Raw genomic sequence first — 57,142 nt, forward strand, 5'->3', positions numbered from 1 at the left:
ACCTGGGCACGCTGATGGTGGGCATCGAGCAGAAGCTGCTGGGCGGCAACGTGCCGTGGACGCTGCATCACCAGCATCGCGATCACGAGATGCTGAAACCGGCGTCGCAGTGCAAGCCGATCGAGTACCCGAAACCGGACGGCAAGCTCACGTTCGACCGGCTCTCTTCCGTGTTCATTTCGAACACGAACCACGAGGAGAACCAGCCTGCGCACCTCACGCTCAAGGATGCGAGCGTGCCCGTGAACGTGAACCTGCGCACCTACGCGGGCCCGGAAGCGCGCTTCTGCCCGGCCGCGGTGTACGAGTTCGTGAAGAACGACGATGACAGCGACCGTCTGCAGATCAACGCGCAGAACTGCGTGCACTGCAAGACCTGTGACATCAAGGACCCGACGCAGAACATCGTGTGGGTCACGCCCGAAGGTGGCGGTGGTCCGAACTATCCGAACATGTGATGTACGGTGCGCTCGCGAAAGAGGTACCTCTTCATGACGATTGATTCGTACTTATTGACCGGTGATCGTCATGGTGCGGCATCTCGACCGCACCATGGAGAAAATGATGAGTACACTTAAGGAAGAGAGTCCGCAGATACTCGCGGGAGGGCTCAGCGAAGGTGCTGGATTGCAGCGCAAGATTGGATGGGCGGGCGCGTTTTGGGTGGCGAGCGGCGTCCCGGCACTGGTGCTGTTTTCTATCGGCTCGATCGCGGCCACGGTTGGCAAGCCATCGTGGATCATCTGGGGCGTGTCCATCTGCTTCGGCCTGATTCAGTCGTTTTCGTACGCGGAAATCGCCGGCCTCTTTCCGCACAAATCGGGCGGCGCGTCGGTCTACGGCGCGATCGCGTGGGTGCGCTACAGCAAGCTGCTGGCGCCGCTTTCGGTCTGGTGCAACTGGTTCGCGTGGTCGCCCGTCCTCGCGATCGGCTCGGGCCTCGGCGCGGGCTACGTGCTCAGCATGCTGTTTCCCGCGAACGCCGCGATCAACACGTGGCAGATCACACTCGTCGATCTCGGCTGGCTCGCTAGCGGTCTCTCGCTGCGCATCAACGCCACCTTCGTGATCGGTGCGGTCATCCTGCTCGCAACCTTCGCCGTCCAGCATCGCGGCATTCTGCAGGCGGCACGGCTGCAGATGATCCTCGCCGTTTCCGCGCTGCTGCCGCTGCTGCTCGTGGGCCTCTATCCGATCCTTACCGGCGACCTGCCGCGCGCGCATCTGCTGCCGCTCTATCCGCTCGCGAAAGATGCGGCAGGCCACGTGATCGACGGCGCGTGGGATATCTCCGGCGTCCAGTTGATGGCGGGTGGCTTGTTCATCGCCGCGTGGTCGACCTACGGCTTCGAAACCGCCGTGTGCTACACGCGCGAGTTCCGCGACCCACGCCGCGATACTGTGAAGGCAATACTCTATTCGGGCCTGCTGTGCCTCGTGTTCTTCACGATGGTGCCGCTCGCGTTCCAGGGCGCGCTTGGGCTCGGCCAGCTCGTCACGCCTGAAGTGAAGGATGCTGCGGGCAACGTCACACAGGCCGCCGTCTACGACGGAATTCTCTCGCCCGGAATCTACAGCGGTATGGGCGTAGCCGAGGCGATGGCGCAGATCGTCCACGCCGGCACGACCGGCGCGCTCATTCTCAAGCCAATGCTCGTGTTCGCGCTCGTGCTCGCTATCATGACATCGATGGCGGGATCGTCACGCACGCTGTATCAGGCGTCCGTCGACGGCTGGCTGCCGAAATATCTTTCACACGTGAACGAGAACGGCGCGCCCACTCGCGCGATGTGGACCGATCTCGCGTTCAACCTGTTTCTGCTGCTGATGTCCGACTACGTGGTCGTGCTGGCGATGTCGAATGTCGGCTATATCATCTTCAACTTTCTGAATCTCAACGCGGCATGGATTCACCGGCTCGATCGCCGCAACTGGGTGAGGCCGTTTCGCGCACCAAACTGGGTGCTCGCGCTCGGCACGCTGCTATCGTTCGTCAACCTCGCACTCATGGGTCTCGGCGCCGACGTATGGGGCAAAGGCACGCTGATTTCGGGCACCGTCTTCGCCGCGTTGATCGTGCCAGTGTTCCTGTGGCGGCACTACGTCACCGACAAGGGGCGCTTTCCCGACGCAATGCTCAGCGACATGGACCTCGTCTCACCCACGCTCGCAGCGCCCGAGCGACGAGCGGGCTGGCTGCCGTACGGGGCGATCGCGCTGGGCGTCGCCGTGGTGTGCGTGACGCACTGGATCTCGCCGTGACGTTCGCCGCGCGGCGCCTTGACCACGCTTGAAGTCACGCTCGGAAACGAAGCGGGGCGCACGGTCGACAATGACTGTGCGCCCCGTATTCGTTTGTGTTTTCTACGGACGCATCGCCGGCGCGCCGGCCGCCCTCAATCACGCTCACCGCGCGCCTTCCCTCACCTCGAAGATCGCACCTTCAATGCCGAGCACCTCGCTGCCTTCGGAATAGATGCCTACCCCTCTTTCCAACACCAGTTTGATCGTGTCGTCCGCACAGCGGATGCGATAGCGGAGCTCGAACGGCACGCGTTCGGCAAGCGCCTCCTGCACGCCATACCATACATAATCGGCGAACTCCGGCAGGATCAGTTGGCTAAAGCTGTGCTCGTGGCTGTCGACGAACCACTCTGGCGGATAACCGGTGAGCGCCTCGCAGCCCGCGCTCACGATCTCCATGGTCCACGAGCGGTTGTTGCGGCCGCGATAGAGCAGTCCCGGCATGCCGTCGAGCAGGCCGAGCACGCCGCGCAAGCGCGCTTCGAGTGCGTTGGCGCGCCGCTGCTCCTGCGTGACGTCGACGAGCGAGAGGTAGTACGAGGCGCCCTCGCGCGCCACCGTGCAGTCGAACCAGCGCAGATCGCCCGCCGGATGGAGTAGACGCAGGCGCGAGCGAGCGGCCATCCCATCGTGTCCGTCGCGCGCATCGCGCAGCAGCGCCTGCCAGCATCCGCGGTCTTCGGGATGCACGTCGCGCCCGAATGGCAGGCCCGCGCACGCGGCCGACATGGCGCGCGTCCAGGCCGCATTGGCGCTGCGCACGATGCCGTCCATATCGAGTATCAGAAGCGGCACCGGATAAGCATCGAGCGCGGCCCCCGCCACGTGTACTTCATCGAAACCGCTTGCCAGCGATACCATAGCGGCACTCCTAATGTCGCGCGAGCGCGTCGCGATGCACGCTCGCGGCCAACTCCAGCCGTGAGCGGACGTCGAGCTTGCGCAGCAGATTCTTCACGTACACCTTCACGGTGCCTTCGCTGATGTCCAGATGCCGTGCGATCAGCTTGTTGCTCAAGCCCTGCGCGATGAGTGCGAGCGTTTGCGCTTCGCGCTCAGTCAAGGCTGCGCGGCACGGCGGCAGCGCGGCATTTGCCTCGCCATGCCGCGCTCCTTCGTCGGCGAGCAAGTCGCGTACGCCTTCGTCAAGCGTCACCATTCCGTTCGCGCAATGGCGTACGTAGGTCAGCAGCACGTCGGGCTCGGTTTCCTTGAGCACGTAGCCGTCGGCGCCGAGGCGCAGCGCAGCGAGCAGTTCCGCACGTTCGGTCGACGCTGTCAGCACGACCTTCCGACAATCCACACGCAACTGGCGCAACTCGTCGAGCACCGTGAGGCCGCCGAGCCCCGGCATGTGCAGGTCGATCAGCACCATCTCGGGGTTGAGCTCTCCCGCGAGCGTGATGCCGAGGCGCGCATTCGACGCCTCGCCCACTACGACGAACTCGCCGCTCGCGTTGAAGAAGTCGGCAAGCCCGCGGCGAAAGAGAGGATGGTCGTCAATCAGCAGCAGCGTAGTTGGGGTCACCCGTTGTCTCCTTTCAGGCCGAGGTCGGGCACGACGAGGCGCACGCGCGTGCCGCCATCGATCCCGGCGTTGTCAATGTCGATCTGTGCGCCGATCGCTTGCGCGCGCTCGCGCAGGATGTTCAGGCCGTGATGACTCGCGTCGGTCGAGGCGCGCGTGAGCCCCACGCCATCATCGGTTACGGCGGCGCGCAGCGCGCCGCTGGCATCGGCGGAAAGCTCGACCCACGCATGGCGCGCATGCGAATGGCGCACGACGTTCGAAAGTGCCTCGCGCACGATCTGCAGCACGTGCAGCTCAACGTCGGGCTCGAGCGCGAGGTCGGGCACGCGGTTGTCGATTTCGAACACGACGTTCGAGCGACGCGCAAATTCCCCCACCGATCCGGCGATCGCCTCCCGCAGAGAGCGACCGTCGTGCGTGAGACGCGCCGACGTGATGAGTTCGCGCACCTGGCGCTGCAAGCGCGTGACGAGAGAGCGCAATTCACCCACCAGCGCCTCTGAGACCTCTGAGCGGCCCATTTGCTGCTGGATCTGGCTGACGACGAACGAGATGACGCCGAGCTGCTGCGCAACGGAGTCGTGCAGTTCACGCGTGAGCGCGCGGGCGGCATCGCGTTCCGTGCGGCTCTCGCATGCGGCGAACTCGCGCAGACCGCCAAACAGCGTGGCGGCGGTGCCGAGTTCGGCGGCGAGCATCGCGGTGATGGCATTGTCGCCGTCATGAAGGCGCGCTGCGGACTCCCGCAGATCGAGCGTGAGCGCGCGCCGCCCCATGCGTGCAACGAGCCAGTGCCGGCCCTGCAGGCGGCACGCGGCGCACGCGGCACTCGATGTTGTCGAAGCCTGTTCCGCTCGCAGCGCGCAATCCGCGTCGACAACACGGCTGCAGATCGCGTCAGTTTCTCCGGGTGCATCACCGTCTTCGTGCAAACGCGCGCGGCTGCCGGGCACTTCGGCTTCCACGCGAGCGAGCCATGCCGCCGTCGCTTCGCGCCAGCCCGCGCCTCCCAGCAGTGCCTCGACACATCCAAGCAGCGCGTCGCGCAAACGCGCACCACCCGCCCACGCGCCTGCTACGTTCAACTGACCGAACTCGCGTCTCGACGACATGATCCCTGCCCGGAACAAATGGACCAGGTGATGCAAGCTCCATGCCATCGCGACCACGGCCGCGCCGTTACCTCGAAAGGCTTACCTCGTCTTCAGGATTGAGCGCCGATTACTGGCAGGGAACCATGTTGCAAAGGAAGAAGACGCTGTGCGGCACGCAATATCGCCCGCAAGGCTTCAGGCACAGACGCCCGACGTTCGCCCGCGCCCCGCAATTACGCATGCGCCGCACAGCGAAGCCGCCCCGTTGCACCGTTTTGAACCGCACCGAGCCGACCATGAACCAGGACATCGACACGCAGTTACCCGCCGACCGCCTGCCAAGCGCACCGAATTACGGCGTTTTCGCGCCATGCGGCGAGGCGCATTTCCATCTACTTGTCGTGCAGCACGGCGCGCTCGACGCCGCCGCGCCCCATCTCGCGCATTTCGCACCACACGCGGCGCGCTTGCTCGTCCTCACGATGGAGCATGCAGACCCAATCGGGACATTGGACGCGTTCGACATTGAAACGCGCTGCTGCGAAACCGAAGCAGCGCTTGCCGACGAACTCTTACGCGCATTCGGCAACTGCGCGCCGGGGACGCGCCTCTATATCGCGGGCGACGAAGCGTTCATATGGCGCATCCAGCATCGCGCGCTGGCCGCAGGCCTCGAACGCGACGAGATCGCTGCGATGGCGATAGGGGCGACGCGTGCCGTCTACTGCGTCCATTGCGCGAGCACGCGCGACTACGCAGCCCGCGACATGCGCGAAGAAAAAGAAATGGACGATAGCGTCACCTGCCTGTCGTGCGGCGTGCGCCTCGCCGTGCGGGGCCACTTCTCCGAGCGCCTCGGTGCATGGCTGGCCGTGTGCGCCGACGCTGATCACCCTTACGCCCAGGAGCGCGCATGAACACACTCGAAGTGGAAGTCAGCACCGCGCGCATGCTCACACCACTGGTGCGCGAACTCACCCTCAGGAACGTTGCGGGCCCCCTGCCTGCGTTCTCGGCGGGCAGCCACATCCAGCTCTGCATGCAGACCGGATCGCGTGAAGTGCGCAACGCCTACTCGCTCGCCTGCGATCCAGCCGACACGCGCACATGGCGCATTGCCGTGCGCCGCGCCGACGCTTCACGCGGCGGCTCCGCGTTCGTACATGCCGCGATCGAGCCGGGCATGACGCTGCGCGTAACGCGGCCCGCCAACCTCTTCGCGCTGCATGCGCTCGCGCGCCGTCACGTACTGATCGCGGGCGGCATCGGCATCACGCCGTTCGTCGCCCACAGCTACGAACTCGCGCGGCGTCACGCCGATTTCGAATTGCACTACGCGTTGCGCGCGGGTCGCTCCGACGCCTATGCCGACGAATTGCGCGCTCGCCTGGGCGACCGCTTTCACGCCTACGACACCGGTTCGCGACTCGACGTACACCGCGTGCTCGCGGCGCAGCCGCTCGGCGCCCATGTCTATGTGTGCGGTCCGCAATCGCTGATCGACGCCGTGCGCGACGCTGCACGCGCGCTCGGCTGGCAGGCACGCCGCGTCCATACCGAAGCCTTCGCCGCACCTGCGCCCGGCGCGCCGTTCACCGCGGTGCTCGCGCGCAGCGGCCGGCGCATCGACGTGCCCGCGGACCGCAGTCTGCTCGAAGCGCTCGAAGACGCGGGCGTGGCCGTCCCCAATCTGTGCCGCGGCGGCGTGTGTGGCCAATGCGCGACGCGCCATCTAGAAGGCGTCGTCGAGCATCGTGACCACTTCCTCCCTGCCGGCGAGCGCGCGACGCATATGATGCCCTGCGTCTCGCGTGCCTGCGGCCCCTCGCTTTCCCTCGACTTGTGAGCCCGCGTCCATGAGCGTCCTGATCAAGCCCGCGCAATCCTTTCGCAACGACTTCAGCTTCACCAACAGCGCGAAGGCCATTGCCCGCTTTCCATTTCCGTTTCCCGAGGACCGCTACCAGTATTCGGTCAACATCGAGCCGGCCGCGCCGCGCGAACCCGGCTCCGTGTTCGAGCACCTGTTCGACATCGACGAGCATTACCGCTCCGAAGTGGCGGAACGCGCACTCGTGCTCGAAAACGATCCGCGCCGCGCGATAGTGATGCCGCACATGCAGAGCGCGTCATGGGATGCGCTCGAGCTGATCATGGAGCATCTGGCAGCCGACTATCCCGACTGGTTCGCGCTCGAGCGCGACGAAGATCGCTGGCAATGGACAAACCACGCGCTCGGCATCGAGCAGACATTTCGTTTCGGCGACGAAAGCACGCTACCCTACGCGCCGCTCGAATACATCGCGCGCCAGACGCAAGGCGATTTCGCCCTGCTCGACCAGCGCGATGGCGATCTCTTTATGGACGCGGGCGTGATCACCAGCCCCGCCGACTGGTCCCTCGCTTTCGACGCAGGCATGAGCTTCAAGCAATGGCATGCGCCCGTGCCGCTCGCGCATCAGATGGGCGTGTTCGAACGCGCGCTCAAGTATCTGCTTGCCATTCAGGCAGGCGCACCGGTACGGCGGCTGAACTGGACGTTGACGGTGCATCCTCGTCTCGACACGTCGCCAGAAACGTATCACGAATGGGGCCGCGACCGCGGCATCGTTACGGCTCACAACGCGGGCGAGCTGGTGCATCTGCGCGTCGAACTGCAAACGATGGCGCGCCTGCCGCGCAGCCATGCATTGATGTTCAGCATCCGCACGTATCTGTGCAGCGTTGCGGATATCTGCACGAACGCCGCCTGGGCTCAACGACTACATCGCGTACTGCGGGATCTGCCCGCCCCCATCGCCGACTACAAGGGCATGACGCGCTACCGCCCTGCACTCGTCGAATGGCTCAGCCAGTTCGACCGCTGAGGATGCCGCGCATCTTCTTGACTCACGACTTTCCTCACAGGAGCTGAACATGGCCAATTCATGGCGTATTTCCGCGCTCGCTGAGCGCCACCGCGCGCTCGGTTCGAAGCTCGAAGACTGGAACGGTATGGGCACCGCATGGACCTATGCGAGCGACCTTGCCGACCATCACGAAGCGATCCGCACTAAAGCTGGCCTCATGGACGTCTCGGGCCTCAAGAAGGTGCATTACGTGGGTCCGCACGCCGAAAGCCTCCTCGACTGGGCAACGACGCGCGACATCGGCAAGCTCTATCCGGGCAAATCGGTCTACGCGACGATGCTCAACGAAGACGGCAAGTTCATCGACGACTGCATCGTCTATCGAACGGGTCCGAACGCCTTCATGGTCGTGCACGGCGCGGGAACCGGCTACGAACGGCTCGTGCGCTCCGCGCAGGGGCGCCAGGTGGCCGTGCTCTTCGACGACGACCTGCACGATCTCTCGCTGCAGGGGCCCGCGGCCGTCGATTTTCTCGCGGAGCACGTTCACGGCATTCGCGATCTGCCCTACTTCCATCACTTGCAGACGCGGCTATTCGGGCGTCCCGTGACGATTTCGCGCACCGGCTATACGGGCGAACGCGGCTATGAAATCTTCTGCAAGGCCGCCGATGCGCCGCTCATCTGGGACACCATACTCGAGAAAGGCGCACCGTTCGGAATCGTTCCTTGCGGGTTCACCGCGCTCGACTGGCTGCGCGTCGAAAGCTATCTGCTGTTCTTCCCGTACGACAACTCGGAGATGTATCCGTTCGCGAACGAAAAGGCCGGCGACACGCTCTGGGAACTGGGCCTCGATTTCACGGTCTCGCCCGGCAAAACCGCGTTCTGCGGCGCGGGCGAGCACGCGCGCCTCGCGGGCAAAGAGCGCTTTCGCATCTATGGCGTGCAATTCGATGCGGCGAAGGCAGCCCAGGCGGGCGACACGCTCTGGCATGCGGGTGACCAGGTGGGCGTGGTGACCTGCGCCATGTATTCGCGCATCACGAAGCGTTCGCTCGCGATCGCACGCCTCGACGTGGTCGCCGCGCAGCCGGGCTTCGCGCTGGAAGTGCGCGGCAGCCTGGCGACCACGGCGCGCGCCGCGTCTCTGCCTTTCGATGATCCTGAGAAGAGCAAGCGCACGGCGATCGGCTGACGATCCGTGATGAGCCGCGCGAGCGGCTCATTCCACCGAACACTATGGAGTCCAAAGCGTGACATCGCAATTCATTCTCACCGTTACATGCCCGGCCACCTCAGGCATCGTTTCGGCGGTTACGTCGTATCTCGCCGAGTCGGGCTGCTATATCAGCGAGTTGGCACAGTTCGACGACGAAGCCAGCGGCACCTTCTTCATGCGCGCCGTGTTCCGCTTCAACAGCGGCGTGAGCGGCGACATCGACAAGCTGCGCCGCGAATTCACCAGCGTCGCGAACGACTATCACATGCAGTGGAAGCTCGTGAGCGCGAGCGAGCCCATGAAAGTGCTACTGATGGTCAGCAAGTTTGACCACTGCCTGACCGATCTGCTCTACCGATATCACAAGGGCGAGCTGCGCATGCGCATCACGGCGATCGTCTCGAACCATCTCGACTTGCGCCCGATGGTAGAGCGCGAAGGCATCCGTTTCGTCTATCTGCCCGTGAGCGCCGATACCAGGACGCAGCAGGAAGCGGAGCTGCTGCGCCTCGTCGACGAAACGAACACCGAGCTCGTCGTTCTGGCGCGCTACATGCAGATACTTTCGAACGATCTGTGCCAGCAACTCGCGGGCCGCGCGATCAACATCCATCATTCGTTCCTCCCCGGCTTCAAGGGCGCGAAACCCTACCACCAGGCGTTTGAGCGCGGCGTGAAGCTGATTGGTGCGACGGCGCATTACGTGACCTCCGATCTCGACGAAGGTCCGATCATCGAGCAGGAAGTGCAGCGTGTCGACCACGCGCTGCGGCCCGATGATCTCGTCGCCATCGGACGCGATACGGAAACCGTCGCGCTTGCGCGCGCGGTCCGCTACCACACCGAACATCGGGTGTTCCTCAACCAGACGCGCACGGTGGTGTTCCGATGAACACAGCTCGCGTGATCGATGGCCGCGCCGCTGCGCAACAGGTCCTCGACGAAGCCGCGCGCGACACGGCCGTACTGTGCGATTCAGGCGTCGAGCCGTGCCTCGCGGTCGTGCTCGTCGGCGACGATCCGGCCAGCGACGTCTATGTGCGCAACAAGATCCGGCGCGCGCAAGACGTGGGCATCCGCTCGATCGAGCACCGCCTCGATGCCGGAACCAGCGAAGACGCGCTGCTCGCGCTCGTCGCCCGCCTCAACGCCGATCCGAAAGTGCACGGCATTCTGGTGCAGATGCCCCTGCCCGCCCAGATCGACGCCGCCGCCGTGATCGAAGCCATCGCCCCGGACAAGGACGTGGACGGCTTTCATCGCGAGAACGTGGGCCGTCTCACGCTGGGCGAGCCCACGCTCGTGCCGTGCACGCCCGCCGGCTGTCTGCTGTTGCTGCATCAGACGCTCGGCGATCTCGCAGGCAAGCACGCAGTGGTGGTGGGACGCTCGAACATCGTCGGCAAGCCGATGGCCGCGCTGCTGCTCAACGCGCATTGCTCCGTGACCGTGCTGCATTCGCGCAGCGCGAACGCCCGCGAACTCTGCCGCGCCGCCGATATCGTCGTGGTGGCCGTGGGCCGCGCGGGCTTCGTCGACGCGTCGTGGATCAAGCCCGGCGCGGTGGTGCTCGACGTCGGCATCAATCGCGTCGTCGAGGGCGGCCAGACCCGGCTGACCGGCGATGTCGACCACGCAAGTGTCGCGCAGGTCGCGGCCGCACTCACGCCAGTGCCCGGCGGCGTCGGTCCCATGACGATCGCCTGCCTCATGCGCAATACCGTGCTGGCGGCGCGCCGCCAGACGCCGTCTTTCGCTCTTTCGCCCATTCCCACGAGGTAAATGAATATGAAGCAACGTGTAGCCATCATCGGCGCCGGTCCGTCCGGCATGGCGCAACTGCGCGCATTCCAGTCCGCCCAGGAAAAGGGCGCGGACATACCGGAGCTCGTCTGTTTTGAAAAGCAGGCGGACTGGGGCGGCATGTGGAATTACACCTGGCGCACCGGTACCGACGAGAACGGCGAGCCTGTACACGGCAGTATGTACCGTTATCTGTGGTCGAACGGGCCAAAGGAATGTCTGGAGTTCGCCGACTACACGTTCGAGGAGCATTTCGGCAAGGCGATTGCGTCCTACCCGCCGCGAGAAGTGCTGTGGGACTACATCAAGGGCCGCGTCGAGAAGGCGGGCGTACGCAAATACATCCGCTTCAATACTGCCGTGCGCGACGTGCGCTACGACGAAGCCACTGCGCAATTCACCGTCACGAGTCACGACTTCGCAAACGACACAACGCGTGCCGAGACATTCGACTACGTGGTGAATGCATGCGGCCACTTTTCGACGCCGCACGCCCCCACGTTCCCCGGCTTTGAAACATTCGGCGGTCGTATCCTCCACGCGCACGACTTCCGCGATGCGCTCGAATTCAAGAACAAGAATATCTTGCTGATCGGTAGCAGCTACTCCGCCGAAGACATCGGTTCGCAATGCTATAAATACGGCGCGCGCAGTATAACGAGCTGCTACCGCACGGCGCCGATGGGCTATCACTGGCCAGCGACATGGGAAGAAAAGCCGCAGCTGCAGTACATGGCGGGCAATGTCGCGCATTTCGCCGACGGCAGTTTCAAGCACGTGGACGCAATCATTCTTTGCACTGGCTACAAGCATCACTTCCCTTTCCTGCCCGATTCGCTGCGCCTGAAGACCAATAACCGCCTCTGGCCGCTTGGTCTCTATAAAGGCGTGTTCTGGGAAGACAATCCGCGCCTCGTCTATCTCGGCATGCAGGATCTCTGGTACTCGTTCAACATGTTTGACGCCCAGGCATGGTACGCGCGCGACGTCATCCTGGGCCGCATCGCGCTGCCCGGGCGTGAGGTCATGACGGCGGACAGTCTCGCATGGCGCACGCGCGAAGAAGCGCTCGTCACGAATCAGGACATGTTCGAGTTCCAGGGCAGCTATATCGAGCAGCTCGTGGCCGCGACCGACTATCCCAGCTTCGACATCGCGGGCGTGAACCGTACCTTCCTCGAGTGGAAGCACGACAAGCACGAAGACATCATGGGCTATCGCAACAAGTCGTATCGATCGCTGATGACAGGCACGCAGTCGCCGCCGCATCACACGCCGTGGATCAAGGCGCTCGACGATTCGATGGCTGCCTATCTCGGCGAGCCCGCTGTCTCGCCCACCGCCAGGCAGCCCGCATAAACGCATGAGCCACAGGGAGGCAAACCGCATGCCAATTCGCGAACCCGTCGTGTCCCGGCCGCATGAGCCCGCGCTGTTCGCCAGCATGCCCGGACGCGAGCGCTATCGCGTGACGGGCGGCGGCTACACCGTCGTCGAGTTACAGGCGGGCGACATGCTCGAGATCGTCGATCCGGAAGGATTGCAGGCCGCCGAGTTGGCCGCATTCGATACCGCACTCGGCGCGCCCGCGCCCGCCGCACTCGGGCTGCAGGCCTCGCCGCACGCGCGCTTCGTGATCGACGCATTGCGCGAGCCCGCGCCGCACGCACAAAAGACGCGGGCGGCGCTCGCAAAGCGCGGCATCGTCGAGATCGATACGCGCGCGGCCGTGCAATTGTGGGCGCACGATACGCCGCCGGGCCACACGCGCCGCCTCATTGCGCAAAAGCCGCTTGTGGCCGTGGTAGCGGCGCCCAGCGCGGGCGCTACGGTCGACACGCAACACGCGCCAACGAGCCTGCGCCTCACGATCGATCGCGCGAACCCTGCGCTCCGCCTCGCTCCGCCCCGGTCCGAACCGCTTGCCGATCCGCTCGCAGAGTTCACGATCCATCCCGGCACCGCACGCGCCTACACCGTGCGCAAGGGCGAATACGTGCAAGTGCTCGACGTCGCGGGCCGCCAATGCTCGGACTTCGTCGCCTTCGATCTTCGCGCGCTCGAACGTGGCGAGGCGCTCGATCTCGACCCGACGGTAACACGCACGCTCAACGGCAGCGCGTATCCAGCACCGGGCCTCTATGCGAAATTCTTCGACCGCCACATGCAGCCAATGCTGGAGGTGGTGCGCGACACGGTCGGTCGACACGACACTTTCGCCCTCGCCTGCACGGCACGCTACTACGAATCGCAGGGCTACTTCGGTCACGCGAACTGCAGCGACAACATGAGCGCCGCATTAGCGCCCTATGGCATCGCGCCGCGTCCCGGCTGGCCAGCCATCAATTTCTTCTTCAATACCTCAATCGGTGCAAACCAGCAGATGACGCTGGACGAACCCTGGTCGCGACCAGGCGACTACGTACTGCTGCGGGCGCTTACTGATCTCGTTTGCGTGAGCACGTCGTGCCCCGACGACATCGATCCCGCCAACGGCTGGCAGCCCACCGATATCCAGATCCGCACCTATGCGGACAAGGAGCGAATCTCCGTGTCCATGGCCACGCGCAGCACCCCCGACGCCGACCCGGTCCTCACCCGGGAATCAGGCTTTCACGCACGCACTGCCGCGCTGACTCGCCGCTTTACCGACTATCGTGGCTGGTGGCTCGCGAGCGCCTACGATAACTACGGCGCTATCGACGAATACCGCGCCTGCCGCGAACGCGCGGCCATCATCGATCTCAGCGCATTGCGCAAGTTCGAAGTGCTCGGCCCCGATGCCGAAGCGCTGCTGCAGTACTGCCTTACGCGCGACGTCCGCAAGCTTGCGGTTGGCCAGGTCGTGTATTCGGCCATGTGCTATCCGCACGGCGGCATGCTCGACGACGGCACGCTGCTGCGGCTCGGCACCGATGCCTTCCGCTGGATCTGCGGCGAAGACTATGCGGGCATCTGGCTACGCGAACAGGCGGCCGCGCTCGGCATGAAAGTGTGGGTGAAGTCCGCGAGCGACCATATTCACAACATCGCGGTCCAGGGGCCCGCAAGCCGTGACATCCTGCGCGAACTCGTCTGGGCGCCCGCCGCGCAGCCGACACTGGCCGAACTGGGCTGGTTTCGCCTGCTGACCGGCCGCCTCGGCGACCATAACGGCCCACCGCTAATGGTGACGCGCACCGGATACACCGGCGAACTCGGTTATGAACTGTGGTGCCATCCACGTGACGCCCAGACCGTGTGGGATCGCGTATGGTCCGAGGGGCAGCCGCATGGCTTGACGCCGATGGGACTCGATGCGCTCGACATGCTGCGTATCGAAGCCGGCCTCGTGTTCGCGGGCCACGAGTTCTCCGACGAGACCGATCCATTCGAAGCGGGCATTGGCTTCACGGTGCCGCTCAAGACGAAGCAGGACGATTTCATTGGACGTGCAGCGCTCGAGCGCCGAAGTGCGCATCCGCAGCGCGTGCTCACAGGACTCGAGATCGAGGGAAACGAAAGCGTGCATCACGGCGATTGCGTGCATGCGGGACGCGCGCAGGTCGGCGTCGTCACCAGCGCCATGCGTTCACCGTTGTCCGGCAAGAACATTGCGCTGTGCCGCATCGACGTAGCGTACGCGCAGCACGGCGCAGCCGTGCAGATTGGCAAGCTGGACGGTCAGCAAAAACGCTTCGATGCACGCGTATGCGCACCCACCTTCTATGATCCGCAGAAGGCTCGGGTGCGCGCCTGAGCGCGCAAACCCAGTCGCTCCCGCCTGCCCCGTGCCGATCGACGCCCGCGCGCGAGCGCGTCGACCGTTGCATCGATTGCGGAGCCGTCGGCGCAAGAACGTGCGCTATTTCATCGCCGTGGCCGAAGCAGAATCCGTCACCGGCGCCACGCAGACGCTCAATATTTCGCAATCGGTCATCACCGAAGCGATCAAGAGCCTCGAAAGTGAACTGGGCGCGCAACTCTTCGTGCGCCACGCGCGCGGCATGGTGCTCACCCATGCGGAGCGCACACTGCCTGTCTGGCTGCTCAACCAGCTTTCACGGCCACGCGACGTGCCCGTGACCAATGTGGTCGCGCTGATGGTGATGGCCATCACGATGATTCCGATCCTGGGCGCGTGGTACCTCACGCGCGACACCGAAAGTACAGCAGGCAGCAGCCGCTGAACCGCGCGCGGGCGGCAGCGGTAAATGCCTGAAATTTTGGAGCGTTCGCTCAATGAGGAGAGATCAAATGGAGAAATCGATGCAAACAAGCCTGCTGATCGGCGGCGAATTCGTGCCGGGCCATGGCAGCAAGGAAAACATCTTCAACCCGTCCACGGGCGAGGTGATCGCGCTTGTGGCGGAGGCTTCGCTCGAACAGGTTCAGGCGGCCACTGCCGCGGCCAGCCGCGCATGGCCCGCCTGGGCGCGCAGCACGCCCCGCGATCGCGCCACGCTGCTGCTCAGGCTGGCCGATGCCATCGAGGCGCGCGCCACCGAATTCGCGCGGCTCGAATCGCTGAACTGCGGCAAGCCCTATCTGGGCGCACTCAACGACGAAATTCCCGCAGTGGCGGACGTGTTCCGTTTCTTCGCGGGCGCGTGCCGCACGCAGCACGGCCCGGTCGCGGGCGAATATCTGGCGGGCCACACGAGCATGATCCGGCGCGATCCGCTGGGCGTGATCGCCTCCATCGCACCGTGGAACTACCCGCTCATGATGGCCGCGTGGAAGCTCGCGCCCGCCGTCGCCGCGGGCAATACCGTGGTGCTGAAGCCTTCCGAGCAGACGCCGCTCACCACGCTCAAGCTGGCCGAGCTGATCGCCGCCATCTTTCCGGCCGGTGTCATCAACGTGGTGACCGGGCGCGGCGACACCGTGGGCGCGCCGCTCATCACGCAGCCGCAGGTGCGCATGATCTCGATTACCGGCGACGTCTCGACGGGCCAGCGAATCCTGGAAGCCGCGTCGCGCTCGGTGAAGCGCACGCACCTGGAGCTGGGCGGCAAGGCGCCCGTGATCGTGTTCGACGACGCTGACCTTGACGAAGTGGTGACCGGCCTGCGCACCTTCGGGTACTACAACGCGGGACAGGACTGCACGGCCGCGTGCCGCGTCTACGCGGAGGACAAGATCTATGACCGGCTGGTGGCGGATCTCTCCAGCGCTGTCGGCTCGATTCGCTATGGCGAACAGCACATGGAGGGCGTGGAGATGGGGCCGCTCATCTCCGAACGGCAGCGCGGGCGCGTGGCCAGCTTCGTCGAGCGCGCGGCCAGCCAGAAGCACATCGAGATCACGACTGGCGGCAAGCTCGCCGAAGGCCGTGGCTTCTTCTACGAACCTACGGTGGTGGCCGGCGCGCGTCAGGACGATGAGATCGTGCGTCGGGAAGTATTCGGGCCGGTGGTGTCGGTCACGCGTTTCAGCGGCGCGGAGCAGGCCATCGACTGGGCCAATGACTCGGATTTCGGCCTCGCGAGCTCGGTCTGGACGCGTGACGTGAATAAGGCCTTCAAGGTGGCGGCCGAGCTGCAATACGGCTGCACCTGGATCAACACGCACTTCACGCTCGTGAGCGAGATGCCGCATGGTGGCATGAAGCGCTCGGGCTACGGCAAGGACATGTCTGTGTTCGCACTCGAGGAATACACCTGCGCTCGCCACATCATGGCCCGCTTCCTCTGATAGGACGAGGTTCGAACGCTTGCGCGACCGTATCGAGCAACGCAACCTTCGTCCCGCGTTTAACCATAAGAACCGATATTTCGGCGCGGTGCGCGCTGTTTATTGCCGCTAGTACGCTCCAGCACTAAAACGGGACGCGCGCTTACGCTGGATCATCGGAAATTATGCAAGCGCGGTACCCGGCACTTCACCGCTTCGAGAGCGTCGTCGACCACGTGCGCGAGGGGGTCGACCGCACCGCTCGTTCAATCCCGGGCACGTAATCGAATGGCCCAGTCTCATTCATGCAGGTGGACTTTCGCTCGCGGACACTTTCCACCTCCTTAGGAGTACCTCTTCAATTCGATTGCTATGCACTTATTGGCTGGTGATCGTCCGTGGCGCGGAATCCATTCCGCATCCATGGAGACGAAGATGAGTTCTTTCAACGAACGAAGTTCTGGACTACTCGTGGACCCGTCCGGCGAATCCACCGAACTGCAACACAGGATCAACTGGGTCGGCACATTCCGGCTGGCGAGCGGCGTGCCCACACTCGCGCTGTTGTCCTCCGGGTCCATCACGCGACGGTCTGCAAGCCTTCGTGGATCGTTCTGGCCGTCTCGATCGGCTTTGGCCTTGTCGAGGCGTTCATCCGTGTTCCACGATCCGCAGAGGTCCCGCGTACGCGGCTGATCGTCGGCGGGACAACGACAGGCGGCTTCGCGACGAGGCCTGCACGAAATCGAGCAAGGCCTTGAACCAGTCCGCCGTCGAACCGCTCGCCGACTATCACCTCGCCAGTCTCTTCAACTCCCTCACTTGATTGGGCTGAATACTGCTTGACACTCGCCGCCATGCTTACGAGGTGCCGTCACGCTGCCCACGGGTAATGCTCTTCGCCAATGAGAAATTCTCTTATTTTTTCGCCCACACAAATGAATAAATTTTTGCTTTCTGCAGCAATAACCACCTTCTTCGCGGGAAATGTCGCACATGCGCAAAGCAGCGTAACCTTATACGGTGTTCTAGACACTGGCCTGAATTTCACATCCAATGCGGGGGGTCACAAAGCCTACGCAATGGTGAGCGGCGATACGTCGGAGACACGCTTCGGATTGAAAGGCACCGAGGACCTGGGCGGTGGCTTGAGCGCGATTTTTACCCTGGAAAATGGCACCAATCTGAACAATGGCCAACTTAACGAGGGAGGTCGACTTTTCGGGCGTCAAGCCTTTGTGGGTCTCAGTTCAACCAGCTACGGCACCTTGACGATGGGGCGACAGCTTGACGCGTCCGTCGACCTGTGGAGTCCGTTTACTGCTGCAGGCGGCGTGATCGGTGACCTCGCCGCCCACCCCTTTGACAACGACAACGCAGACTACGACTTCCGCTTAAACAACTCGGTGAAGTACGTTAGTCCGACAACTCATGGGTTTCAGTTCGAAGGCGTCTATGGCTTCAGCAATTCCACGAACTTCGCTGACAACCGGGCCTATAGTGCGGGGATCAGCTACGCTGCGGGGCCGGTGTCAGCCGCTGTTGCCTACATGCGCCTGAATGGCAGCAACCTCACCACTTCGGGCGCGGTAGCAGGCGACGGCGTCTTCACAGCATCGCGTCAGCAAAATATTGGTGCAGGCGTGAAGTGGACTTTCGGTGACGGGTCCAACGTTGCGCTCGCTTACTCGCACGTCGACGTTTATGATCCGACAGCGAACGCATACGCACCAAACATCGGAACTCAGCCGTGGAGTTCCTGGAAATTCGACAACGTCGAAATCAACGGACAATATTTTATCAACCCAGCGCTCTTCCTGGCGGGTGCCTACACGTTCACATATGGCAACCTGAAGGAAACAGCGGGCCGCTCGAGCCAGAACTGGCATCAAGTCTCGCTAATGCTCAATTACTCTCTCAGTAAGCGCACGTGCGTCTATGTGCAGGGGGCATATCAGCACACCAACGGCAAATCCGGGACGGACCTGGACTCGGCGCATATCATCGGGTCTGCGGACCTCTCGTCGACGGGCAACCAAATGGTGTATCGAGTCGCCTTGATGCACATGTTCTAACAGACGGCTGGAGGCCTGTGGTCACGCTGGCCTCCGCTCCATCTCAAGGCAGCATTGGAAGCGTCGCGCATTTGAGGACGCCCAGCGCCACCTGGCACAATGCCGGTATTGCCGCTATCGAAGGGAGCAGCAGGCGCGAATGGAAGCAGGCAACCGGCTACCAACGCGATCGCTCGCCGAGACCTTGATGTACCGGCTCAAGGTACACACGGGCTCGGACGACGCTGTCACCGGCGGCAGCGGCTGGCGGATGAAAGCGTCCAGTCTGGACTTCACGCCGTTGCGCGGCAACGGAATCGGTGAAAGAAAGCGAGAGCCCTTCGTGGGCTATTTGAGGCCCGCAGCCGCATCACAGCGTATCTGGATGGGTCAAGCCCGCCTCCTCGAAGATCGACTCGTATTTTTCAGGCCCGACGACGTTGCGATACTCCTGCCGAATCAGGATGAGCGCCTGCGCAGTCCTGGAAATCACGCCGTAGGCTTCCAGCAGCTCGGCATGCTCCAGAGCCTCTCCCAAGGTCATGGTCACGTGAGCTACCTATTGCAGTTGAACAGCGATCAACTCGTGGGCGAACGCGGGCCGCTCGGACGCGAACTCCATCAGGTCGAAGAAGCCGTTGCTGAGTGCAAACTCTTCTAGCGCATCCTTGCCGCTATCTGCCTTGATGCGGCTGTAGATTTCGACCATCTTCAGGTCGGTAATCACGTACACCATTTCAACCTCGTTCCGTCCGTTGATGCCTCGAGTAAGGGGTTTTCTCAAGGTTTCAGTCGAAGGGTACGTAGCGTCGCTTAAACCCGTCTTAAACGACACGACCGGAACAGAAGTTTTGCCCGAGCGGAGTCCATGCCTGGCCAGCCGGCCACGCAAGCGCGGCTGGACGTTTCGCATGTAAAGAGTTTGGGAGTTCGATCAGCGGAATTGTCCGCCTTTCCACCTTCGCCACATGGTCTTGCGCGATGTCGGCGATCCAGGTGATCGAGACACGGATTGCCGAACCGCCCGCGCCCCGCAGTTTCGCAAAGGTCCGACCGGCTCGGACCACCCGCACGCGTCGATCGGTCGATCCCTCCGCCCGTCGCACCGAATGGTCCACGATTGCCGACATTCGAGCATCGCAGCCTGATCGCGCCATCCCGGTTCCATCTGCAGGAACCGGCATGGCGCGTCAGCCTTCACCGGCGATCACGCCTCTACGCACAGATCGCGGCTCAGGATTTTGGACAGTGCGTCGGCCAACGCAGCCTCCGGATCAGCGACGCTCCCCGCGCATCGCCAGGCCACCACCCGATCCGGCCGCACGAGCACGGCGCCGAATTCCGAGATTCCGCGGAACTGTGCCCACGCCAGCCGCGGATCGAACGCGTCGCCTTCGAGATGCCCGATGCGCACGGTGTCGATCGGCAAGTCGTTGGCGCGGCCGATGGCCCTGGCCGCCTCGCTCCAATCCTCGCCCTTCTCGCCTGCGATCAGAAGGAATCGACCCGGCGCAACGAAGTCCTTCAGCGCCCGGCGCTCGCCCGAATCGAGGTCGATCCAGGCATGAGGCAGCGGTGAACCCGGACGCGTGCTGGGCTCATAGAGACGGATATCGTCGACCGGTTGCGGCTCTGGTGAATCATCGGCAACGATGGCGTTCGAGGCGTACCGGTAGCCATATTCAACGTTCAGCTCGTTGGACTCCATACTGGCCCGCCGGATCGCCTGCAGCGCCTTGCTTCGCTGCTCAGCATCCGCGGGCAGCCCGCTGACCACGCGCTTGAGCTGCTGCCAGTTCTGTTCGGCGCTCGACGTGGGGCTCAAGCCGAACGCTGCGCCAATCTCGAAGTGCGTGACTGCGTTTTCCATCGAACGCTGGATGTTGCGCGCGTCGACGGGCCGGCGCTCGCTCTCGTAGCTGTCGAGCAGTGACGCGTCGGCCTGGCCCTTGAGCACGGCGGCCAGCTTCCAGCAGAGGTTGTGCGCGTCCTGGATGCCGCTGGTGAGCCCCAGCCCCCCGGTCGGCGGATGGCGGTGCGCAGCATCGCCGACGATGAACACGCGGCCGACCCGGAACTTGTCGGCGAGCAAGCCCTCCAGCGTCCAGCGGCTGATCTTGTGGAAGGTGATCGGCCTGTCGCCCAGGCCCAAAGCCGAGCGCATCATCTGCTCGATCTGGGCATCGTTCAAGTCCTTCACCTGGTCGATCGGCTGGGTCACGTGCACCACCCACTCCTCGCTGTCCGGCCCCCAATGGTTCGGTCCCATCGGCACGAGCACGGTCATCTCGCCCAATGCAGGGCTCCAGATCCAGCGGATCAGGACGTCGGGGTCGGTGGCGACCTGCGACAGATCCGCGGAGATGTGCGCCGTGAGCGAGCGCGCGATTGCGCCCAGGCCCTGGAGCTCGATGCCCACCTGGCGACCGACGGTCCGGCCCCCGTCGCAGCCCAGCAGGTACTGCGCACGGACTCGATATTCCTCGCCCGTGTCGAGGTTGCGGATGAGGGCTTCGACGCCTTGTTCATCCTGTTCCAGCGTGAGCAGTTCATGGTGGAACCGCACCCGTCCCGGGTTGAGCGCTTCGGCGTGCGCCTTCATGATGGGTTCGAGGCGGATCTGCGGCAGGTTCGCGCTGCGGCAGGGGCTGGCCTGAAGCCAGTTGATGTTCTCGCCGCCGTGGCCCCAGGACTCGACCTTGCCGATCCTGCGCCCAAACTCGGGCTCCGGACCACAGAGCCCGGCATACCAGCCCATGGCCTTCATGTTCGCGGCCGGCGTGCTGCGGGCGTAGATCTCATCCGCCACACCCGCGTCGCTCAGGATCTCCATCGTGCGCTGGTTCAGCACATGGGCCTTGGGCAGGATCGAGGTACTGGGCAGCGCGCTGACCAGCAGGTTCTCGATACCCAGGCCCGACAGCAGCATGGAGGCCGTCAGGCCTGCGCCGCCGCCTCCGACGATCAGCACGGCGGTGGTTTCGACTTTCATCATCCTTATCTCCTGGATCGGTCATCCGGCAGCACGGGCGGGTGGACGCGACTCCGACGAAGGCGGGCCACTCCCCCACGCAGCGGGTGTGTTCTATTGGGGCATCCATCGCGCCCCCTGCTCCGGGTTTCGCGAGGATGATTCATTGTAGTGAGATATCTGTCATTCTGACAATATTATCGTTTTCACCTGGAGAGCCGATTGCCGGGGCGGCTTCGCGCCATATAATCGCGACATGAGTACAGACACGACCATCGACCATCGGACCCGCGTCGCGGCAGAACGCCGCGAGCGGATGCGCGCAAGATTGATCGAGAGCGCGATGCTGGTTTTTGCTGAAAAGGGGGTGGGAGGCAGCGTCATCCAGGAAGTCATCGCAGCAGCGGACGTCTCCCAAGGCACCTTCTACAACTACTTTCGTACCAACGAAGAATTGCTCGCTGCGGTGACGCAGGAGCTGAACGACGAGCTTCTTCGGCTCATCGAACGGGAAGTGGGTTCATACGACGATCCAGCGCGGCGGATCGCCTGTGGCGTGCGAATGTTCCTGCGTGCCGCGCACACCTATCCGCTGCTTGCACGCTTCATTGCCGCGGCGGGCTTGCACGCCGCGGGCCCGAGCAGCCTGATCTACGCATACCTGCCCGTTCATATCGAACAGGGATTGGCGAGCGGGCGTTTTCGGGACGTGACGGTTGAAGTCGCGCTGGATTTAATCGTGGGAACCACGTTGACGACGGCTCAGCGTTTCTCCACCGCAGCGCAAGCCGATGCGTCGCCGGAACAGGCGGTTGCAGCCATTCTCCGGGGCATCGGGGTCAGCCGGTCGGAGGCTCAGGCGCTGGTGCGCACCAAACTGCCTGCCATTGCCGTGCCCGCCGATTCGCTGCTGGAACGTGGGCATGCGAGGATGCAGAATCAGTTGCCGCCCCCGGACTCCGAGGTGGGTTAGTTCACTGGCCCGACAGCGCCGACGTGCGCGCATCGCGACTGGCCGAAGAAACTACCGCTCCACTGGCGGCACGAGCAAGAGCGGAATCGATGTCAATCTCAGCGTCCGTTCCGCGACGCTGCCAAGCAGCCAGCGTGTCAGGCCGCGTCGTCCGTGCGTGCCGAGGACAACGAGCTGCGCCTTCCACTGCCGCGCGTCACGATCGATCGCATGCGCGACGTCGTCATAGGTGCTCTTCGTCATGACGAGCGCCGTTTCCACTACCCGCTCCTTTTGCGGGTCGCTCGCAGCGAGCTCGTCGCCAGCCGCCTTGAGTGCGACCTGGCCGCTCTCCCTGAGTGTTTCTTCGAGTTGCTGTTCGAGCGGCCCGGACTCCCGTCCGAGCAGCCGGTCGACAACATAGATGACGCGCCAATCCGAGCGCGCAGACACCAGCCCCATGCCTGCGCGCAACGCGGTTAGCGACGCGTCGCTGCCGTCCGTCGCGAACAGGATCCGTGAAGGTGGGCCTGGCAGTTCGTCTTCGTATTCGACCGGGACAACCAGGGTCGGCACGCGAAGCAGTTTCGCGAGCGGTGCGGACACCTCGCCTTCCACCCAGCGCAACAGGGCCCGATGATGCCGCGCCCCGAGGACGACAAGATCGGGCGCCCATTGCACTGCGGCCATGGAAAGCGCGTGGACGAGGTCGCCCCCTTCCTTGTAAAGATCGATGACCTCGCCTTCGAGAAGCGCGCCGCAGCCGTCCAGTGCGGATTGCGCGGTCTTGATCGCCGTGTCTGCGTCACGCAGGAGTTCGTCCCGTGCGGCCTGGAGCTGCGACCCGGCCCATACGCCCAGGGGCACGAGCGTGTGAGGATTCTCGGCCACGGATACGACGCGAACCGTCGTGGCGCCCGGATGCACGAGTCTGCGCAAGTACCGTAACGCCGCGGCAGAAGCGGGCGAGGAGTCAACGGCGACCATGATCCTTGCAAAGGACAACGGAGCCTGCGTGGCGGAGTGCTGGGTCATGTCGGGCCTCGCTTCGATGACGGAATATCCTTTTCCATGCTGCCCGCGATCTGTCGCCGACATATGATGCAGATCAAACCGCTTCTCCGTTGCGACTTCAAGGTACGGCGTAGCGGCACGGCGTGGCAGGCCCCGTTTGCGCGGGTCGGTCTGGCGCACCATCGAGCCGCGCGCAGCGGGACTCCCGCTCGACCGAACGAGGCACGCGACAGCCATGCACGACATCTTCCGATCGCCGAACGCGTTCCTGCTTGCCGTTTGCGCGGCCGCACTGGCTGCGGGAACAGGCTGCTGGCTTGCCGGCTCCGTCGATGCGGCACGCCTCATCTGGCTAATGGGTCCGCTGCCCGTGCTCGCCGCGCTCGTGGTCTCGATCGCAGGCGCGCTGCGCCGGCGCGAGGCCGGGGTCGACATTCTTGCCGCGCTGGCCATTGTCTTTGCGCTTGTCCTCGACGAACGGCTGACTGCCGCCGTCATCGCACTGATGCTCGCGAGCGGCCGGGCCCTCGAAGACTACGCACGCGCGCGGGCTCGCTCGGAGATGACGGCCCTGTTGAGCCATGCGCCGCGCGAGGCGATCCGCTCGGACGCCGGAAAGTGGACCCCTGTCGCGCTCGACCACGTCGTGCCGGGCGATCGGCTGCTCGTGCGACATGGCGAAGTCGTCCCTGTCGATGGCACCTTGTCGGGCGCTGCCGAACTCGATGAATCGACACTGACGGGCGAATCGCGCAGCCGCCCCTGCGTATCCGGAGAAGCGGTCCGAAGCGGCGCCGTCAACGCGGGCTCCCCCTTCGAGATGATCGCGTCCGCGACTGCCGCCGACAGTACGTTTTCGGCAATCGTGCGGATGGTCGAATCCGCGCAGCGGGCGCGCAGCCCCGCGGCGCGGCTCGCCGATCGCTACGCGCTCGGCTTTCTCGCCTGCACGCTGCTCGTGGCCGGGGCAGCCTGGATTGCGAGCGGCGAGGCCGTGCGGGCGCTCGCGGTACTGGTCGTCGCGACGCCCTGCCCACTGATTCTCGCCGTGCCGGTCGCCATCGTGTCGGGCATGTCGCGTTGTGCGCGCCGTGGCGTCCTCATCAAGGATGGAGGCGCGCTCGAACAGCTCGCGGTTGCGCGCACGCTGTTTTTCGACAAAACCGGAACCTTGACCGCCGGACACGCGCGGCTCGTGGCGATCGAGACCGGCCCGGCAGACACGCCCGAGCGCGTCTTGAGAGTCGCGGCTTCCCTCGCGCAGGCCTCGGGCCACGTGATTTCCGACGCGCTCACGTGCGAGGCGCGCGCGCGCGAGCTGGCCTTGTCCGCTCCGCAGGACGTGCGCGAAACCCCGGGCGCGGGCGTCATGGGAACCGTCGACGGACGCAAGGTGGTCATCGGGTCGTTTGCGTTCGTGTGCGCAACGGCACCCGCGGCGGCCTGGAGCGAACGGCTGCTGCGTCGCGTCGCCTACGAAGGTGCATCCGCGGTGTTCGTCGGCGAGGACGGCGTCATGACGGGCGCCATCCAGATGGCCGACCGGATCCGTACCGATACGCCCCGCGCGCTCCGGCTGCTGCGACGGGAAGGCGTCACGCGCATCGAGATGCTGACGGGCGACCGTGCCGACGTTGCGGAAACCGTCGGCGCGATACTTCAGGTCGACGCCGTCCACGCCGGCCAGACGCCCGCCGACAAACTGCGCGCAATCGAGGAAGCCAGGCGGACCGGACCCGTCATGATGGTCGGCGACGGCGTGAATGATGCGCCGGCACTCGCCACCGCCGATGTCGGCATTGCGATGGGCGCACAGGGGGCCGCAGCCTCGTCGGAGGCCGCGGATGTGGTTCTGCTGGTCGACCGTCTCGACAGACTGGCCGAAGCTCGACGCGTGGCGCAACGCACCCGCCGCATTGCGATCGAGAGTGTGTACGTCGGCATGGGACTCTCGCTTGCCGCGATGGGTTTCGCAGCCGCCGGCATGCTGCCTCCGCTTGCCGGTGCGGTGCTTCAGGAATTCATCGATGTCGCCGCCATCGCGAACGCCCTGCGTGCATTGCGGGTTCCCCGTGCGGGAAGCGGGTCGCTGGCGCCCGCCGCCGCCGCGCAGCTCCGGCGCGAGCATGCCCGGCTCGAGCCGGTGATCGAACAGATCCGCCAGCTTGCCGACGACATGCCGGGACTGCCCGCCACTGCGGTCAAAGCGAGGCTTGGCGATCTCGGCGATCTGCTCACACAGCAGCTCATCCCGCACGAGCGCAACGACGATGCGCAGGTGTACCCGCAACTCGCACCGCTGCTGGGCGGCGATGATCCGCTCGCCTCGATGAGCACCATGCATCGCGAAATCATCCGCGTCACCCGGACGCTGAGCCACATGGCCGCCGACATGCCCGCCGGCGATCCCGACACCGAGTGGCTGCAGGAAATCCAGCGTCTGCTCTACGGTCTTCACGCGATCGTTCGCCTGCACTGCGAGCAGGAAGACGAGCTTTTCCATGCACTCGCCGACAGCGCATAGCCGCATAGCCGATCGCCCGGCTATCGCGTGACGGCTTGCATTGACCTCCATCAACTGACCGCGCGCGGGTTGGCGTCTCATATCCGCCAGGGCGACGCTCCGTCAGCGCCAAACCCTCCCGCCTTCACCATGGGAGTCGCACAAATGATGCTCATCGCCGCATTCGTCGCGCTCGTCTTCGTCTACAGCCTCGTGTCCCGGCGTCTCGAGCGGACCGTCATCACGGCGCCTATCCTGTTCACGGCGCTTGGCGCGCTCATGTCGTTTTCGCAGGAGGCGCTAAGCGAGCTTGCACTGGACCGCAAGGGTCTGCTTCTGATTGCGGAACTGGGCCTCGTGATGACGCTGTTCACGGACGCATCGCGCGTGCGGCCGCAGATGCTCAAGGGCGAAGCGAATCTGCCCGTTCGCCTGCTGAGCGGCGGCATGCTCTTCACCATTGCGCTTGGCATCCTCGCTGCGATGGTCGTTTTGCGCTCACTGACCTGGTGGGAAGCGGGCATTCTCGCCGCGATTCTGGCGCCGACCGACGCCGGGCTCGGTCAGGTCATCGTCAGCAGCCCGCGCGTGCCGCGGCGCATTCGTCAGGCGCTGAACGTGGAGGCAGGTCTGAACGACGGGCTCTCGGTTCCTTTTCTGATGTTCTTCATCGCGCTGGCGCAAGCGCGCGAGACAGGCGGGGGAGGGTCGATCCTGACCCGCTTCCTGGTCGAGCAGCTCGGCTACGGCGCGCTGGTGGGACTGGGCATCGGTCTGATCGGCGGCTGGCTGCTGGGCCTCGCGCGGCGCAAGGAATGGATGGCGGTGCCGCTCACGCAGCTCGGGGTCGTCGCCCTTCCCTTTGGCTGCGTGCTGCTTTCGGAGGCCACCGGCGCGAGCATGTTCATCGCGGCTTTCGTCGCCGGCCTGGCGACCCAGGCAGGCTTCGGCGAGGTCGGCAAGCACAGCGTCGAGTTCACCGAGGATTGGGGGCAGCTGTTCAACTACTTTGTTTTCTTCCTGTTCGGGCTGCTCGTTACGCGTGTCTGGAGGGAGTTCGATTTCGCCATCGTGGCGTACGGCGTGCTCAGTCTCACGCTGATCCGCATGATTCCCGTGGCGCTTGCGTTGAGGGGCACGCATCTCAGCTCATCAACGGTGCTGTTCATGGGCTGGTTCGGCCCGAGGGGGCTCGCGTCCATCGTCCTCGGCCTCGTGTACCTCGAGGGCGAAGCGGACCTGCCCGGCGAGCCGACCATCAAGCTGGCCGTGATGGCGACGGTCTTGCTGAGCATCTTCGCCCATGGGCTCACCGCACTGCCCGCGATCGGCCGCTATACGCGGGCGATCGCCACCCTGGGGGACGATGCCCCCGAGCACGAAATTGTCGGCGCCGATCGTGCGAGCGCCGGGGACGGCTGATACGCGACGGCTTCGCTTGTCGCAGTGGTCGCAGAGGTCGCAGAGGCAAGCGACTGCGCTAGCCACGCACGACCAGCACCGGACAGGACGATATTCGGAGCAGCCCCTCGGCAACGCTGCCCAGCACCGCCCTGCTCACGCCATGCCTGCCGTGGGTGCCCATCACGACGAGATCCGCTTCCTGCGTTTTGGCGCAGCGCTGCAGGCATTGCGCGATCGAGTCGGATTTCCCGAGCGTCTCGCAGATCTCGACCGATCCGGACACTTTCTGATCGGCCATCGCCCGCCGCACCGCTTCGAGCGCGAGGCGACCGTCCTCGTTGAGCACCCTGCCAAGCGCATCGGGATCGAAGTAGCCGGAGTACGGCGCGATACCCCACCTGTGCACGACGTACACGGCATGCACATAAGCGTGCGCAAGCGCCGCGAGCGCCACGGCTTCCTGCGTGGCGCGCTGTGCGCAGGCACCACCGTCCACTGCCAGCAAAATCTTTCGAAAATCGGGCTTTGTCATTTGACGGTCTCCGCGCGCGCGTCGTCTCATGACGACGCATCCAACCTACACAACCGGCCTGGTTTTGGACTGATCTCAGTCAATTGAATGCGGATCGAAGGCGCGATTGGCGCTGCTTCGCGCGCCCCGAATTCCGGTTGATCTGAGTCAATCGCGTTCGCGAGCGAGCGCGAGCCGGCGAAGGCAACGATGTTCACCCGCGTCGATCTGAGCGCCGTGCTCCCATAAAAAAACGGCCGGCGTTTGTTGAATCGCAGGCATTCGCCCCAAGATCGTTGTCGTCAGGCGGTCCATGGCGAATGGGAATTCGTGTAGTGAAGCCCGCCGGAATGCGCGGCGCCTCCAGCGCCCGCGATCAGCCACGCGGAAGGACCGCCAGCGCCATGAAGACCAAACCCCGTCAGCCACGATCACACAACCGCATGGAGCGCGACGAGCCCATGCGCGAATTCGACGCGGGCCCGCACGATATTCGCGTATCGGGCGACACGCTCGATCTTTATCGCGCGCGAATGATGGCGGTGCCGCTGTTGTCGCGCGAGCAGGAAACCGAGTTGGCGCGCGAGATCGAGGCAAGCCGTCAAGACCTCCTGTGTTGCATCGAGGCCTGTCCTCCGGCGCTCGAAGTTCTCGCGCGCCGCGCGCGAGGCGATGTCGAGCAGTACGAAGCTCATGACTGGCCGGGCGGCGACATCGAGGCCGCCTGCGACGCGTTGGCCGCGACTGGCCACGAGGCGCAAGCGGGCGAGCGCCGTGCCGCAATGACAGCGGCACGGCGCCGGCTGCGCGCGGCGACGCGCCGGATGTTCGAGGCCAATATGCGGCTCGTCTACTCCGTCGCGCGGCGCTATGAGAATCGCGGCATCGACCTCGCCGATCTCGTTCAGGAGGGCAGCCTCGGCTTGATGCGCGCAATCGAGAAGTTCGAATATCGGCGCGGTTTCAAGTTTTCCACCTATGCGACGTGGTGGATCCGCCAGGCCGTTGCGCGCGCCGTGGCCGAGCGCTCGCGCACGATCCGGCTACCCGTGCACGTGAGCGACCAGTTCTCGCGCGTCTGGCGCGCACGCGAGCGTATCCGCCAGCGCACGGGTCGCGATGCCGGCCCCGGGGAACTGGCAACGGCCAGCGGCATGGCCGAGGACAAGGTGCGCAGCCTGCTGGCGCTGCCCGTCGAGCCCGCTTCGCTCGACATCGTGCTGCCCGATGGGGAAACGGAACTGATCGCACTGATTCCGGACGAGGCCCCTGCGCCGGTGGAAACCCTGGCTCGCGTGCGCATGTGCGAGTTCGTGAAGGGCCTGGTCGACGCAATGTCTCCCCTGGAGGCGAACATCGTGCGTCGCCGCTTCGGCATCGGCGATGGCGAACCGCAAACGTACGAGGAAATCTCGAAGCACATGGGCGTCTCCCGCGAGCAGGTGCGCCGCATCGAAAAGCGCGCGCTCGAAGCATTGCGCGCCTCGGAGCGCGTGCGTACCGCCGCGCACGACTATCTGGAGAGCAATCACTGAGGCGGGCCCGGCCGCTGGGAGACGTGCGCCGCGAAAGCCGTCACCGTCGATGCGCCGCCGGCCGCGAGTGGCGCTTGCGGTGCCGCCGCGGGCTGCGCCGCATCGGGCTGAGCCGCCGCGCCCACGGCGGCAGGCTCAGCACCTGCAATCAGCGTGAGCAGTTCATCGTGCTCGATGACTTCGCGCTCCAGCAGGCGCTTCGCGATCCGGTCGAGCGCGTCGCGCTGGTCGGCGAGCGTGCGCATCACGCGTTCATGGGCGTCGCTGAGCAGCCGGCGCACTTCGTCGTCGATGAGCTGCGCCGTGCGCGCAGCCGGACGCGCGCCATCGACTCCCGTTAGCGCTTTCGGCATGGCGCCATCGTCGGCGCAGTTCGCAAGGCCGAGGCGCTCGCTCATGCCGTAGCGGGCCACCATGTGCCATGCCATCGTCGTGGCCCTTTCGAGGTCGTTTTCCGCGCCGGTGGAGACGTCGCCGAACACCAGTTCCTCCGAAGCCCTGCCGCCGATCAGCACATCGAGCCGGTCGAGCAGCTCGCTGCGCCGGAGCACGTAACGGTCCTCGGTGGGCACCTGCTGCGTGTAGCCCAGCGCCGCCACGCCGCGCGGAATCATCGAGACTTTTTTCACGGGGTCACAGTGAGCGCGGCTCTGGGCAACGAGTGCATGGCCCGCCTCGTGGTATGCAATCGTCACCTTCTCCTGCGCATTCATCACGCGGCTCTTGCGCTCCGAGCCCGCGAGCGCGCGGTCGATCGCTTCGTCGAAGTCGGCCATGCTCACGTTCGCGTGGTCGGCTTCGGCGGCATGAAGCGCCGCTTCGTTCACGATGTTCGCGAGATCGGCGCCCACGCAGCCGGGCGTGCGCGCGGCCAGCTCTTCGAGGTCGACGTCGGGCGCGAGCGGCACCCCGCGCGCGTGCACCGCAAGGATCTGCCGGCGCCCGTTCAGGTCGGGGCGATCGATCGCGATATGGCGGTCGAAGCGACCCGGGCGCAGCAACGCAGGATCGAGCGTCTCGGGCCGGTTGGTCGCGGCGAGCAGGATCACACCGGCGTTCGGCTGGAAGCCGTCCATCTCGACGAGCAGCTGATTGAGCGTCTGCTCGCGCTCGTCGTTGCCCGAGACCGGATTCGCGCCGCGCACCTTGCCGAGCGCGTCGAGCTCGTCGATGAACACGATGCACGGCGCCTGCTTTTGCGCCTGCTCGAACAGGTCGCGCACGCGCGCCGCGCCCACGCCCACGAACATTTCGACAAAAGACGAGCCGCTGATCGAAAAGAACGGCACGGCGGCCTCGCCCGCCAGGGCCTTCGCGAGCAAGGTCTTGCCCGTTCCCGGCGCGCCGACGATAAGGATGCCTTTGGGAATCTTCCCCCCGAGCCGCCGGTATCGCTCAGGATGACAAAGGAACGAGACGATTTGCTGAAGTTCCTTCTTGGCTTCGTCGATACCCGCGATGTCGCTGAACGTCGTGCCTGTCGCCTGCTGAAGGTAGACCTGCGCGCGGCTTCTGCCGACGCTCATGAAGTCGCGCATGCCGCCGCCGCGCCGCATCAGGAATTGCCACACGATGACGAAGAACACGAGCGGTACGATCCAGGCGAGCAGCAGGCTATCCCAGCTGCTGTCGAGCGCCCCGCGGTAGCGTACGCCGGCGGCGGCGAGCCGCGCCGGCAGCGACTCGTCGGCGACGCGGATCGTCGTGAACGCATAAGGCGGCTTGCCGGCGGTGAAGGTTGCGGCGTCCGAGGCCGGAAGCGACGCCTTCGCTTGCTCCGAGCGCAGCTCGCCGCTGATGCGCGTGGGCGTGATCACGAGGCTGTCGACCTCGTGCGCGGCGAGCAGGCGCTGAAAGTCGCTATAGGCGATCGCCGGCGGCGCAGGCGCGAGCCAAAGCACCTGGGCCGCGAGCAGGACCAGGACGCCGATGAACAACACGATGCTGCCGGAATCGAACTTCTTCTCCATGCGCAATTCGCTCCACGATGGGTGTATCGCCCGCACTCATTCGTTGGCACCGCGAACGAGCAGGACGGGGCATGGCGCCGAGCGCACGAACCGCTCCGCAACGCTGCCGATCAGCGCGCGTTTGACGCCGCGTCTGCCATGCGTGCCGAGCACGGCCAGTTGCGCGCCGTTGAACGACGCACACCGCTGCAGGCAATCCGCCACGCTGTCTTCGATGCCCAGCACATCGATCAGCTCCGTCTCGCAGCGCACGCCAGCCGCCTGAGCTTGCGCACGGGCATCGTCGAGCCGCTTCATGGCGTCCTCCCGGTACGATTCGACGAGATCGGCCGGAACGTAGGTCATCCCCATGCCCATGGGCGCCACGATGTCGAGCGCGTGCACGATGCGCAGCTGCGCGCCAGTCAGGGCCGCGAACTTCAACGCTTCGGCGAGCGCCCGTTTCGCGGTTTCGCTGCCGTCGTACGCCACCAGGATCTTCTCGTACATGTCGATTGCTCCTGCCGGGCCTTTGCCCAGCGGATCGGGGTCGTGGGTTTCCATCTTCGAATCGGCCGGCTGGCATCGAGGCCATGGGCCGATTTTCGGGCCGGCGGGTCGCATCCCTTTGATATGTATCAAACGAATGAAGCCTGCCGGGAGGGACTAATAGAACGAGAACGACTCGATGGTCCGGAGCCCTCGGAGGAGACGCTGCCATGCCCTACAAGACCTTGCTTGCCTACCTCGACCCGAGCGACCGCGCCCAGGCCCGGCTAGGCTTTTCGCTGGACCTCGCAAGGGAATTCGACGCGCATCTCGCTGGGCTCTACACGACATTCATGCCCGAGGTGCACGAATACTTTTCGATTGCGGGCTGCGCGCACTACTACGACGACTGGAGCGATGCGCGGCGCGGTCAGCGCGACTCGGCCGAAGAGGCTTTCCGCCATGCCCTGCGTGGCGCGGGCCTCGGCGGCGAGTGGATCGCATTCGACGACTATGCCGAGCAGCCGATGATCCGGCGCAGCCGTCACGCCGATCTGCTGATCGCCGGTCAGCCCGGCCCCGACGACGATTCGCGCGCGCTGCGCAAGCGCTTCCTGGAGGGCGTCGTCCTGACGTCGGGCAGGCCGGTGCTGGTGCTGCCGTACGCCGGCGCGTTGCGCCCGCCAGGCGAATCGGTTGCGATCGCGTGGGACGGCAGCCGTGAAGCGGCCCGCGCCGTGCACGACGCGATGCCGTTTCTGGAGCGTGCCGGGCGTGTCACGGTGTTGCGCGTTCGCGGCTCCGGCGCGCTGCCGCCTGACGTGCCTGGTGCACGAGGCAGTGGAATCGAGCTGATGCTGGCGAGGCACGCGGTGAACGTCGATTTCGCGCAAGCCATGAGCGATACCGACGAAACCGCCGGCGACGCCCTGCTTTCGTGGGTCGCCACGAGCGGCTGCGACCTCGTCGTGGCAGGCGCCTACGGTCACCCGCAATGGAAGGAGCAGTGGCTCGGCGGCGTGACGCGCGACCTGCTCGAATCGGCGACCGTTCCGGTGCTGTTGTCTCACTGAAGCGCAGTCGAGACTTTGCAGGCGAGTCGCACAGGCTGCGCGCCGCGGCGGCGTTACACCACCTCCTGCGTAGTGGCGTAGAGCCGCTTCACCTCTTGCGCGTCGCACAGCGCCGTGCCGCTCGACAGCAAGGTCGCGGAAGCGGCCGCCTGCGCGAGACGGGCGGCGTCCCGCAGCGTCTGGCCGCGGCGCAGGGCGACGAGCAGTCCCGCCAGGAAGCTGTCACCGGCGCCGGTTGCGCTCGAGATGGGCACCTCCAGCGCCGGCACGCGCAGGGTTTCCTCCGCCGTGACGACCAGCGCGCCGCGTTCGCCCAGCGTCAGTGCGACGATCTGCGCGCGACGGTCATCGACGAGCGACCGGGCCGCCGCGAGCCACGCCGCTTCATCGGCGAGCGGTTTTTCCGCCATGGCCGCCAGTTCGCCGAGACTGGGCTTCACCAGAAAGACGCCCGCATCGAGTGCGAGCGCGAGCGGCGGACCCGAGGTATCGAGCACCACGCGGGTGCCGCGCAGATTCGCCCAGCGGGTCAGGTCCGCGTAGGCCTTCGCGGGCAAGCCGGGCGGCAGGCTGCCGCTCAGCACGAGATAGCGCGGCGCGGGCATGAGCACGTCGAGTATGGCCAGCGTAGCCGACCACTCATCGGCGCTGATCTGCGGGCCCGGCAGGACGAAGCGGAACTCGCGGCCGGTCGCGCGTTCCGTGACCGAGAAGTTTTCGCGCGTCTCGCCCGCGATGCGCAGCCGCCGGCCGGGCACGCGCTCGGCGGTGAGCATCTGTTCGAGCAGATTCCCCGACGCGCCGCCCGCGAGATAGAGCGCGAGGCAGTTCGCCTCGCGGCCGGCGAGCCGCTGGATCACGCGAGCCACGTTGAGCCCGCCTCCGCCTGGATAGCGGCGCGCGGCTTCGCAACGCAGCTTGTGCGTATCGACAACGCGCTCCACCGCCGTCGAGACATCGACAGCAGGGTTCAGCGTGAGTGTCACGATCTCGACCACCTTCGCCCTCCTTCTCGTCCTTCGTAGGGATTTGCCTACATTCCAAGAAAAAGTCTTACGCCAGTTTCAGCGCCCGCTCATTGGAACGCCGCAGCCGGCGTTGGATACTGAAGACGTACTCACCGCAGCCGCTTTGTCCCATCCGATGCAAGGAGCGCCGAAATGTCCACCGTCGAAATCCGCTCGCTGACCGACGCGGCGCTCCCGAACGCGAGCGCCGCCGACGACCCTGAAACCCTGCTCGCGCTTGCCCGTACCGCCGGCTTGCTCGTCACCCTCGACGGTCAGATCGGCCGGGAAAAATATCAGAGCGTGGCGGGCTCGTTGCCTGCGTTCCAGCGCTTCGCCGCCGCACTGCGCGACACGCTCGTCGCCGACGGCGCGCCCTGAGCGAGGCGCGCCCCACAGCGGGCCTTCCGGCGAATCAGACCGCGCGTCCTACTCCATGTGCATGCCGCCGTTGACGGCAAAATTGGCGCCTGTCGCGAACGCGCCGTCGTCCGAGCAAAGATACGCAACCAGCGACGCCACCTCCTCCGGACGGCCAAGGCGGCCGATGGGAATCTGCGGCAGGATGCGCGTCTCCATGATCTCCTGCGGCACGGCTTCCACCATGGCGGTGGCGAGGTAGCCGGGCGACACCGTGTTCACGGTCACGCCGTGTTTCGCGACTTCGAGCGCGAGCGACATCGTGAATCCATGAATGCCGGCCTTCGCCGCCGCGTAGTTCGTCTGCCCGAACGCCCCACGCGAACCATTCACGGAGCCGATGTTCACGATGCGCCCGAAGCGCCGCTCGAACATGCCGGGCAGGAACGGCTTCGTGAGATTGAACATGCTGTCGAGATCCGTGTGCATCACCGCATCCCACTCGGGCTTGGAGAGCTTCATGAAGCTCGCGTCGCGCGTGATGCCGGCGTTGTTGACGAGAACATCCACGCCGCCGAACTCCGCGATGACCTTTCGTGCGCACTCCTCGCATGAGTCGTAGCTGGCCACGTCCAGCCCGAACGCGTGAAACGTGCGGCCCGCTTCGCGTTCGCCGTGCAGCCATGTCGCGACATGATCGTTCTGCTCCGAGTGCGACACGACCACGGTCATGCCAGCGTCGTACAGTCGCCGGCTGATGGCGGCGCCAAGTCCTCCCATTCCACCGCTCACAAACGCAATCCGGTCCTTGCGCATCATGTTTCTCCTCGCAGATCGGTGATCGGCCGCGGATCGGCACGATCGAAAGGTCGCTCCACTATAAAAACCCGCTCTCGCCAGCGATTGACATGCGTCAAATGGAGGCCGGCTCGACCGAAACCGCCGGCTTCAGCCTGGCATTGATTCAAATCAATGGCGACCGCGCGCCCGAATCTAGACTGATCGCACGCCACCGTTATTCGCGCAATTGTGGAGCGCCGATCATGGAGTACCGCAGCATCCTCGTTCATCTGGACGGCAGCGAGCGCGCCAGCGCCTGTCTCGATCTTGCGTTGCTTGTCGCCCAGCGGCACGGCGCCCACGTCAAGGCGCTGTTCGCGCCGGTCACGGCCGATCACGACAGCGCCTGGCCCCTGGCGTTCGATGCGGGCTATCGCGTGCGCTCACGCGAAGACAAGCGCCGGGCGCTCGAGCATCAGTTCTTCAACGGGCTGTCGCAGGCGAATCTCAAAGGCAGCTGGCGTACCGCAACGGAGCACGCCCGGCCGGAACTGCTCGCGCTCTCGCCGTATTCGGACCTCATCGTCGTGGGTCAAAGCGATCCGCACGATCCGGACGCTTCGCTCAGCAGCCGCCTGCAAGCCCAGGTGACGCTGGCGGCGGGCAGGCCGGTCCTGTGGGCGCCCTATGTCGGGACGTTTCCCACCGCGGGCGAACGGATCGTCGTCGCGTGGGACGCGGGTCGGTCCGCCACGCGTGCACTGTACGACGCCCTGCCCTTCATGCGGCTCGCCACGCATACGACCATCGTCACGCTCAACGCCGAACGGGAGGGCCGCATACCGGGAGCCGACATCGCGCTCGTCCTCGCGCGCCACGGCATCGAGGTGGAACTCACCCAGTTACACACGCCCCCCACGGTGTCGATTGCCGATGCCCTGCTGTCACGCGTGGACAAACTGGGTGGCGACCTGCTCGTGATGGGGGCATACGGGCACGCGCGCTGGAAGGAACTCATGCTCGGCGGCGTCACGCAAACCGTTCTCGGCTCGATGCCGGTCCCGGTTTTGATGTCCCATTGAGCGTGCATTTGACTGTTGGCGCGCCAGGGTGGCCGGCGCGCTAGCTCGGGTTCAAGGAAAATCGCCATGTGCTACAAGAGCCTGCTCGTCCACCTCGACGACTCGGAACGATGCGCGGCGCGCCTTGCGCTCTCGCTCGACCTGGCTGAACGCTTCGACGCGCATCTGACCGGACTGTATGTGCCGCGAGGGCAGCGGGAAGCGTCCGAGGGCATGCAGACGCCCGCGGCGCGCCTCGCGCGCATGCACGAGCAATTTCTCCTCGAAGCTGAGCGTGCGGGCCGCATCGTCGAATGGCGCGCGCCTCAGCCTTGCGACGCCGCGATCGCGGCCGTGCACGCGCGCCATGCCGACCTGCTCGTGCTCGGGCAGCCCGAAGCCGCGGATTGGGTCGCCCAGAGCGCGGGCGGCTTCGTGGCCGATGTGCTGATGACAGCCGGACGGCCCGCCGTCGTGGTCCCGCATTCCGGCGACTTCACCCGGTTCGCGCAGAACATCCTCGTCACGTGGGACGGCAGCCGCGAAGCCGCGCGGGCCGTCTCCGACGCGCTCGGGTTGCTGCAGCGCGCCGAGTGCGTGTCGATCGAGGTGATCGCGTCGCACGGCGGCGCGCAGCGCGCGCACGCGCAAAACGCGGCCATCGATGCCGCCGCGTGGCTCGATCTGCACGGCGTGCAGGCATCCTTTCACGAAACCCCGCGCGGCCCGGCGGTTCAGACCGGCGCGGCGCTGCTGAGCCGGGCCAGCGACCTGCATGCCGACCTGATCGTGGCGGGGGCTTACGCGCATTCGCGCGTCCACGAATGCGTTCTGGGCGGCGTGACGCGCACGTTGCTGGAAGCGATGACGGTTCCGGTCTTCATGTCGCACTGATTTCACCGGGCGCAGCGCGCCTTCGAAGAGGCAGGAGTACGTCATGCTCGACAAGCCCCACGACCCGGCAGCCGACACCAGCCCGGTCGACAAGCTCGACGACTACGCGTTGCGCTACGCCGTGCGCCACGCCACGCTAGCGCCGTCGAGCCACAACAGCCAGCCGTGGCGTTTCGTGCCCGGCCAGGACAGGATCCTGCTGTGCGCCGACCGCCTGCGCGCGCTGCCCGTCGTCGATCCGTTCGATCGGGAACTGATCATCAGTTGCGGCGCCGCGCTCTTCAATCTGCGCGTCGCGCTTGCGAGCCTCGACATAGGCTATGCGATCACGCTCTTTCCGACGAGCCTCGATCCGGACCTGCTCGCCGATGTGCGCCTGCTGCGCGGGCAGCCCGTTGGCGCGGAGCTGGCGCCGCTTCTCAATGCGATTTCCCGGCGGGTCACGACACGTCGGCCGTTTTCTCCTGCGCCTGTCGCCGCTGCCATCGAACACGCACTGCTCGAGGCGGCGCGCGCCGAGGGCGTGGAAGTTGCGTGCGCAACCGAAACCGCAACGCGAGAGGCGATCGCCGACCTCGTTGCCGCTGCCGACCAGCGACAGTTCGCCGATCCACGCTTTCGCCGCGAACTCGCGAAATGGATCCATCCGCGCCATACCGGCGACGGCATGCCGGCCTACTCGGCCGGAATCGGATCCCTGCTCGACTTCGCGACGCCGCTCGTCGCCTCCGCGATCCGCACGTTCGATGTCGGCGGCGGCGTGGCGGCCACGCATCGCGCGCTTGCAGCGGGGTCGCCGCTGCTGCTGTGCATCGCGACGAACGTCGACGACGCACAGGCCTGGCTCGCCGCGGGCGAGGCGCTGGAGCGCGTGCTGCTCGTGCTGACATCGCACGGGCTCTGCGCCTCGTATCTGAACCAGCCCATCGAGGTGGGAGAGTTGCGCGCGCAACTTGGGGCGCTGCTCGGCATGCCGGCATCGGCGTGCCCGCAGCTTCTGCTGCGTATCGGCCACGGCACGCCCGACGCGCCTTCGCCACGCCGTCCGCTGAGCGAAGTCGTGGCGTAGGCTTCGTCGTTAGGCCGTCGTCTGGAAGTCCGGCGCTTGTCACCCTTCTCAACGCGACAAGCAATTTGCCCTACCATGCGGTTTATCGGCTATCGGCGCAAAGCGCCTCGTGCATCGGCACGCGTCCGATACCTGCTGACACGGCAAATCATCCGGAGCGCTTCATGCAAACGGCGGGGCCCACATCCTGGACTGGAAGCAACGGCAGCGACATCACGATTGCGGACCGGTATCGCCTTTTGATCGACGCCGTCGCGGACTACGCCATTTTCATGATCGAGCCCGGCGGCCGCGTCGCGAGCTGGAACGCCGGCGCGCAGCGCATCAAGGGCTATTCTCCAGATGAAATCGTCGGCCAGCACTTTCGCGTGTTCTATACGCACGACGATATCGCCGCCGGCAAGCCCGAGCGTCTGCTCGAAGCGGCCGCGCTGCACGGGCGCGTCGCCGACGAAGGCTGGCGGCTGCGCAAGGACGGCACCCGCTTCTGGGCGAGCGTCGTCATCACCGCCGTGCGCGACGACGACGACGTGCTCGTCGGCTTCGCCAAGATCACCCGGGATATGACCGAGCGGCGCAGACTCGAAGAACTCGAGCGCGCTCATGCTGCATCCGCCTTGGTCCAGCAGGCGCGCGAGAACGAACAGCGGCGCATTGCCCGCGAATTGCACGACGATCTCGGGCAACGGATCGCCGCGCTGAAAATGGCGCTCGGCATGCACGGAAAAGAACTCGCCAACGTGTTGCCGACACGGATGCATGCCGAACTCGAGGCCGTCGCGCAAATCGGCGCGGATATCGATTCGCTAGCTGCCGCGGTGCGGCGCATCGCCGCCGATCTGCGGCCCGCCATACTCGACGATCTCGGACTGAGCGCCGCCCTCGAATGGCTCGCGGAGGACTTCCAGAGCCGCTATGGCGTGACGGTCCAGTGCGTGCTGGATATTTCGGAGCCCGACCTGGGCGAATTCGCCACGACCGCCCTCTTTCGCGTCGTTCAGGAAGCGCTCACCAATGTGGCGCGCCATGCTCGTGCACGACGGGTGTCGATCGAGCTTCAGAACGACGCGAACCATTGCCGGCTGCGCATCAGCGACGACGGGGTCGGCTTCGACCCGAAAGCCCCCTCGCGTCCCGATGCATTTGGGCTCATCGGCATGTGCGAACGCATTCTGCAGGTCGGCGGCTCGCTGACGGTCGATGGACGTCCAGCTGGGGGTGTCACGATTTCGGCGGAGTTTCGCCTGCCGGTGAAAATTCATTCGGCGCTCGCTCGCGCCAACCGGTAGCGAACATCCGCGCCCGCTTCATCTCACGCCCCCCACTTCCCGCACGAATTCGAGCTGACCTTGCAGGAGCTGCTCGGCGCAGCGCGCGTAGAGCCAGCCGGGGCCGTTGTCGGTGCTGTACATGCCGCGGCACAGGCCCTTGAGCCGTATCGTCGTCGTTCCGTCCGCCGCCATCTGCCGCACCGCCCAGAAGTACGCGAGACCGAACTCATGCGGCATGCGTGTCTCGATCGTCTCGTCGGTCGCACGATCGATGGGCGTGGGCGAGTGCCGCTGCACGAAGATCCGCGCGCGGGCCCAGACCTGCGCGCAGTCGTCGGATGTCGCGCACTTGATCGCGCTCTGCTCTCGCCGCGCCGCCAGTTCGGTCTCCGACTGGCGGAAGGCGGCGTTTTCCTCGCGGTGCGAGCCGACGTCCGTCACGCAAGCCGAAAGCGATGCCATCGACAGCATCCAACCCAGCGCCCAGCCGAAGGACAACCTGCTCGCCATTTTTTCGCCCCCGCCCGCAATCCGGCCCGTTACCGTGAGCCACCCATTCCAATCTAAGAATCGACTGGCCCGCCTCGATTGATCTGCCTCAAGTCGAGGCGGATCCGGGGCAAAGTCCGTTCGTCTGATTCAAATCAAAGGCGGCATGCGGGTACGCGATCCAATCAATATCAAGGGCACGTGGGCACATGAAGCGAGGAGAGGATGATGAAGCTGACGTTTCTGGGCGCGGCGCAGACGGTCACCGGTTCACGCTATCTGCTGGAAGCGGGAGGCAAGCGGGTGTTGATCGATTGCGGGCTCTTCCAGGGCACCAAGAACCTGCGCCTGCGCAACTGGGATCCGCTGCCCTTTCCTGCCGATTCGCTCGATGCCATCGTCCTGACGCACGCCCATATCGACCATTGCGGCTACCTGCCCGTCCTTGCGCGCAACGGATATCGCGGCCCGGTTTATTGCACGCCCGGCACCGCGGACCTGTGCGGCATCATGCTGCGCGACAGCGCGCGGCTCCAGGAAGAAGACGCCGCATTCGCGAACCGCCACGGCTTCTCCAAACACCATCCGGCCCTTCCGCTCTACACGCTGGAAGACGCCGAAGCGGCACTGCGGCTCATCGCGCCGCGCCCGTTCGACGAACCGGTCACGCTCGACGAGCAACTCACCTTCCGGCTGTTGCCCGCCGGCCATATCCTCGGCGCGGCGAGCGCGGTGGTGTGCAACGGGCATACCGTCGTTGCGTTTTCCGGCGACCTGGGCCGGCCCGACGACCCGATCGTGCGTGCGCCATCGCCGCCTGCGCACGCGGACTATCTGGTGGTCGAATCGACCTATGGCGACCGGCTGCACGATGCCCTCAACCCCGAGGACGAACTCGCCGACATGTTCGCGCGCACCTTCGCGCGCGGGGGAATCGTCGTCATGCCCTGCTTCGCCGTGGGCCGCGCGCAGGAGGTCCTCTACTACATCGCGCGGTTGAAGCAGTCGGGGCGCATGGCGAACGTTCCGGTGTACCTCGACAGTCCCATGGCGATCAGCGTGACCGACCTCTACCGGCGTCACATGAGCGACCATCGGCTCACCGTCTCGCAGGTGCACGCCATCGATCACGTGGCGTTCATGGCGCGCACGGTGGATGAGTCGAAAGCGATTGCCGGGCGCAACGGTCCCATGGTCATCATCGCGGGCAGCGGCATGGCCACGGGTGGCCGGGTGCTGCATCACCTGAGCCTGTACGCTTCGGACCCGCGCAACACGATCGCGCTCGTGGGCTACCAGGCGCCCGGCACGCGCGGCGCGGCGCTCGAAGCCCATGCGCCGGCCATCAAGCTGCACGGCGACTATGTACGCGTGCGTGCAGAAGTCTCATCGATCACGTCGCTCTCCGCACACGCCGACTACCAGGAAACCCTGCGTTGGCTCGCCCATATGACCTGCCCACCCATTCGCACGTTCGTCACACACGGCGAGCCCGCGGCGGCCGATGCATTGCGCCGCCGCATTGCGGAGACGCTGCATTGGGATTGCTGCGTCCCGGAATATCGGGACTCGGTCGAACTCGCCGAGGCCACTGTGCGCGCTCGCCCGCACACCCCGGCCGCGACGGATGAACTGACACCCGCGCCCGCGCCAGAGGCGGGGGCGGCGCCCTGAAAATTCGGCGCAACACGGAAGGGAAACCGGCGCGCCACAGGAGCCAGTCGGGCAAGCGGACAACTTTTTTGAGACACGTTTGCAAGTGGCTCATAAAATGGGCATGCATCCCCCCCCCCCCGCATGGGGTTCGGTGTTCCTCCATTGAATGGGATACTTCATACGCGAATGGGCTACGGATGGATTTCGCGCAGACATTGCGCCCCGGAAAGTCGTCATGGTCTCAGGCACTGACCCGCGTATGCGCGCCGGGCAAGGCGCGGGGCCGGCGATTCCTGGGCGCCTGCGCGATCCGGTCGTCGCGGCCGTACTCGCCTTCCTGCTGGCGTTCGCCCTGGCTGGCATCGTCGCTACGTTCGTGACGCGGCAGTGGCAAGCGGCGGCGGAACAGCGGTTCACCCGGCGTGCGACGGCGCTCCACGAAACGCTCCGGCAGGCATTGATCGCCGACGAGGCCTTGTTGCGCGGCGCGCGCGCCTTGCTCACGCAAACGCCCCGCCCCGACCCCGCAGCCTGGCAGCACTTCGTGTCGGCGATCGATCTGGCTAGCTCGCGTTCGGCGATCGTCGCGCTCGGTTACGTCACGCCGCGCGCCAACCCGGCGGCGAGCGCGACGAACGGCGCCGAAGTCGCGATGCAATGGGCGGGCCCGAGCGCCGGCGTGCCCGAGAGCGCCCTCGTCGGAACCGCAGCGACGCTGGCGGCGCGCCGCTACGCCGCCGAAACCGGCAATGCGGCGCTCGCGGCCTTGCCGGGGCCAGCCAATGCGCCGCCGCTTCTCACGCTCTGGCTACCCGTGTACGAGAGCTCGCCCGACGCGCAAGCCAATGCGCAGAAAGTGACCGGTTTCGCCGTTGCCTTGCTCGACGCGCGGCGGCTGTTCGAACCGCTCGTCGCCGCCGATCCGGGGCTCGCGCTCAACGCGAGGATCGGAATGCCGCCGCTCTCCCTCTACACGAGCGCGCGCGGCGAAGAAAACGAGGTGTTGCCAGGCGTCCTCTTCCGGCGCAGCAATGCGTTCGCGTTTGGCGGCGCCACGCTGACTCTCGACGTCAGCGCCGACGCAAGCCCGCTGCTCACGGGCGCAGCCGCGTGCGCCCTCTTCATCGTGATCTACGGGCTGCTCGCCGCGGGCGCGTTTGCATTCGTCGTGCATCGCCTCGTACGCGCGCGCCCGGCGCCCGCGCAGGTCGGCGGCGATGCACGGCTCAACGAGGCCCGCATGATGGGAATCATCCGCTCGTCGATGGAAGCGATCGTCACCGTCGACGAATCGCAGCGCGTGGTGATCTTCAACCCGGCCGCCGAACAGGTGTTCGGCCTGTCCGCCATGGAGGCGATCGGCTCTCCGCTCTCGCGCTTCATTCCCGAGCGGTTCCGGGCCGCGCACGCCCAGCATGTCGAACGATTTGGCGAGACGGGCGTCAGCGAGCGCCAGATGGGCCGCCCGCAACGCGTGCTTCACGGGCTGCGCGCCAACGGCGAGGAGTTTCCGATCGAAGCGTCGATTTCGCAGATTCGCGACGATTCGGGCAAGCTTTTCACGGTCATGCTGCGCGACGTCACCGAGCGCCTGCGCGCCGAGGAGGCGCTCAAGCGTTCGCGTGAAGAGCTTCGCGAACTGTCGGCCAATTTGCAGAACGTGCGTGAAGCCGAAAAGACCCGCATCGCGCGCGAGCTCCACGACGACCTCGGCCAGCAGCTCACCGCGCTCAAGATCGATCTCTCCGCGCTCGAGCGCCGGCTCGGAGAAGAGCATGCGACCGACGTCCCCGCGCGCCTCGCCGGAATGCGCAACCTGATCGATGCGACCGTGGCCGCCTTGCGGCGCATCGCGGCGGACCTGCGGCCCGTCATGCTGGACGACCTCGGCCTCGTGCCGGCGATCGAGTGGCTCGCGAACGACTTCACGAACCGCTATGGGATCGCCGTCGAGCGCGACCTCGAAGCGGAGGCCACCGATTTTTCGAACACAGCCGCCTCCGCGCTCTTTCGCATCGTTCAGGAAGCGTTGACCAATGTCGCGCGTCATGCCGAAGCCAGTCTCGTCGAGATCACGCTCAAGGTGGACGGACCGAACTGCGTCCTGCGTATCGCCGACGACGGCCTCGGCATGACCGGCGACCCCGCCGACAGGCAGCACAACGCCTGGCGCGACAAGTCGTTCGGTCTGCTCGGCATTCGCGAGCGCGCCCGCATGCTCGACGGCACCGTTCTCATCGATACCGCCCCCGGAAAGGGCTTCGCCATGACCATCACGTTCGCCCTTCACGCCCTCCAGTCCGAAGAGGCCGCATCATGATCAAGGTCATCATCGCCGACGACCACGCGCTCATGCGTGACGGTCTGCGCCGCATTCTCGAAAGCACGCGCGAGGTCCAGTTCGAAGTCGTGGGCGAAGGCTGCGACAGCGCGACCACGCTCGCGCTCGTGCGCGAGCACCCCGCCCAGGTCCTGGTGCTCGACCTCTCGATGCCGGGGCGCAGCGGCGTGGATCTCGTCAAGCAGATCAAGGATGAGAAGCCCGAGTTGCGCATTCTCGTGCTGACCATGCACGCCGAGCAGCAATACGCCGTGCGCGCGTTCAAGGCCGGCGCTTCGGGTTATCTCACCAAGGAATGTGCGAGCACGGAGCTCGTCAGCGCCGTGACGAAGATCGCCGCCGGCGGCGTCTACGTCAGCATGGCGATGGCCGAGCGCTTCGCCCAAAGCCTGAACGAGCCCGCCGACACGCTCCCCCATCAGCGGCTTTCCGACCGCGAATTCGAGGTGTTCCGGCGGATCGCGGCGGGGCAGACCATCACCGAAATCGCGCAGGAACTGTGTGTGAGCGCGAAGACCGTGAGCACCTATAAGGTGCGCATCCTCGAAAAGATGCAGATACCGCACGAAGCCGCGCTCGTGCGCTACGCGATGCGCCACAAGCTCATCGACGATCCGGACGAAACCTGATCCGCGCTTGTTCCAGGCCGCTCGCGGCTGATTGCCGCACGACTGTAGGAATCGCCCTACACAACTTCCGTTCCGCGTACGTCACTTTCCATCGCCGCCGATGTTTTTTTGAGACGGCGTTGCCGATACTGGCTACATGAATGCCAGTCCTGTCCGCCAGTGTCTGCAAGTCTTCCTCGTCGAGGATGCAACCACGGTACGCAGGAAGATCGCCGAGGCCTTGTCGGCCATTCCCGACGTGGCCGTGATTGGCGAAGCCGAGGATGCGGCCAGCGCCCTGACCGGCATCGCCCAAAGCGGTGCGGACGTCGCCGTGGTCGACCTGAGGCTCGCGAGCGGCAGCGGAATCGAATTGCTTACCCGTCTTGCACGCGAGCAACCCTCGGTCGTGACGGTGGTGCTGACGAATCACGCCGGCGCACCGTTTCGCACAGCCTGCCTAAGAGCGGGAGCCCACTACTTCTTCGACAAGACGTCCGAGTTCGAAGCCGCCTGCGAAGCCATTGATGCGTTAGTGAAACAGCGCGCCGCCCCCGTGCGCTGAACCGGAGACGATCATGTATGCCGAGCCTGCCTGCGATTCCTCACTGTCCACGCCGTTCGCCGCGCGTTGGCCCATCGTGCCGGCGCAGCCCGACGTGCGCGAGGCCGCGCCGCGCAAGCCGGCTACGCGCTGTTCCACCTGCTCGCTGCGCGGTGTCTGCATGCCGCCGGACCTCACCTCGACCGAATTCGAGCAACTCGACACGGTGGTCCTCACCACGCGCAACGTGCACCGCGGCGAAACGCTCTTTCGTGCGCACGACGCATTCCAGAGCCTCTACGCCGTGCGCACCGGATCGTTCAAGACGGTGGTCATGCATCGGGACGGCCGGGAACAAGTCACGGGCTTCCAGATTCCGGGCGAGCCGCTCGGACTCGACGGCATCTGCTCGGGCACGCACAGCTGCGACGCCATCGCGCTCGAAGACAGCACGGTCTGCATCATGCCGTTCGGCCAGCTCGAATCGTTCTGCCGCGAGAGCCGGCGCATGCAGCGCCATCTCTACCAGCTCATGAGCGGCGAGATCGTGCGCGAATCCAGCCTGATGATGCTGCTCGGCACGATGACCGCCGAACAGCGCCTCGCCGCATTCCTGCTCGATCTCGCGGAGCGCTTCCAGGCGCGCGGCTACTCCGGCGCGCAATTCAACCTGAAGATGAGCCGGGAGGAGATTGGCTGCTTTCTTGGCATGAAGCTCGAAACCGTGAGCCGGATGTTCTCGCGCTTTCAGCGCGAAGGTCTCGTCGAACCGAACGGCAAGCAGATCCGCATCGTCGACGTGGAGGGGCTCGCTCGCGTGTGACGCGAAGCGTGACATGACAGGCGGCGCGGCGGCCGCTGACTGGTGTTGGCACCGCTAGCCTCGAAGTCGAGGCGCGTGTGTTTTTTTAGGCGCCCGGTACCCGGCGCCGTTCTTTTTTGAAGCATCCGCGCGTGAATGGCTGCGGATGGATGCTCCGCGATTGACACATATCAACGGCATAACGGGCGCCAATGACACCATGGATCTGGCCGGCAACCCGCACCCCGGCCGCACTGGAGGAGAACATTCGATGTCACACGCTCCCACTCCCGTCGCTTGCGCCCTGGCGATTCCGTCTTTTCATGACCGCGCACGCCCGCTCCTGCTCCACGCTGCGGTGGCATGCGCCCTCGCGCTGCAGGCTTTCGCCGCGCACGCGCAGGTTCCCGAACCTACAGGCCTCGTCGACCAGCAGCACTGCATGTTCTGCCACACGTCGGATGAGCCATTTCTCGCGCCGTCGTTTCATCAGATTGCCGAGCGCTACCGCGACAAGCCGAACGCCAGTACCATGCTCGAAGACAAGCTCAGGCACGGCGGCAAGGCGCACTGGGGCGACATGGCGATGCCCCTGCCGGCCGACCGCGGCGGACCGCTATCGGCCGAGGACGCGCATACGCTCGTTCAATGGGTACTGAGCCAGTAATTGCACAACGTGTTCAAAGGAGCACCTCCATGCGCGTCACCGTCCATCTCGACAGTTTCGACCAGCTCGATCCTTCCGCTTACGCGATCGTCTGGGTCGACACCGAAACGAAAAAATGGTCTCGCGAAGGCCATGCGGGCGTGAATCTGTCCGAATGGGGGCAGTGCCGCCCCTCGCCGGGCGGCACCACGCTGCTGGCCTGCGAGGACCAGCACGAAGTCTGCACACTCGAAGGCCTCGATCTCGCGACGGGCGAAGGCCCCTTCGAAGGCGAATGTGGCGGCGTGAGATTGAACCAGCGCCTGAACGCCGGGCTGCTCGAAGGTCGTTGGCACGTGCAATGTGTCGATGAGTGCGTGCCCGATCCCGAGGATGGGCTCTTCGCTGACGAAGCCTGATGGGGCTTCTTCCCTCAAGCGTGGTGTAGGTCAGTGATCGCGGCGCGCAGCATCGCTTCGGCTAGATGCGCCTGCGAATACCGCGGAACCGAGCTGGTGCTCGGCCGCGTCGAATGCCGCGCGAATGGCGGCCACGGGGTCGTCGTTCTCGCAATGGTCAAGCGGTGCGAGTTCCCGCGAAGTCGAAACGAGATCGAGACGAACGTCATACGCCGGCTGGCGGATTCCGGGCTGCAAGGGGTGCAGCCGCTCGATCGCGAGATGGCAAGCCGACAGCACGCCGCAGAACCGCTCGAGGCGCAGCAGTTGAACGGCGGCTTCCGCCTCGAGGGCAGACGAACCGGGGAAACCCAGATAAACGATTTGCATCCCGAGTCCCATCGCCGTGCCCCTTCAAGAATCCGCGGTGTGGCAGTCCGAAGGCGCGTTGCCGCCGTCTCGACTGCGATTGGCTACATTTCAAAAGCGTGACGGACCTTGAGGTCGATCCAGACCATGCCCTCGCGCAGCCCCTCGAGCACCGCCTCCCGCTCGCTCTCGAACACGCGATGATGCGCGAAGGCGTGGGAGAAACGTTGCGTTTGCGAGCCGTGCATGACGCGGACTTCGCAGCAAAAGCCGCCTTGCGGCGCCGGCGACGTGACGGCCTCGACACTCCAGGCTCCCGAATCGATATGGCCGTTGAGCGGCATGATGTCGTTCTCCTTCAATCGTGAGGGTCCCGTGAGCCTGGCCGCGTGCAGCACGGCGAACGACCGGACCTGCGTATGTGAAATCAGCGGAATCAGTGAATTCAGGATAAGGCTGGGCGGTCAACACCAATTGATGCACGTCAAGTCGAGCTATGCCGCTGCCGCACGGGGCGACGCGATATCGACGATTCGCATGGCGCAGCGCTCAGTGAAGGCACTGACGTTTCCGTGTGACGACTCGCCCCGTACGACTCGCGCGTCGCCGTTGGCTGATCGGCTGCGCGGTTCGCCGGCGCCGCGACGAGAACCGGACATCGCGCGTCGCGCAGGGCGCGCGACGCAACGCTGCCGGGCAGTGTCTGCGCCCGAATGCGGCGCCCCTGCAAACCGATGACGAGCATATCGGCGCCCCAGCCGCCCACCTCGCGCAGGATTGCACTCGCGATGTCGTCGAATTCGTCGTGCGTCGCGAGCGCCGCAAGCGAGACGCGGGCGCCGCATGACGCTACGAGCGATCTGGCGCGGGAGAGCGCGCTGGCGCGGCCGTCCTCGAACAGATGGCTGAGTTCCGGCCCTCCCACATGGAGCGTGCGCTCCACGACATGGATCACGCGCAACTCCACCTCCGCGGGCAGGCAGCGCACCGCGAGCTCGAGCGCGGCATAGGCACTTGCGCTTCCGTCGACGGCGATCAGCGCGCGAGCGAGAGGCGGCGCGTCCAGCGCGAGCAACTGCGACGGCACATACAGCAACGTGCGGCGCGTCGCATACGCGATTTCTTCCGGGTCGAGCCTGCATGCCCAGTGATGCCCGGGACGATGCGCGGCCAGCGCCACCAGATCGGCGTCGAAAGCGTCGGCGGCGCGCGCGATGGCGACGGGCGCCTTCGTGTGCAGCACCGCGAGGTCGAGCAACTGCACGTCCGGTTTGCACCCATCGAGCGCCAATGCGTCCGCGGCTTCGCGCAGGTCGAGTTCTGCCCGGCGGATCATCGCCGCGTGGGTAGCGGCGGAGTCAGGCAATCCCAGCTGCAGGGCGGGAAACAGGGCGGCCGGGTCGGCCGTGAGTTCGACGAGTCTGACCGGCGCCTCGCGACCCGCGAGGCGGCAGGCAAACGCCGCGAGCAAAGCCAGGCCGCGTCCGCCCTCGGCGGTGGCCATGAGGCGATGAAAGGGTTTCGACGGAAGTTCCATGAGCGTGTCCCGTGCAATCGAGCGAAGGTCGCCGTGGCGCCATGCGGCCTCGTTCGGGCCATCACGTCAGCATCGACGTCTTCGAAGCGAGCGGCACGAGGAGCAGCGGCAGCACCGTGCGCTGCGCGACGTCGGCCGCGACACTCCCATAGCGCCACCGCCCCCCTTCGTGTCCACCGCGCGTGCCGAGCACCAGCAGGTCCGCGCCCCATTGCAGCGCAGCCTGAACGATCGCGTGCGCCGTTGTCTCGCCATCGTGCCCGGCTTCGAGGATCGCAGCGTCGAAGTCCTCGGGATGCTGCGCGGCCGCCGGGTCGCACGCGAGATACCCCACCCGCACCGCCGTGCCCGGGGCAGCCAGCCTGGCCGCTTCCCGCACGGCGCAAGCGGACGCCGCGCTGCCATCGCTCGCCACGAAGACGCGCCGTGGCGGTGCCGGGCAGTGGCGGGCGGCGGGTGTGGGCAGCAAAAGCACCGGGCACTCCGTTTCGCCCGCGAGCGCGACCGGATTCGCCGGCGCCCCGATGATCAAGTCCGCCTTCCAGTCGCGTACCGCGCGGGCGAGCGCCTCGGTGCGCGCCGCGCTGTCCGGCCCGGCACCGAGGAATTTGCAGTCCGCTTCGATTCCGCGCAACGCGAGCAATTCGCGGGAGGCATCGAGCGTGGCGTCCAGCGTGATCCGATTGAAGAAATGCTGTGAGGCGCGCTTGTCCGCGTCCGCTTCGAGCGCGGCCGGAGCGAGCCCCGCGAGCCGCACGTGCGCGCCTCGTTCGGCCCAGCCCGCCACGCAATCGAGCAGCGCGGCAACGCGCTCCATGCCGGTAAAGAGGACAAAGAGACGGGAGTAAGGCGCAACGTGCTGGACCCTGGCGGCCGCCGTAATCGCTCGTTTCATTTTTTTGCCCCCCTTGATGCAACCGCCTTGCGTTGCGCCTCACGAACGCCGGCCTGCACGAGCGCCCAAAAAAGAAGGCGCCGAGCCGATGCCCCAGCGCCGTAGCGGCGCGCGCCGTGCTCTCGCGCACGGATCGACGCGTCCTCCTTCCCCTCCGTACGACCTCAGGCGCTCACTGGATCTGCAGACGCTTCTGCTCGGCGGGGGCTTTCTTCGGCAGCGTCAGCGAAAGCACGCCATCCTGATACTGCGCAATCGCGGCGCCCTCGTCGATATCGCTGGCGAGCGAGAACGTGCGCGCAAAGGAGCCGCTGTAACGTTCGCGGCGAATGACGCGGTCGCCTTCCTTCTGCTCTGTCTTGCGATCGACCTTCGCGTGGATCGAAACGACATTGCCGTCGATCTTCACGTCGATGTCTTTCTTGTCCACTCCCGGAAGTTCGGCCTTCACCGTATAGGCCTTGTCGTTCTCCGTGACGTCGAGCTTCATCGCCGAGAGTTCGCTCTCCTCGTTGGCGAGCATGCCGCGCATCGGCCGGAACAGCCCCTGGAAGAGGTCCGAAACGGGCTCCATGGAAAACGGGTCATAACGTGTCAGATTGCTCATTGCATTGCCTCCTTTAGGCGTTCGTGGCGCACGAACCCTGCGATGAGTCGCGCCGTATTCAATCTACGCAGGGACGGCGTTATCCGATTGATCTGGCTCAATGACTCCTTTTTCCGAAATCCGCGTTCGCCGAGGCCGATGCACAAGGAGATGCTTGACTCAAATCAAGCGTGACGCGCCCTGCGTTCTTAGACTCGAATCACCAATCCCCGCCCGATGGGGCGGTGCGACCACCCCGTTCGCTGGAGATCACGATGAGCTACAAGACCCTCCTCGTGCATGTGGACACGAGCGCGCGCGCAAACGCGCGACTGTCGCTTGCGCTAAGGCTGGCAGGCCGGTTCGGCGCGCATCTGGATGGACTGTTCGCGACGTTCGAGCCGCAGCCGCGCGACTTCTATGTGATGTCCGGCACTGCCGACTATTACGACACACATCGCAAGCTGCGCCGCGAACAGCGTGGCGCGATCGAGCGGCTCTTTCGTGCCGAACTGACGCGCGTGCAGATCGATGGCGCCTGGCTTGCCTCCGAGGGAGACCCTGTCACGACGGTCATGCTGCACAGCCGGACCGCCGATCTCGTGGTACTCGGGCAACCCGATCCGGACGATCCGGAGTCCTATATTGCCGAACACTTTCCGGAAACCGTCATCCTCGGCGCGGGCGGCCCTGTGCTGCTGATGCCGTACACAGGCACATTCGATTCGATCGGCGAACGCGTGCTCGTGGCCTGGAACGGCAGCCGCGAGGCCGCTCGCGCGGTTCACGACGCCATGCCTTTCATCGCGCGGGCGGCGCATGTGACCATCGTGGCCGCTTCCACGGCCTTTACGCCGGCCGAGTCGCAGGCGTCGTGCGCCGACCTCGCGGCCATGCTTGCGCGCCACGGCGCAACGACGGTCCACATCACGCGGTTCGAGCGCGACGCAGTCGAATCCATCGGCGATGCGTTGCTCAGTTATGCGGCCGATGGCGGTTACGACCTGCTGGTGATGGGCGCCTACGGTCATGCGCGCATTCAGGAGCTCGTATTGGGCGGCGCCACGCGCTCGATCCTTTCGACGATGACGCTGCCGGTGCTCATGTCTCATTGACGGACCGTCGCCCATCACCTTCATTTCCAGGCCGATCCAGGGAGGGCCTGCCATGTACTCGCGCATTCTGGTCGCACTCGATGGCAGCAAGACTGCCTCACACGCCCTCGACACCGCGATCAGACTCGCGCTCGATAACGGCGCGGAACTCCAGGCGCTCTATGTGATCGACCTGCCGGTCATCGCGTACGACGTGCCCGGCTACGATCCCTCGATCGTGCGGGCCGCGTATATCGAGGAAGGCCGCATCATTCTCGGCGATGCACAAGCACGGATGGCGCAGCAGGGCGTGAAAGGCACGTCGCGCCCGGTCGAAGTCGAACTCCCCGCGGAAGATGTGGCGCAATGCATCCAGCGCGTCGCCGCTGAATGGCCGGCCGATCTCATCGTCATGGGCACCCACGGCCGCCGCGGCGTGCGCCGCCTCGTGCTCGGCAGCGTCGCCGAGCGCGTGCTGCGGTGTGCGACCTGTCCCGTGCTGCTCGTGCCGGCGCGCGTGGTGCCAGGTGATGAGCACGAGGGGACCGCACCACACCATGCACGGGTTTCGGCGTGAACTGAGGTGCCCTCGGGAAATGGATTTTTGCGTGCGCCAAAACAGGGAGCCTGAGGCCGGAGCGCGGTGCGCCTCAAGCATCGTCGCCTTCGGGATGTCTCCCGCACCCGTCGTCCGGATCTGCTGGCACATGCGGTTCGCGTCGCTGGCCGTCCCTGACCCTGTGTCCGCCGCCGCAGCGTGCGTGCTCATCAGCGCGGGCTAAGCCACGGTCAGCATTTATTGATACGGAATCCTCATTTCTTACGGGCCTCCGCCTCGATTTCCAGTGTGCGGTCCATGGCCACAAGCCTCACCGGGTTGGTCTTCTTCCACTGCGATTTCGGCACCAGCACTGACCATTCTGCGTCGGTCGTACCGTGGAAGAATGCCGCGACACCGACGTAGTTCGCCGTGTCATCGATCGGCCCCGAGATCTTCAGCGTCTGCCCCGGGCCCAGCGTTACGTCCCGGCGCCACAGCGTCGCCGCCTTCAGCGCCTCGCTGCCCGCGAGCAGTTGCGCATAACTCGCCGTCGCGAAAGGCTTGTCATCGCTGAGCTGGTAGATACGCAGCACGACCGGCAGCGACGCGCCGCGCGCGTCCTGGTTGAGCGCGTCGCGCGCTGTGACGACAAGGTTCATCTCCTTGACCTTCGTCACGAATACCGCCTGCGCAGCCGCCACAGCGCCGTCCTTCGCCGACTGCCACATGCCGCATCCACTCACCGTCAGCGCAAGCAACACGCCAGGCGCATATCGCCGGATCCACGTTGTCATCAGAAGGGCGCTCCCGTGAAATCGGTGCGCGGATAGACCGTCTCCTGGCCGTCGAGGGTCAGTATCAACTGCATCGAACACTGCAGGCTCGCGTAGCGCCCGACGAAATAGCTCAGCACGTCGCCGAACAGTACGGCATCGCCCGGCCCGTCAAAACCGCCCGCGTCGAGGTCGACGTGGATGCGAATGACCCGCAGCATGATCCCGCGCAGCAGCACGTCGTCCGGCGAGAGATGCACTGCCCGGATCGCATCGATGCGCCGGGGGACCGCATCGTCCGCTGTCCAGTCATACAGTTCGAGTATCTCGCGCAAAACCGGCGCGGGCTCCTCCATGAACATGCGGTTGAATTCGTTCATGCCCCCGGTGGTGTAGTGGCCCAGCACGCGCCAGTCGTAGCCCGGGAAGTAGCGCGGCGGATACTGCGGCAGGCTCGGCGCCGTCAGGTTGCGCACCGAGGCGATGCCGGTAAAGCCCGACACCGTCCCGGTGATCGTCGCCTCGGTGAGCGCCAGGCGCGGCAGGCGTCCGTTGTTCGCGAGCGCGCGCATCGTCACATGGCGGTCGGGCTGCGGACGGTCCTCATCGTCCGGCGCATAGCGGTACGCCCCGGCCCACAACTGCCCCGCCAGCGTCACCCACAGTTCCCTGCCCAGCACGCCATAGCGCGTGGCGGTGTGGAAATAGCGCTCGGGCTTCTCGTAGTGCAGCAGCCAGCCGCGGTGCTTGAAACTCGTGAACGGGCGGTAGGCGTGCTGCGCGCTGCCCTCCGGGTCGGCGGCGGTCACCGTGAGCAGGTCGTAGGGTTCGACGTGCTCCGCCACGGCGGGCTGCACACGCACGCGGTGTTCCTTGTCATGCCAGTCGGCGGGCTTCAGCGGCAACGCATCGACCTCGAACAGGTTGATCACCGGCGTGCAGAACAGGCGAAAGCTCTCCTTCCCCACCGGCTGATCGCCAGGCATGCGCCCGTGCAGTTCGATCTCCAGGGTCAGGCTCGCCTCGCCCGCCGGTATCAGCGTGCTGTCGAAGCCGCACAGGTCGACGAAGTGGAACTTCTGCGGGAAGACAAAATACTCCAGCAGCGTCTGCTCGCGGTCGACCGATTCGTTGCGCTTCGGATCCATGATCGGCCACAGCCGCGTCGACGGGCCAAACCCGGCGGGCGTAAAGCGCACCCCCTCCAGCGGCTGCAGCGCGCCGTCACGCACCGAGGGCAGGCGCAGGCCGACCGACACGACCTGGCGCGTGAGCGCCGCGTACAGCGCGGCGGCGGCGGGCTGCTCGCCATGCAGGTACAGGCGGATGCGCGACAGGTCGACAGGCTCGCGCCGGTCGCCGGACCACAGGCCCAGCGCGAGGCGGATGACCGTGCACCCGTCGGCGCGCACCGCCAGCACGGCGTCCTCGACCGACAGCGGCAGCAGGTCGACGGCCTGCGTCGTGCGGAACGGGCACTGCACCCCGTCGGGACCAATCGGCGCCGAGCGCACCACGGCTCCAGCAGGAATCTGCGCGGTCGTCGTGGCGGTGGGGTTCAGCGGCCTGCACTCGATGACCGCCAGCGACGGGATCGGCCGCGCCATGTGTTCATAGAGATTGTCGAGCATCCCGTCGGTCAGCTCCGGCATCGCGTCGTCGAGCTTGTAGCGCAGCCGCGCCATCAGCAGCGCGAAGCCTTCGTTGACCGCGCGGACCTGTTCGTCCTCCTGACTATACTGCATGCCCAGGCGCCGCGCGGCGTCGGGCTGGTCGCGCGCGAACTCGCGACCGGCTTCGCGCAGGTAGCGCATTTCGGCGTCGAAATAGCGCAGGAACGGGTTTCCGCCCTCCTGCTGGAACGGTTTCCACGGTGCGGTCATGGCTGTAACTCCGGCGGCAGGGGTGGCAGGGACGGCAGTCCGGCTGGCGTGCCGGCACGGCCTGTCACGAAGATGCGATCCGGCATGCGAAAGCCGCGCAGCCTGAGCAGCTCCAGCGGCCCTGCGCCGATCTGCACACGCAGCAGGTAGCGCAATGGCGCCGCGGCATCGCTGCCTGTAACACCGCTTACGGCACCGTTTGCGGCGCTGTCTGCGGCACCCCCGGTCGCTTCGCCCGTCGTCCCGCTGGCGGCAACAGCGGCCTGCGCATCGCCGCCAGCCGCCCCGCCCGTCCAGACCAGCTCGTAGCGCGAGTCGTCGAGCGGTCTCACCTGAGCTTTCTCCAGCAGGCGCAGAAAGGCCCAGTCCCCGCTGCGGTCGAACGCGAGACGCAGTCCGCCGCTCAGCGTCTGCCAGTTCAACGACGCATGACCGTTCAGGCCATTTCCAGGCCATGCCAGCGACGACCACGTTTCGCGCTGGTTGAAGTAGACGATCTGCTGGCCGTCGATGGTCAGCTCCGTGCGCGTGACGCCAGGCGTCGGCTGCGGCATCAGCGCGAAGTGATGGCGCGCCTCGCCCTGCGCGTAGAGGTGCGCGCCCATCGGCCCGATCAGGTGCAGCATGGCGAGGAACTTCGGATCGAACTGCAGCGACTGCGGCGCGAGTTCGTTCGGCACCCATTCTTCACCCTGACGCTTGAGCACGCCAGAGAGTTCGACCGCGATGAAGCGGTTGATCATGCCCGTCTCGGGCCGCACGTAACGGCCAAAATCGGCAAGGGACGCGTCAGCGCCTGTCGGCGCGAACGGATAGCGCGAGGCGAACGACGACTGGAAGGGCGTCACCACGGCGGCCCGCCATGCATCGTTCAGGCTCGCGGCGGCGGGTTGCAGGACGGCCTGCCAGGCCGCATCGAGCGGCTGCACGAACAGGGTCTGCCCGAAGCCTGCCCACTGCGCGCCCAGGCTCGCGGCGGTCAGCGCAGCATCGTCGCGCGCCTGCGACAGATCCGAGAGCTTGCCCTGGAAGATCGCCTGCGCGAGCGAGCGCGCCATCGCCTGCGCGTCGGGGCTCGCCTGGATCTGCTGCAGCTTCAGGCGCACCGTCGTATCGGCGGTCAGCACGCGCGACAGGCTCACGCCACTGAACGCGGCGGCATTCACCGGATTGCCGCCGCCCGTCCTGCCGCCAGCCGGAGCCGCGCTGGCATCGCCCATCAACGCCAGCAGCGGGCCGAACGCGCGGTCCAGCGGATTGACCACGGGAGCCTGCATGGCATCGCCGTCACCGCCGCCCAGCAGCCCCTGCGCCTTGCGCACGAGCGTGTCGGTAAGCGCCTGCGAGGGACGGCCCGCCTCGCCCTGGTACTGCACCGACTTCATGACCGCCAGCAGCGGCGAGGTCTGCGCATCGGTCATGCGCGTGAGCTGGTCGATCACGCCAGAGAAGCTCGTCGCCGGGATCCACTGGAAGCTGTTCAGCAGCGTTGCCCAGGCCGCCGTGTAGTCGGTGAAATAGCGGTCGCGCAGGCGCCTGCCCAGATCGTCAGCGCTCTTCTTCCCGTCGACAGCAGCCTGCGCCGCCTGTGCCACATTCACCGAGCCCTCCACGGTGGTGGCATTGATCTGCGCGCCCGGCTGTTCGCCGGTCAATACCCAGTCGCCCTCGACATGCTGCCCCTTCACGGCATCATCGATGGCCTTGCTGATGACGCCCTCCCACGCAGCGCGCGTGAAGATGCCCGGCACCGTCTGCGTGGTCGTGAACAGGCCGTGCGCGTCCGCGCCAGCGAGCAGCGTGGCGAGCGACACATCGGCATACTTGCCACGCCCCTCGTCAAGCACGCGCTGGTACAGCACGTCGTCGCTTGCCGACAGGCCGATCTGGTTCACGAGCGTCGAGCGCATCTGCGTGACCAGCGGCTGCAAGGCGCTGATCCGCCAGCCCGGATGCGTCTTCAGGTGATCGGACCAGAAGCCCGCGAGCTGCTGCGAGGTGTCGAGCCATTCGCCCGCGCGCATGTCGGCGGGCGCGGGCCAGACCTCCAGCAGTTGTGTCTTGAGGAACGGTGCGTCGGTACGCGCCGGGCCGGCGAGCATCAGATAAGCCTTGAGGCGGTTGTACGCCTGCTGCTGCGCGTCGTGGCTCTGCTGCTCGTCGGCGCGCACCTGCGAGAGCTGGACAAGCTGTCCTTCGAGCGCCTGCACGACCGGCTGGCGCAGGTTGCGGGTGGCGACCGTCTGGTACGGTCGCCAGAGCGTGTCGAGCAGGTCATCGTTGCGCGAGAGTCCGCCGCGCAGGTACCACGGCGCACCGTGATCGCGGCGGTATTCGAGCGTGGCGATGGTATTCTGCAGGGCGAGTTGTGCGCGCAGCGCCTGCGGCGTGCCGGGCGTGGCCGAGAGCGCCTGGGTGGCGGTCATTTCGGCATCTTTGACGAGTGCCCGGTTGCCCAGCCCCGAGATCGCCATCAGGATGATCCAAACGATGGCAGCGATCACGACGAACCACGCAAGCACGTCGGGCCAGTACAACCCCGTGCGGCGACCCCGATAGTTTGGCATGGTGGCCGCGATCTGCTGCCACATCGGCAGCAGGGCGCGCGGCTGTTCGCGTGTCACT

At 65.7% G+C, this 57,142-nt stretch carries 53 protein-coding genes (1 of these 53 cut by a window edge); 32 read left to right on the forward strand and 21 right to left on the reverse strand.

The annotated features are described in order from the left end of the window. Positions 1–458 (forward strand): 4Fe-4S dicluster domain-containing protein (locus VSR34_RS30905; RefSeq protein ID WP_342964404.1); only part of this gene is annotated, 458 nt, incomplete at its 5' end. 106 nt (positions 459–564) lie between these two features. Beyond that, entirely contained in the window at positions 565–2,262 is a 1,698-nt protein-coding gene (locus tag VSR34_RS30910; RefSeq protein WP_028232464.1) for an APC family permease, read from the forward strand. Positions 2,263–2,406: 144 nt separating this feature from the next. On the opposite strand, the gene VSR34_RS30915 is transcribed toward VSR34_RS30910, so the two are convergent. From VSR34_RS30915 to VSR34_RS30925, 3 genes are read right to left on the reverse strand one after another with little or no spacing between them, the layout of a single operon-like run. Next, the gene (locus VSR34_RS30915) at positions 2,407–3,165 is read right to left on the reverse strand and encodes a PAS domain-containing protein (RefSeq protein WP_036046607.1); all 759 of its coding nucleotides are present in this window, start codon (positions 3,163–3,165) and stop codon (positions 2,407–2,409) included. Positions 3,166–3,175: 10 nt separating this feature from the next. Further along, entirely contained in the window at positions 3,176–3,832 is a 657-nt protein-coding gene (locus tag VSR34_RS30920) for a response regulator (protein WP_028232466.1), read from the reverse strand. Beyond that, positions 3,829–4,947, reverse strand: a complete 1,119-nt coding sequence (locus tag VSR34_RS30925; RefSeq protein WP_051381547.1) for an ATP-binding protein — start codon at positions 4,945–4,947, stop codon at positions 3,829–3,831. The genes VSR34_RS30920 and VSR34_RS30925 overlap by 4 nt, the downstream gene beginning before the upstream one ends. 278 nt (positions 4,948–5,225) lie before the next feature. On the opposite strand from VSR34_RS30925, the gene VSR34_RS30930 reads away from it, so the two are divergent. From VSR34_RS30930 to VSR34_RS30980, 11 genes are all read left to right on the forward strand, one after another. Next, a complete protein-coding gene (locus tag VSR34_RS30930; protein ID WP_342964405.1) occupies positions 5,226–5,846 on the forward strand; it encodes a dimethylamine monooxygenase subunit DmmA family protein in 621 nt (206 codons plus the stop codon). Further along, positions 5,843–6,775, forward strand: coding sequence for a PDR/VanB family oxidoreductase (locus VSR34_RS30935; protein WP_342964406.1), 933 nt, complete (start codon positions 5,843–5,845; stop codon positions 6,773–6,775). The genes VSR34_RS30930 and VSR34_RS30935 overlap by 4 nt, the downstream gene beginning before the upstream one ends. A gap of 10 nt (positions 6,776–6,785) precedes the next feature. After that, positions 6,786–7,796, forward strand: coding sequence for a DUF3445 domain-containing protein (locus tag VSR34_RS30940; RefSeq protein ID WP_342964407.1), 1,011 nt, complete (start codon positions 6,786–6,788; stop codon positions 7,794–7,796). A 49-nt stretch (positions 7,797–7,845) separates the two neighbouring features. After that, positions 7,846–8,976 carry an aminomethyltransferase family protein gene (locus VSR34_RS30945; protein ID WP_342964408.1) on the forward strand — a complete coding sequence of 377 codons (1,131 nt, stop codon included), beginning with the start codon at positions 7,846–7,848 and terminating at the stop codon, positions 8,974–8,976. Positions 8,977–9,034: 58 nt separating this feature from the next. Next, on the forward strand, positions 9,035–9,892 hold the full coding sequence (purU, locus tag VSR34_RS30950; RefSeq protein ID WP_342964409.1) for a formyltetrahydrofolate deformylase: 858 nt from the start codon (positions 9,035–9,037) through the stop codon (positions 9,890–9,892). Continuing rightward, positions 9,889–10,782, forward strand: coding sequence for a bifunctional methylenetetrahydrofolate dehydrogenase/methenyltetrahydrofolate cyclohydrolase FolD (gene folD / locus VSR34_RS30955; protein ID WP_342964410.1), 894 nt, complete (start codon positions 9,889–9,891; stop codon positions 10,780–10,782). The genes purU and folD overlap by 4 nt, the downstream gene beginning before the upstream one ends. Before the next feature lie 6 nt (positions 10,783–10,788). Then, positions 10,789–12,162, forward strand: a complete 1,374-nt coding sequence (locus VSR34_RS30960; protein WP_028215538.1) for an NAD(P)/FAD-dependent oxidoreductase — start codon at positions 10,789–10,791, stop codon at positions 12,160–12,162. 28 nt (positions 12,163–12,190) lie between these two features. Next, positions 12,191–14,542, forward strand: a complete 2,352-nt coding sequence (locus VSR34_RS30965) for a DUF1989 domain-containing protein (RefSeq protein WP_342964411.1) — start codon at positions 12,191–12,193, stop codon at positions 14,540–14,542. Positions 14,543–14,642: 100 nt separating this feature from the next. Further along, complete coding sequence (locus tag VSR34_RS30970; RefSeq protein WP_036046611.1) at positions 14,643–14,972, forward strand: LysR family transcriptional regulator; 330 nt, start codon at positions 14,643–14,645, stop codon at positions 14,970–14,972. A gap of 79 nt (positions 14,973–15,051) precedes the next feature. Further along, positions 15,052–16,479: a gamma-aminobutyraldehyde dehydrogenase gene (locus VSR34_RS30975; protein WP_342964412.1), complete on the forward strand. Its 1,428-nt coding sequence runs from the start codon at positions 15,052–15,054 to the stop codon at positions 16,477–16,479. A gap of 917 nt (positions 16,480–17,396) precedes the next feature. Next, positions 17,397–18,533 carry a porin gene (locus tag VSR34_RS30980; RefSeq protein WP_028232475.1) on the forward strand — a complete coding sequence of 379 codons (1,137 nt, stop codon included), beginning with the start codon at positions 17,397–17,399 and terminating at the stop codon, positions 18,531–18,533. Positions 18,534–18,882: 349 nt separating this feature from the next. On the opposite strand, the gene VSR34_RS30985 is transcribed toward VSR34_RS30980, so the two are convergent. The 3 genes from VSR34_RS30985 to VSR34_RS30995 all read right to left on the reverse strand — a co-directional run bounded on the left by VSR34_RS30985 (position 18,883) and on the right by VSR34_RS30995 (position 21,507). Further along, positions 18,883–19,062, reverse strand: a complete 180-nt coding sequence (locus VSR34_RS30985; RefSeq protein WP_028232476.1) for a hypothetical protein — start codon at positions 19,060–19,062, stop codon at positions 18,883–18,885. A 9-nt stretch (positions 19,063–19,071) separates the two neighbouring features. Then, on the reverse strand, positions 19,072–19,248 hold the full coding sequence (locus VSR34_RS30990; RefSeq protein WP_167334443.1) for a hypothetical protein: 177 nt from the start codon (positions 19,246–19,248) through the stop codon (positions 19,072–19,074). 471 nt (positions 19,249–19,719) lie between these two features. After that, positions 19,720–21,507, reverse strand: coding sequence for an FAD-dependent monooxygenase (locus VSR34_RS30995; RefSeq protein ID WP_208460992.1), 1,788 nt, complete (start codon positions 21,505–21,507; stop codon positions 19,720–19,722). 232 nt (positions 21,508–21,739) lie between these two features. On the opposite strand from VSR34_RS30995, the gene VSR34_RS31000 reads away from it, so the two are divergent. After that, positions 21,740–22,456: a TetR/AcrR family transcriptional regulator gene (locus VSR34_RS31000; RefSeq protein ID WP_028213055.1), complete on the forward strand. Its 717-nt coding sequence runs from the start codon at positions 21,740–21,742 to the stop codon at positions 22,454–22,456. Positions 22,457–22,507: 51 nt separating this feature from the next. Here VSR34_RS31000 and VSR34_RS31005 read toward each other — a convergent pair whose 3' ends face one another. After that, positions 22,508–23,470 (reverse strand): universal stress protein, encoded by a 963-nt coding sequence (locus VSR34_RS31005; RefSeq protein ID WP_342964413.1) that lies wholly within the window; start codon positions 23,468–23,470, stop codon positions 22,508–22,510. Between the two features lie 334 nt (positions 23,471–23,804). On the opposite strand from VSR34_RS31005, the gene VSR34_RS31010 reads away from it, so the two are divergent. Together VSR34_RS31010 and VSR34_RS31015 are read left to right on the forward strand one after the other, a co-directional pair. After that, the gene (locus tag VSR34_RS31010) at positions 23,805–25,973 is read left to right on the forward strand and encodes a heavy metal translocating P-type ATPase (protein WP_342964426.1); all 2,169 of its coding nucleotides are present in this window, start codon (positions 23,805–23,807) and stop codon (positions 25,971–25,973) included. Positions 25,974–26,117: 144 nt separating this feature from the next. Beyond that, complete coding sequence (locus VSR34_RS31015; protein WP_036019660.1) at positions 26,118–27,374, forward strand: cation:proton antiporter; 1,257 nt, start codon at positions 26,118–26,120, stop codon at positions 27,372–27,374. Positions 27,375–27,432: 58 nt separating this feature from the next. On the opposite strand, the gene VSR34_RS31020 is transcribed toward VSR34_RS31015, so the two are convergent. Then, the gene (locus tag VSR34_RS31020) at positions 27,433–27,888 is read right to left on the reverse strand and encodes a universal stress protein (protein ID WP_028213051.1); all 456 of its coding nucleotides are present in this window, start codon (positions 27,886–27,888) and stop codon (positions 27,433–27,435) included. 383 nt (positions 27,889–28,271) lie between these two features. On the opposite strand from VSR34_RS31020, the gene VSR34_RS31025 reads away from it, so the two are divergent. After that, positions 28,272–29,402 carry an RNA polymerase sigma factor RpoD/SigA gene (locus VSR34_RS31025; protein ID WP_238327947.1) on the forward strand — a complete coding sequence of 377 codons (1,131 nt, stop codon included), beginning with the start codon at positions 28,272–28,274 and terminating at the stop codon, positions 29,400–29,402. On the opposite strand, the gene ftsH is transcribed toward VSR34_RS31025, so the two are convergent. Together ftsH and VSR34_RS31035 are read right to left on the reverse strand one after the other, a co-directional pair. Continuing rightward, the gene (gene ftsH / locus VSR34_RS31030; RefSeq protein WP_081716091.1) at positions 29,396–31,372 is read right to left on the reverse strand and encodes an ATP-dependent zinc metalloprotease FtsH; all 1,977 of its coding nucleotides are present in this window, start codon (positions 31,370–31,372) and stop codon (positions 29,396–29,398) included. The genes VSR34_RS31025 and ftsH overlap by 7 nt on opposite strands. 36 nt (positions 31,373–31,408) lie before the next feature. After that, positions 31,409–31,915 (reverse strand): universal stress protein, encoded by a 507-nt coding sequence (locus tag VSR34_RS31035; RefSeq protein ID WP_051381329.1) that lies wholly within the window; start codon positions 31,913–31,915, stop codon positions 31,409–31,411. 155 nt (positions 31,916–32,070) lie between these two features. Here VSR34_RS31035 and VSR34_RS31040 point away from each other — a divergent pair, with 155 nt between their 5' ends. Then, positions 32,071–32,913, forward strand: coding sequence for a universal stress protein (locus tag VSR34_RS31040; RefSeq protein WP_342964414.1), 843 nt, complete (start codon positions 32,071–32,073; stop codon positions 32,911–32,913). A gap of 53 nt (positions 32,914–32,966) precedes the next feature. Here the strand turns inward: VSR34_RS31040 and VSR34_RS31045 are convergent, their stop codons facing one another. Further along, positions 32,967–33,911: a 1-phosphofructokinase family hexose kinase gene (locus VSR34_RS31045; RefSeq protein WP_342964415.1), complete on the reverse strand. Its 945-nt coding sequence runs from the start codon at positions 33,909–33,911 to the stop codon at positions 32,967–32,969. Positions 33,912–34,073: 162 nt separating this feature from the next. Between VSR34_RS31045 and VSR34_RS31050 the strand changes: the two genes are divergently transcribed. Further along, positions 34,074–34,301 (forward strand): hypothetical protein, encoded by a 228-nt coding sequence (locus tag VSR34_RS31050; RefSeq protein WP_028230300.1) that lies wholly within the window; start codon positions 34,074–34,076, stop codon positions 34,299–34,301. A gap of 48 nt (positions 34,302–34,349) precedes the next feature. Here VSR34_RS31050 and VSR34_RS31055 read toward each other — a convergent pair whose 3' ends face one another. Continuing rightward, entirely contained in the window at positions 34,350–35,096 is a 747-nt protein-coding gene (locus tag VSR34_RS31055; RefSeq protein WP_342964427.1) for a beta-ketoacyl-ACP reductase, read from the reverse strand. Positions 35,097–35,323: 227 nt separating this feature from the next. Between VSR34_RS31055 and VSR34_RS31060 the strand changes: the two genes are divergently transcribed. The 4 genes from VSR34_RS31060 to VSR34_RS31075 all read left to right on the forward strand — a co-directional run bounded on the left by VSR34_RS31060 (position 35,324) and on the right by VSR34_RS31075 (position 39,373). Then, positions 35,324–36,142, forward strand: a complete 819-nt coding sequence (locus VSR34_RS31060; protein ID WP_028213045.1) for a universal stress protein — start codon at positions 35,324–35,326, stop codon at positions 36,140–36,142. A gap of 66 nt (positions 36,143–36,208) precedes the next feature. Beyond that, positions 36,209–37,015, forward strand: a complete 807-nt coding sequence (locus VSR34_RS31065) for a universal stress protein (protein WP_342964416.1) — start codon at positions 36,209–36,211, stop codon at positions 37,013–37,015. Between the two features lie 43 nt (positions 37,016–37,058). Then, positions 37,059–38,084, forward strand: coding sequence for a nitroreductase family protein (locus tag VSR34_RS31070; RefSeq protein WP_028213043.1), 1,026 nt, complete (start codon positions 37,059–37,061; stop codon positions 38,082–38,084). A 164-nt stretch (positions 38,085–38,248) separates the two neighbouring features. After that, positions 38,249–39,373: a PAS domain S-box protein gene (locus tag VSR34_RS31075; RefSeq protein WP_342964417.1), complete on the forward strand. Its 1,125-nt coding sequence runs from the start codon at positions 38,249–38,251 to the stop codon at positions 39,371–39,373. 18 nt (positions 39,374–39,391) lie between these two features. Here the strand turns inward: VSR34_RS31075 and VSR34_RS31080 are convergent, their stop codons facing one another. Continuing rightward, on the reverse strand, positions 39,392–39,817 hold the full coding sequence (locus VSR34_RS31080) for a hypothetical protein (protein WP_154671155.1): 426 nt from the start codon (positions 39,815–39,817) through the stop codon (positions 39,392–39,394). A 255-nt stretch (positions 39,818–40,072) separates the two neighbouring features. On the opposite strand from VSR34_RS31080, the gene VSR34_RS31085 reads away from it, so the two are divergent. From VSR34_RS31085 to VSR34_RS31115, 7 genes are all read left to right on the forward strand, one after another. Continuing rightward, positions 40,073–41,518 carry an MBL fold metallo-hydrolase gene (locus VSR34_RS31085; RefSeq protein ID WP_342964428.1) on the forward strand — a complete coding sequence of 482 codons (1,446 nt, stop codon included), beginning with the start codon at positions 40,073–40,075 and terminating at the stop codon, positions 41,516–41,518. Positions 41,519–41,735: 217 nt separating this feature from the next. Further along, positions 41,736–43,820 carry a PAS domain S-box protein gene (locus VSR34_RS31090; RefSeq protein ID WP_244145296.1) on the forward strand — a complete coding sequence of 695 codons (2,085 nt, stop codon included), beginning with the start codon at positions 41,736–41,738 and terminating at the stop codon, positions 43,818–43,820. After that, the gene (locus VSR34_RS31095) at positions 43,817–44,470 is read left to right on the forward strand and encodes a response regulator transcription factor (protein WP_028213040.1); all 654 of its coding nucleotides are present in this window, start codon (positions 43,817–43,819) and stop codon (positions 44,468–44,470) included. The genes VSR34_RS31090 and VSR34_RS31095 overlap by 4 nt, the downstream gene beginning before the upstream one ends. A 136-nt stretch (positions 44,471–44,606) precedes the next feature. Then, entirely contained in the window at positions 44,607–45,014 is a 408-nt protein-coding gene (locus VSR34_RS31100; RefSeq protein ID WP_028213039.1) for a response regulator transcription factor, read from the forward strand. A 13-nt stretch (positions 45,015–45,027) separates the two neighbouring features. Beyond that, entirely contained in the window at positions 45,028–45,816 is a 789-nt protein-coding gene (locus VSR34_RS31105) for a helix-turn-helix domain-containing protein (protein ID WP_081716089.1), read from the forward strand. A gap of 250 nt (positions 45,817–46,066) precedes the next feature. Continuing rightward, positions 46,067–46,462, forward strand: coding sequence for a c-type cytochrome (locus VSR34_RS31110; RefSeq protein WP_238327942.1), 396 nt, complete (start codon positions 46,067–46,069; stop codon positions 46,460–46,462). A 29-nt stretch (positions 46,463–46,491) separates the two neighbouring features. Then, positions 46,492–46,860 (forward strand): DUF3564 family protein, encoded by a 369-nt coding sequence (locus tag VSR34_RS31115; protein ID WP_051390985.1) that lies wholly within the window; start codon positions 46,492–46,494, stop codon positions 46,858–46,860. Positions 46,861–46,890: 30 nt separating this feature from the next. Here the strand turns inward: VSR34_RS31115 and VSR34_RS31120 are convergent, their stop codons facing one another. The 5 genes from VSR34_RS31120 to VSR34_RS31140 form a co-directional block, all read right to left on the reverse strand. Further along, complete coding sequence (locus tag VSR34_RS31120) at positions 46,891–47,241, reverse strand: hypothetical protein (RefSeq protein WP_051390984.1); 351 nt, start codon at positions 47,239–47,241, stop codon at positions 46,891–46,893. Between the two features lie 71 nt (positions 47,242–47,312). Then, positions 47,313–47,552 (reverse strand): hypothetical protein, encoded by a 240-nt coding sequence (locus VSR34_RS31125; protein WP_028213035.1) that lies wholly within the window; start codon positions 47,550–47,552, stop codon positions 47,313–47,315. Positions 47,553–47,692: 140 nt separating this feature from the next. Continuing rightward, positions 47,693–48,745, reverse strand: coding sequence for a universal stress protein (locus tag VSR34_RS31130; protein WP_342964418.1), 1,053 nt, complete (start codon positions 48,743–48,745; stop codon positions 47,693–47,695). A 61-nt stretch (positions 48,746–48,806) separates the two neighbouring features. After that, entirely contained in the window at positions 48,807–49,640 is an 834-nt protein-coding gene (locus tag VSR34_RS31135; RefSeq protein ID WP_081723324.1) for a universal stress protein, read from the reverse strand. Positions 49,641–49,812: 172 nt separating this feature from the next. Continuing rightward, complete coding sequence (locus VSR34_RS31140) at positions 49,813–50,247, reverse strand: Hsp20/alpha crystallin family protein (protein WP_028213032.1); 435 nt, start codon at positions 50,245–50,247, stop codon at positions 49,813–49,815. A 254-nt stretch (positions 50,248–50,501) separates the two neighbouring features. Between VSR34_RS31140 and VSR34_RS31145 the strand changes: the two genes are divergently transcribed. Together VSR34_RS31145 and VSR34_RS31150 are read left to right on the forward strand one after the other, a co-directional pair. Next, complete coding sequence (locus tag VSR34_RS31145) at positions 50,502–51,341, forward strand: universal stress protein (protein WP_342964419.1); 840 nt, start codon at positions 50,502–50,504, stop codon at positions 51,339–51,341. A 52-nt stretch (positions 51,342–51,393) separates the two neighbouring features. Beyond that, the gene (locus tag VSR34_RS31150) at positions 51,394–51,897 is read left to right on the forward strand and encodes a universal stress protein (RefSeq protein WP_342964420.1); all 504 of its coding nucleotides are present in this window, start codon (positions 51,394–51,396) and stop codon (positions 51,895–51,897) included. A gap of 236 nt (positions 51,898–52,133) precedes the next feature. On the opposite strand, the gene tssJ is transcribed toward VSR34_RS31150, so the two are convergent. The 3 genes in view from tssJ to VSR34_RS31165 are tightly spaced (each overlapping or abutting the next) and all read right to left on the reverse strand, a layout consistent with a single transcriptional unit that may run on beyond the window. Then, positions 52,134–52,655 carry a type VI secretion system lipoprotein TssJ gene (gene tssJ, locus VSR34_RS31155; RefSeq protein WP_028213029.1) on the reverse strand — a complete coding sequence of 174 codons (522 nt, stop codon included), beginning with the start codon at positions 52,653–52,655 and terminating at the stop codon, positions 52,134–52,136. Further along, positions 52,655–54,517: a type VI secretion system baseplate subunit TssF gene (gene tssF / locus VSR34_RS31160; protein ID WP_028213028.1), complete on the reverse strand. Its 1,863-nt coding sequence runs from the start codon at positions 54,515–54,517 to the stop codon at positions 52,655–52,657. Before tssF ends, tssJ begins: the two co-directional genes overlap by 1 nt. Next, positions 54,514–57,142 carry the 3' portion of an ImcF-related family protein gene (locus VSR34_RS31165; protein WP_342964421.1) on the reverse strand. 1,076 nt of this gene lie beyond the right edge of the window, so 2,629 of the gene's 3,705 nt are visible here — the last part of the coding sequence; its start codon lies off the right edge, out of view; it ends in the stop codon at positions 54,514–54,516. Before VSR34_RS31165 ends, tssF begins: the two co-directional genes overlap by 4 nt.

The organism is Paraburkholderia sp. JHI2823, assembly GCF_038900695.1.
In the GTDB taxonomy this organism is placed as follows: Bacteria; Pseudomonadota; Gammaproteobacteria; order Burkholderiales; family Burkholderiaceae; genus Paraburkholderia; species Paraburkholderia mimosarum.

Coding starts and splice junctions, on each gene's coding strand:
- folD (WP_342964410.1), top strand. CDS start 9,889: ATGAACACAGCTCGCGTGATCGATGGCCGCGCCGCTGCGCAACAGGTC.
- VSR34_RS30910 (WP_028232464.1), top strand. CDS start 565: ATGAGTACACTTAAGGAAGAGAGTCCGCAGATACTCGCGGGAGGGCTC.
- VSR34_RS31015 (WP_036019660.1), top strand. CDS start 26,118: ATGATGCTCATCGCCGCATTCGTCGCGCTCGTCTTCGTCTACAGCCTC.
- VSR34_RS31085 (WP_342964428.1), top strand. CDS start 40,073: ATGAAGCTGACGTTTCTGGGCGCGGCGCAGACGGTCACCGGTTCACGC.
- VSR34_RS30925 (WP_051381547.1), bottom strand. CDS start 4,947: ATGTCGTCGAGACGCGAGTTCGGTCAGTTGAACGTAGCAGGCGCGTGG.
- VSR34_RS31055 (WP_342964427.1), bottom strand. CDS start 35,096: ATGCGCAAGGACCGGATTGCGTTTGTGAGCGGTGGAATGGGAGGACTT.
- VSR34_RS31080 (WP_154671155.1), bottom strand. CDS start 39,817: ATGGCATCGCTTTCGGCTTGCGTGACGGACGTCGGCTCGCACCGCGAG.
- VSR34_RS30940 (WP_342964407.1), top strand. CDS start 6,786: ATGAGCGTCCTGATCAAGCCCGCGCAATCCTTTCGCAACGACTTCAGC.
- VSR34_RS30945 (WP_342964408.1), top strand. CDS start 7,846: ATGGCCAATTCATGGCGTATTTCCGCGCTCGCTGAGCGCCACCGCGCG.
- VSR34_RS31120 (WP_051390984.1), bottom strand. CDS start 47,241: ATGGGACTCGGGATGCAAATCGTTTATCTGGGTTTCCCCGGTTCGTCT.
- VSR34_RS30960 (WP_028215538.1), top strand. CDS start 10,789: ATGAAGCAACGTGTAGCCATCATCGGCGCCGGTCCGTCCGGCATGGCG.
- VSR34_RS30965 (WP_342964411.1), top strand. CDS start 12,191: ATGCCAATTCGCGAACCCGTCGTGTCCCGGCCGCATGAGCCCGCGCTG.
- VSR34_RS31040 (WP_342964414.1), top strand. CDS start 32,071: ATGCCCTACAAGACCTTGCTTGCCTACCTCGACCCGAGCGACCGCGCC.
- VSR34_RS31060 (WP_028213045.1), top strand. CDS start 35,324: ATGGAGTACCGCAGCATCCTCGTTCATCTGGACGGCAGCGAGCGCGCC.
- VSR34_RS31050 (WP_028230300.1), top strand. CDS start 34,074: ATGTCCACCGTCGAAATCCGCTCGCTGACCGACGCGGCGCTCCCGAAC.
- VSR34_RS30935 (WP_342964406.1), top strand. CDS start 5,843: ATGAACACACTCGAAGTGGAAGTCAGCACCGCGCGCATGCTCACACCA.
- VSR34_RS31005 (WP_342964413.1), bottom strand. CDS start 23,470: ATGACCCAGCACTCCGCCACGCAGGCTCCGTTGTCCTTTGCAAGGATC.
- VSR34_RS31020 (WP_028213051.1), bottom strand. CDS start 27,888: ATGACAAAGCCCGATTTTCGAAAGATTTTGCTGGCAGTGGACGGTGGT.
- VSR34_RS30980 (WP_028232475.1), top strand. CDS start 17,397: ATGAATAAATTTTTGCTTTCTGCAGCAATAACCACCTTCTTCGCGGGA.
- VSR34_RS31035 (WP_051381329.1), bottom strand. CDS start 31,915: ATGGAAACCCACGACCCCGATCCGCTGGGCAAAGGCCCGGCAGGAGCA.
- VSR34_RS31145 (WP_342964419.1), top strand. CDS start 50,502: ATGAGCTACAAGACCCTCCTCGTGCATGTGGACACGAGCGCGCGCGCA.
- VSR34_RS30915 (WP_036046607.1), bottom strand. CDS start 3,165: ATGGTATCGCTGGCAAGCGGTTTCGATGAAGTACACGTGGCGGGGGCC.
- VSR34_RS31000 (WP_028213055.1), top strand. CDS start 21,740: ATGAGTACAGACACGACCATCGACCATCGGACCCGCGTCGCGGCAGAA.
- VSR34_RS30975 (WP_342964412.1), top strand. CDS start 15,052: ATGCAAACAAGCCTGCTGATCGGCGGCGAATTCGTGCCGGGCCATGGC.
- VSR34_RS31025 (WP_238327947.1), top strand. CDS start 28,272: ATGAAGACCAAACCCCGTCAGCCACGATCACACAACCGCATGGAGCGC.
- VSR34_RS31105 (WP_081716089.1), top strand. CDS start 45,028: ATGTATGCCGAGCCTGCCTGCGATTCCTCACTGTCCACGCCGTTCGCC.
- VSR34_RS31075 (WP_342964417.1), top strand. CDS start 38,249: ATGCAAACGGCGGGGCCCACATCCTGGACTGGAAGCAACGGCAGCGAC.
- VSR34_RS30930 (WP_342964405.1), top strand. CDS start 5,226: ATGAACCAGGACATCGACACGCAGTTACCCGCCGACCGCCTGCCAAGC.
- VSR34_RS31150 (WP_342964420.1), top strand. CDS start 51,394: ATGTACTCGCGCATTCTGGTCGCACTCGATGGCAGCAAGACTGCCTCA.
- ftsH (WP_081716091.1), bottom strand. CDS start 31,372: ATGGAGAAGAAGTTCGATTCCGGCAGCATCGTGTTGTTCATCGGCGTC.
- VSR34_RS31125 (WP_028213035.1), bottom strand. CDS start 47,552: ATGCCGCTCAACGGCCATATCGATTCGGGAGCCTGGAGTGTCGAGGCC.
- VSR34_RS31070 (WP_028213043.1), top strand. CDS start 37,059: ATGCTCGACAAGCCCCACGACCCGGCAGCCGACACCAGCCCGGTCGAC.
- VSR34_RS31130 (WP_342964418.1), bottom strand. CDS start 48,745: ATGGAACTTCCGTCGAAACCCTTTCATCGCCTCATGGCCACCGCCGAG.
- tssF (WP_028213028.1), bottom strand. CDS start 54,517: ATGACCGCACCGTGGAAACCGTTCCAGCAGGAGGGCGGAAACCCGTTC.
- tssJ (WP_028213029.1), bottom strand. CDS start 52,655: ATGACAACGTGGATCCGGCGATATGCGCCTGGCGTGTTGCTTGCGCTG.
- VSR34_RS31110 (WP_238327942.1), top strand. CDS start 46,067: ATGTCACACGCTCCCACTCCCGTCGCTTGCGCCCTGGCGATTCCGTCT.
- VSR34_RS31135 (WP_081723324.1), bottom strand. CDS start 49,640: ATGAAACGAGCGATTACGGCGGCCGCCAGGGTCCAGCACGTTGCGCCT.
- VSR34_RS31100 (WP_028213039.1), top strand. CDS start 44,607: ATGAATGCCAGTCCTGTCCGCCAGTGTCTGCAAGTCTTCCTCGTCGAG.
- VSR34_RS31065 (WP_342964416.1), top strand. CDS start 36,209: ATGTGCTACAAGAGCCTGCTCGTCCACCTCGACGACTCGGAACGATGC.
- VSR34_RS31090 (WP_244145296.1), top strand. CDS start 41,736: ATGGTCTCAGGCACTGACCCGCGTATGCGCGCCGGGCAAGGCGCGGGG.
- VSR34_RS31010 (WP_342964426.1), top strand. CDS start 23,805: ATGGGTCCGCTGCCCGTGCTCGCCGCGCTCGTGGTCTCGATCGCAGGC.
- VSR34_RS31140 (WP_028213032.1), bottom strand. CDS start 50,247: ATGAGCAATCTGACACGTTATGACCCGTTTTCCATGGAGCCCGTTTCG.
- VSR34_RS30995 (WP_208460992.1), bottom strand. CDS start 21,507: ATGATGAAAGTCGAAACCACCGCCGTGCTGATCGTCGGAGGCGGCGGC.
- VSR34_RS31095 (WP_028213040.1), top strand. CDS start 43,817: ATGATCAAGGTCATCATCGCCGACGACCACGCGCTCATGCGTGACGGT.
- VSR34_RS31115 (WP_051390985.1), top strand. CDS start 46,492: ATGCGCGTCACCGTCCATCTCGACAGTTTCGACCAGCTCGATCCTTCC.
- VSR34_RS30990 (WP_167334443.1), bottom strand. CDS start 19,248: ATGGTGTACGTGATTACCGACCTGAAGATGGTCGAAATCTACAGCCGC.